This window comes from Coralloluteibacterium thermophilum (assembly GCF_042654365.1).
Taxonomy (GTDB): domain Bacteria; phylum Pseudomonadota; class Gammaproteobacteria; order Xanthomonadales; family Xanthomonadaceae; genus Coralloluteibacterium; species Coralloluteibacterium thermophilum.
Window position 1 is genome coordinate 1 of sequence record NZ_JBHSGG010000035.1, and the last position, 57,453, is coordinate 57,453.

Consider the following 57,453-nt stretch of genomic DNA (forward strand, 5'->3'; position numbering starts at 1 on the left):
AGGCAAGACCAGAAGTTCTCAGCCCTTTTACAACCGTCCGTGATTTCGGGGTAGAACCCCAGCCTTCCCCCGCAGGCGGGGGAAGGAGCCGCTCGCGCGGGCGTGGAGGTTCCCTCTCCCATGAAGCCGAGCATGCAGACGAAGCCGCACAGCCCCCTCCCCCGCGGACAGCGGGGGAGGGTTGGGGAGGGGGCGCTTCGGGAAAGGAGTGACAGATCAGGAGTGAGAAACGAGAGGAGCGTGCAGCGGCCGGCCCTCGTTTCTCACTTCTCTCCACTCACTTCTCAAGCAGCGCGTTCCGCGCTTACCCCCATCCCGGCCTTCCCCCGCAGGCGGGGGAAGGAGCGAGGCGCGCGGCGCGGAGGTTCCCTCTCCCATGAAGCCGAGCGTGCAGACGAAGCCGCATAGCCCCCTCCCCCGCGGACAGCGGGGGAGGGTTGGGGAGGGGGCGCTTTTGGGGGAGAAGCGACAGATCAGGCGTGAGACCGAGAGGAGCCTGCGACGGGGCCCGCCCTCGTTTCTCACTTCTCTTCACTCACTCCTCAGCTCCCCCGCTACGCCAGCGCGGTGCCGCCGCCCACCAGCGCCGGGGTGTCCGAGCCACGCTCGTAGGTGCCGATCATTCCTCCGCAGGCGATGACGTTGCCGGGCAGGACCTCGAGCAGGCGGCTGCGGCCGGGGGCGTCGTCGCTGCGTTCGATCGGGGGCGCCTCGCGCAGGGCGAAGACCTGGAAGACGTAGCGATGGATGCCGTGGCCGGGCGGCGGGTCGGGCGGCAGCCAGGCGTGGGCGAAGTAGGAGTTGCGGCCGACCGCGGCCGGCGGCTCGGCGTCGGCGTCGAGCGCGCCTTCCGGCAGGCTGCCGTCCTCGCCCGGGAGGTTCCAGACCACCGCATGCACCAGCGGCTGGGGCGTGATGCTGTCGGCGTCCTCCACCAGCAGGACCACGGCCGCGGCCTCCTCCGGCACGCCGTTCCAGCGCAGCGGCGGCGAGTGTCCGGGACCGTCGGCGGTGAAGCGCACGGGGATCGGGTCGCCGTGGGCGAAGGCGGTGCTGGCGACCTCGATGGTGGACGTCGCGTCCGCGGTCGCCTCGCCGTTGAGGACGATGGCTTCGAGGCCCGGGCGCACGTCGCGGAGGACGTGCCCGAGCGTGCGCGGCAGGTTCTCCAGCATCGGCTCGGCTCCTGTTCGAGGGAGTTCCCGAACCTAGCCGGCGTCCCGCAAAGACGATGCGAAATGCATTGAACGAAGCCGCTGCACCGGTGTCCCACCGGAGACCGACGCATCCCGAGGAGATCCCATGCCCGCACGTCGCGCATCCGCCCTGCCCTGGATCCTGACCCTACTGGTGATCGCGGGCACGGCCGGACTGTGGTGGTGGCAGACCCAGGAGCGCAGCCCGCCCGCCCCGCCGCCAGGGGGCACGATGCAGGAGCCGATGCCGGACCCGTCTCCGCGCCACCCGATCGAGAGCGTCGCGGTGCCGGAGGCCGAGGCGGATGCCGTGGCGCCCCCGCTGGACGGCGACGCGGGGCTGCTGGACGCGCTGCGCGGACTGGTGCCGGGCGAGGCGTTCGGCCTGCTCGTGCGGGAGCACCTCGCTGGCCGCTTCGTGGCGACGGTGGACAACCTGCCCAACGCCAGGCTCGCGCCCCAGATCATGCCGGTCCGCCGCGTGCCGGGCACGCTGGCGATCGAGAGCGAGGCGGATGCCACGGGCGACGACGGCGTCCGCCTGCTGCTGGCCGAGGACAACGCCGCCCGCTACACGCCCTATGTGCGCGCCTTCGAGGCCGCCGACCCGGACCGGCTGGTCGCGCTGTACGTGCGCGCCTATCCGCAGCTGCAGCAGGCCTACCGCGAGCTCGGCTACCGCGACCGGCATTTCAACGACCGCATGGTCGCAGTGATCGACCACCTGCTGGAGGCGCCCGAAGTCGCCGGGCCGATCGTGCTGCGCGATACCGGCAACGGCTACGCGTTCGCCGATCCGGCGCTGGAAGGGCGCTCCGTCGGGCACAAGGCCCTGCTGCGGATGGGTCCGGCGCACACAGCCACGGTGAAGGCGCGCCTGCGCGTGCTGCGCGACCGGCTCGCCGGCGTCCGCCCGGCCGCCGTGCCGGAGGAGGCCGGGCGACCGGACGCCGGCACGTAGAATCGTCGGCCCCGCATCGCCCGCCCCTTCCGTGACCGCCGACCACCGCGCGCCCGACGCCCTGTTCCATGCCATCGACCAGGGCGCCGCGCCCGCGCCGCGCCAGGGCGAGCGGGTGCTGTTCCTGCGCGCGCGCGAGGCGGTGGGGCTGCAGCGCTGGCGCGGGGCGGGCTGGCACTGTGCGCAGACCTTCAGGCCGCTCGCCGCGGCCCTGGAGCAGGCCGGCTTCACGGTGGCGGAGCCCGCGCCGGACGCGCGCTACGACCACGTGCTCGCCCTTCCGCCGCGCCAGCGCGACGAGGCCCGCGCCGTGCTGGCACGGGCGGTCCGCGCCTGCGCGCCGGGCGGACGGGTGATCGCGGCCATGGCGAACGACGAAGGCGCCCGCTCGGGCGAGAAGGACCTCGCCGCGCTGGCCGGGCTCGGCGGCAGCCTGTCCAAGTCGCACTGCCGGGTGTTCTGGACGCCGCCGCTGGACGCGCCGGACGAATCCGCCCTGCTGCGGGACTGGCTGGCGCTCGACGCGCTGCGCCCCATTCTCGACGGCCGCTACGTCAGTCGCCCCGGCCTGTTCGCGTGGGACCGCATCGACCCGGCCTCGGCCCTGCTCGCGGCGCACCTGCCCGCGGACCTGCAGGGGCGCGTCGCAGACCTCGGCGCCGGCTGGGGCTACCTGGCGGCCGAGCTGCTGGCGCGCTGTCCCGGCATCGTCCGGCTCGACCTCTACGAGGCGGAGGCGCGCGCGCTCGAGGCGGCGCGCCGCAACCTCGATGGCGCGCGCTGCGCGGTGGCCCTGCACTGGCACGACGTCACCCGGGGCCTCGTCGACCGCTACGACGCCATCGTCAGCAATCCGCCCTTCCACCGCGACCGGGCCGACGACCCCGGGCTGGGGCGCGCCTTCATCGAGCGCGCGGCGGACGCCCTCGCCGACCACGGCAACCTGTACCTGGTGGCCAATCGCCACCTGCCCTACGAGGCGACGCTCGACGGCCGGTTCGCCGACGTGGCGGTGCTCGCCGGCGAGGGCGGCTTCAAGGTCTTCCGGGCGCGCGGGGTGCGCCGGTGAAGCTGCTCCGTCACGTCGCCAACCTCGGCTACGGCAGCCGCAGGGAGGTGAAGGCGCTGTTCCGCGAGGGACGCATCACCGATGCCGCCGGCCGCCCGCTCGACGAGGACGCGCGCGTGCCGCACGCCGAGGTGCGGCTCGACGGGGAGCCGCTCGACCCGGCGCCGGGCGTGGTGCTGATGATGCACAAGCCGGTCGGCACCACCTGTTCCACCCGCGACGCCGGGCGCCTGGTCTACGGGCTGCTGCCGCCGCGCTTCCGGCTGCGCACGCCGGCCCTGTCGAGCGTGGGCCGGCTGGACCGCGACACCTCGGGGCTGCTGCTGTTCACCGACGACGGCACCCTGCTCCACCGCATCATCAGCCCGCGCGCGCACGTGCCCAAGGTGTACGAGGCCACGCTGGCGGAGGACCTGCGCGGCGACGAGGGCGCCCTGTTCGCCAGCGGCACCCTCGTCCTGGAATCGGAGGACAGCCCGCTCGCGCCTGCCGGCCTCGAGGTCCTCGGCCCACGCCGGGCGCGCCTGACCGTCACCGAGGGACGCTACCACCAGGTCCGCCGCATGTTCGCCGCCACCGGCAACCGGGTGGTGACTCTGCACCGCAGCGCCGTCGGCGCGCTGCCGCTCGATCCTGCGCTGGGCCCGGGCGAGTGGCGCGTCCTGGCGCCGGAGGAGATCGCGCGGGTCTTCGCCTGACAGCGCTCATGGGCCGTCCACGACGCGGTCACGCGGCCGCTGCACGGGCCGTGGGAACAATCCGCCCCACGCGCGCGCCCGCGCATCGCCACCAGGAGACCACCATGTTCCGCTTTCTTCGCCGCATCCTGTTCGTCTGGGTCGCCCAGAAGGTCGTGCGCGCCGTCGCCGCGCGCAGTGGCGGGCCCGCTCCGCGCCGCCGCTGAACCGCTCACGTCGCGCTGCCGCGACGGTCACCCGGCGAAGGCGGCGGACCGGGCACGCTCCGGGCACCCACACAACGACGGAGAACACCCATGAAGAAAGGTCTCCTGCTCTGGTTCCTGGGCGTGCCCGGCGGCCTCATCCTGCTGTTGCTGCTGTTCGGCGTGCTCTGAGCGGCGGCTCTGCGCGGCGGCTGCTCAAGAAATAAACAGCTCATGAAGATCGGCCGCGACATCAACCACTTGCCGCACCTTCCCACACCATTGTCCAAACAGTTATCCACAACTTCTGTGGACACCGGACGAACCGCCTTCCGCCCCCGGCCGGCGCGCGCGCCGTCGCCGGCCGGGCCGCGGGAAGCACGACCCGCACCGCCAGCCACACCTGCGGGACCTCGTCAAACCCTTGACTTTTCAGGCATCTGCCGCCGGAAGCTGTCGAAGAGGCGGAGGCCGCCGGCAGTGCGCACGGCGTGACCAATCCGTCGCCGCGCCGCCCGGATCAGGCACTTGCGACGCCTGCGCACATGGTTGTCCAAGGGGTTATCCACAGGTTTCGTGGACAAGCGCGCGGGGCACGCTCTGTTGCCGCTGCACATGCGCGGCGCGCCGCGGAGCCTGCTAGGCTTGCGCGCCGCTTTGGCAGCACCGCCCGCGCGTGATCGAGCTCAGGCAGATCCACAAGGCCTACCCCGTCGAAGGCCGCTCCGTCGTCGCCCTGCACCCGCTCGATCTGACGATCGGCGAGGGCGAGGTGTTCGGCATCATCGGCCATTCCGGCGCGGGCAAGTCTACGCTGCTGCGGCTGCTGAACGGGCTGGAGACGCCGAGCGGCGGCAGCCTGAGCGTCGACGGCATCGAACTGGCCGGGCTCGCCCCCGACGCGCTCCGCGCGCTGCGGCGCCGGGTCGGCATGATCTTCCAGCACTTCAACCTGCTGTCGTCGAAGACGGTGGCGGGCAACGTCGGCTTCCCGCTGGAACTCGCCGGCCGCCCGCGCGCAGAGATCCGCGCCCGCGTCGCCGAGCTGCTCGCGCGGGTCGGGCTGGAGGCGCACGCGGACAAGTACCCGCGCCAGCTCTCCGGCGGCCAGAAGCAGCGCGTGGGCATTGCGCGCGCGCTGGCGACGGGCCCGAAGATCCTGCTCTGCGACGAGGCCACCAGCGCCCTCGACCCGCAGACCACCGCCTCGGTGCTGGCCCTGCTCTCGGACATCAACCGCGAGCTGGGGCTCACCATCGTCCTCATCACCCACGAGATGGACGTGATCCGCCGCGTCTGCGACCGCGTCGCGGTGCTGGACGCCGGGCACCTGGTCGAGAGCGGGCCGGTCACCGAGGTGTTCCTGCACCCGCGGCACCCGACCACCCGCCGCTTCGTGGCGGAAGCGGAGCACATCGACGAGCAGGCCCTGCGCGCCGGCGTGGCTGCGGCGGGCGGGCAGACGCTGCGCCTGACCTTCCTGGGCGACGACACCTATGCGCCGCTGCTCGGCCGCATCGCCCGCGAGACGGGGGTCGACTACAACATCCTCGCCGGACGCATCGACCGCATCCGCGACACGCCCTACGGCCAACTGACGATCGCGGTCACCGGCGGCGACATCGCCGCGGCCCGGGCCAGCTTCGCCGCCGCCGGCGTGCACGTGGAGGAACTGCAGTGAACGCGCTGTTCCCGAACCTGGACGCCGGCAAGTGGCGCGAGATCGGCACGGCGAGCATCGACACCCTGCTGATGCTCGGCGGCTCGCTGCCGCTCACGCTCGCCATCGGCCTGCCGCTGGGCGTGCTGCTCTACCTGTGGGCACCGCGCCAGCTGCACCCGCGGCCCGCGCTGTACGGCGTGCTCGCGCTCGTCGTGAACCTGCTGCGCTCGGCTCCCTTCATCATCCTCATGATCGCGCTGATCCCGCTCACCCTGGCGGTGATGGGCACGTCCCTCGGCGTGCGCGGCGCGATCCTGCCCCTGGTCATCGGCGCCGCGCCGTTCTACGCGCGCCTGGTCGAGACCGCCCTGCGCGAGGTCGACCGCGGCGTCATCGAGGCCACCCTGGCGATGGGCGCGACCACGCGCCAGCTGGTGCTGCGGGTGCTCCTGCCCGAGGCGCTGCCGGGGCTGATCGCCGGCGCGACGGTGACCGCCATCGCCCTGATCGGCTTCACCGCCATGGGCGGCGCGATCGGCTCCGGCGGCCTGGGCGACCTCGCCTACCGCGACGGCTACCTGCGCTCGCGCACCGACGTGGCGGTGGTCACCGTGGTCCTGCTGCTGGTCCTGGTGCAGGTGCTGCAGTTCGTCGGCGACCGCCTGGTCGCCCGGTTCAGCCGCCGGTAGCGCCGGGCGCCACGCAGCGTCCCATCCGTCGGCGGCACGGCGACGGCGCCTCTGCGAGAATCGCCGCCCGTCATCCGGCCGCGAGGTAACCCCATGCGCTTCCGCCCCCTGCTGCTCGCCCTCGGGCTGTCCGTGCTCGGCCTGGCCGCCTGTTCCGGCGGAGACGGCGCCGACGCCGACGGCCCCCTGCGCGTCGCCGCCACGGCCGTGCCCCACGCCGAGATCCTCGAGGTGGTCCGGCCGCTGCTGGCCGAGGAAGGCATCACGCTCGAAGTGCGCGTGTTCAACGACTACGTGCAGCCCAACGACCAGGTCGCGCAGCGCCGCCTGGACGCCAACTACTTCCAGACCGAACCCTATCTGGAGGCCTACAAGCGCGACCGCGGCGCCGACCTGGTGACGGTGACCGGCGTGCACATCGAGCCCTTCGGCGCGTACTCGCGGCGCTTCCGCACGCTGGAGGAGGTGCCCGAGGGCGCGGACGTGGTGATCCCCAACGATCCGTCCAACAACAGCCGCGCGCTGATCCTGCTGCACAGCGCCGGCGTCATCCAGCTCGCGGACCCGGAGAACGCGCTGGCCACGCTGCGCGACATCACCGCCAATCCGAAGAACCTCCGTTTCCGCGAGCTCGACGCCGCGATGCTTCCGCGGGTGCTGCCGCAGGTGGACCTCGCCCTGATCAACACCAACTACGCGCTGGATGCCGGCCTGGACCCGATGCGCGACGCGCTGGTCATCGAGGGGCGCGACTCGCCCTACGTGAACTACCTGGTGGCGCGCAGCGACAACCGCGACGACCCGCGCGTGCAGGCGCTCGCGCGCGCGCTCAACAGCGAGACCGTGCGCCGCTTCATCGACGAGACGTACTCGGGCGCGGTCCTGCCCGCGTTCTGACCCGCGGCGTGGCGGAACGCCACCCCGCGGGAAGGCGGGGGCGGCGATGCCCCGGGTCGCGCCGCCCCCGGGCGGACGTGACGCGCCCCTGACCCGTCGCGTGCTCGACTGGGCGCGTCGCCCGGAGGAGTGCCGCATGAACGCGACACCTGCACCCGCGTCCCCGGCGTGGCGCGATGCCGCGATCGCCCGCCTGCCCGCCGTGCCGCTCGAGGATGGCCGGTCCCTGCGGGAACTGGCGGAGGCGCTGCGCGACGTGGCGCGGCAGCCCGACACGCCCCGCGCCGACGACCGCGCCTTCGCCGACGGCGACGGCTACCGCCGCTTCCTCCTCGCGCGCCTGCCGCACGCCGAGGCCCTGCTGATCTGGTGGCCGCCGGGATACGGCACGCCCGTCCACGACCACGACCGCCTCTGGGGCATCGAGCTGGTCCTCGACGGCATGCTCGTCGTCGACGAGTACGCGGTGCAGGCCGGCGCCACGGGGGCCGAGGGCCTGCACCTGGAGCGACGTCCGTCGGTCCGGCTGCCGCGCGGCGCGGCGCGGCTGTTCGACGATCCCGGCTACGCCCACGCCTGCCACAACGCGTTCTTCGACCGTCCGGCGCTGAGCCTGCACGTCTACGGCGGCCCGCTCGAACGCTACCGCCGCTTCGAACGCGACGGTGCCGGCTGGCGCGTGAGCGAGGTCCGCCCCGCCCTGGTGCGGGACGCCGACGGGACGGCGTGAGCGGCGCCCTGCCGCGGAACTTCACGGCCACGGCGCGCGCCTGCGTCCACCATGAGGCGATCCACGACGAAGGAGATGCCCCATGCCGATCACCCGACGCGAAGCGCAGCGCCTGCTCGACAGCGGGGAGATGGAGCTGTTCGACGCCAGCCGCCGCCAGACGATCTGCCGGCACGATGCGCGCAGCCTGACCGCATTGCTGCGGCGCGCCCGCAGCGCGCGGGACAAGCAGCGCGATCTCTACCAGCGGCAGCGGCTGGCGAGCCAGGCGCGCACCGGCGACAAGGGCGGCCGCAGCGGCGACGCGAACCGCCGCACGCTGGCCAAGGCGGAGCTGCTCGACGACATCCTGCAGCGCTTCGACGCGCGCCTGGTGCGCCTTGCCGACGCCGACGCCCCGAGCGAAGCCGCGGGCGCCAAGGCGCGCGCGCAGCGGGCGCACGCCCGCGCCGGTCGCGAGCCGCGGCAGACCTCCTCGCGCTGAGGCCGCGCCCACGCGGCCGTCGCATCGTGCCCGGCAGGCTGGATCGCCTGGTTTCCCAGGAGCATCCGCATGACCATCCAATCTCTCTGCAGCGGCGTCCTCGCCACCGGCATCGCCCTCGCACTCGCCGCCTGCGACAAGAACCCCTACGACCAGCCCACGCCCGACTCGGTCGAGTTCCAGCGCGCCGACCGCGACCGCGGCAACGCGTTCGGCGACGCCATCGACGAGGCGCGCGAGCCGGAGCAGAACGCCCCGCAGCGCTCGGACCTTGCGCCCGCCGGCGGCGCCGTTCCCCAGGAAGGCCCGCTGCCCAACGAGGACGACCGCCACGCCGCGGCGATGGCCGCCTGCCGCGCGCTGGAGGACGCCGACACCCGGCGCGACTGCGAGCGCGAGGCCCAGGCCCGGCGCGAGGAGAGCCGGCAGACGGAAGCCGAGGGCACCCGCCCTGCCACGTCGCTGGAGGAACGCGAGGGGGGCGGCGAGCCCATCCGCCAGGGCCGCGACGAGAGGCCCTGACGCGGACGCCCGGACGGCGCGTGGTCGGGACGGTGGCCCGTCCCCGCACACGAAACGGCCCGCACGCGGCGGGCCGTTCTCCTGTTCCGGAAGCTGGATCCGTCAGCCGGTGGCGCCGAAGCGGCGCGCGTAGTCGCGCTCGTCGATCACGCGCTCGACCTCGCTCTCCGCGAGGTCGGGCGCGGCGTACACGGCATACAGGAGCTTGCCGTCGCGGCGGTGGGTCGAGTGCAGGCGGTAGCGCGACTGGCCGCTGCCGGTGTTCTCGGGATAGTGCACCGGCGGGTCGTCCCGCACGCCGAGATCGAGTTCCGAATTGTCGACCGTACCGCCGACGAAGAGTGCTCGCATGGTCCGTCCTCTGTCCGCTGGGAAGTGAACGCTGCCGCGCCGCGTGGCACGGCAGGACCTACGTTACGCGCGTGCGGCCCACCGCGTCAGCGGATGCGCTCGCACTGCCGCTCGTAGACGGTCTCGGTCGCGTTGTTCTGGCGGTTTTCCTGGATCCTGCGGCCGGCGATGCCGCCGCCGACCGCACCCGCGGCGGTGGCGAGCGTGCGGCCGCTGCCGCCGCCGACCTGGTTGCCGAGCAGGCCGCCGGCGACCGCGCCGATGGCGGTGCCGGCGATGCGGTTCTCGTCCTGCACGGGCCTCGCGCGCTGGACCGCCACGTCGCGGCAGCGGACGCCGTTCTCGTGGTCGTAGGTCCACTCGCTCGACTGGGCGGCTGCGGTGGAAGTGACGGCCAGTCCGAGGACGCCGCCAAGAAGAAGTCGAAGGGTCATCGGAATCACTCCTGCATGGGGTGATCCCGACGCTAGCGGCGCGGCGGTCGCGCCGGCGTAAACCGGCGCGGGCGCCGCCAGCCGCGGTTCAGGCTGACCGCCTCACTCGACCGTCACGGACTTGGCGAGATTGCGCGGCTGGTCCACGTCGGTCCCGCGCAGCACCGCCACGTGGTAGCTCAGCAGCTGCAGCGGGATGGTCGAGACCACCGGCGCGGCGATCTCTCCGCACGCGGGCATGACCAGGGTGCGGCTGTCGTCGACGCGACTGCCGACGTCGTGGTCGGCGAACACGTAGAGCTCGCCACCACGCGTGCGCACCTCCTCGAGGTTGGACAGCAGCTTGTCGATCAGCGCGTCGTTGGGCGCGACGGCAATGACCGGCATGTCCGCGTCGACCAGAGCGAGCGGGCCGTGCTTGAGCTCGCCCGCGGCGTAGGCCTCGGCGTGGATGTAGGAGATCTCCTTGAGCTTGAGTGCGCCCTCCATCGCCACCGGCCAGTGGGTGCCGCGGCCCAGGAACAGCGCATGCTGCTTGTCGGCGAAGTCCGCGGCCAGCGCCTCGATCTCCGCGTCGAGCTTCAGCGTCTCGGCGACGAGACCCGGAAGCTGTTCGAGCTGGCGGACGCCGTCGAGGTAGCGCGCCTCGTCCAGCCCCTTGGCATGGGCGAAGGCGAGCGCGAACAGGCCCAGCGCCGCGAGCTGCGTGGTGAAGGCCTTGGTCGAGGCCACGCCGATCTCGGGGCCGGCGCGGGTCATCAGCACCAGGCTGGACTCGCGCACGATGGAGGACTCCGGCACGTTGCAGACCGCCAGCTGCGCGAGATAGCCACGCGCCTTGGCGAGCTTGAGAGCGGCGAGGGTGTCGGCCGTCTCTCCCGACTGCGAGATGCTCACGAACAGGGTGCCCGGGCGGACGACCGGGTTGCGGTAACGGTACTCGCTGGCGATCTCGGCCGTGCAGGGGATGCCTGCCAGCGACTCGATCCAGTACCGCGCGACCAGCCCGGCGTGGTAGCTGGTGCCGCAGGCGACGATGTGCACCGCCTCGGTCTGCGCCAGCAGGGCATCGGCATCGACGCCGAGGATCTGGGTCAGCACGCGCCCGCCGCTGATGCGGCCCTCCAGCGTGTCGGCCAGCGCCTGCGGTTGCTCGTGGATCTCCTTGAGCATGTAGTGGCGGTACTCCCCGCGCTCGACGGCATCGGCGGAGAAATGCGATTCGCGCACCTCGCGCTCGACCGGACGCCCGTCGAGATCGAACACCGCGACCTCGTCCCGGGTGGCGCGCACCACGTCGCCCTCGGCGAGGTAGATGAAGCGCCGGGTCATGGGCAGCAGCGCATGGATGTCGGAGGCCAGGTACTGCTCGCCGACGCCGAGCCCCGCGACCAGGGGCGAGCCCAGCCGCGCGCCGACCAGCACGCCGGGCTCGTCGCTCGACATGACGGCGATGGAGTAGGCCCCGTGCAGGCGCGGCAGCACGCTGCGCACCGCGGCGAGCAGGTCCGGCTGGTCGCGCAGCGCATGCGCGATCAGGTGGGCGATGACCTCGCTGTCGGTCTGCGAGCTGAACGCGTAGCCGGCCTCGCGCAGCTCGGCGCGCAGCTCGGCGTGGTTCTCGATGATGCCGTTGTGGACCACCGACACCGGGCCGGAGACGTGCGGGTGCGCGTTCGCCTCGCTGGGGACGCCGTGGGTGGCCCACCGGGTGTGCGCGATGCCGACGTGGCCGTCGATCCCGGATGCGGCGTGGAGGTCCTCCAGCGCCTGCACCTTGCCCTTCGCCCGCAGCCGCTCGATGCCGGAGCCGGTCAGCACGGCGATGCCGGCCGAATCGTAGCCGCGGTATTCGAGCGACTTGAGGCCCGAGATCAGGCTCTGGACGACGTCACGATGCGCACTGATGCCGACGATTCCGCACATGGAGGGTTTCCGCTGGATGAAGCAGCCGATTCTACGCCCCCGCGCACCGTCCGCTCCCAGGCACGCCCGCGGACACCCCGACGGACGCCCCGCGGACAGGCAACGAGCCAGATCAACCCTTTGGAAACAATCACATACGAATGGCACGAAAGGTGCTTGAACCTCAGCGCCCTCCCGCTTCCCGCTTCCCGCTTCCCGCTTCCCGCTTCCCGCTTCCCGCTTCCCGCTTCCCGCTTCCCGCTTCCCGCTTCCCGCTTCCCGCTCCAGCCCCACGCCCCACGCCCCACGCCCCACGCCCCACGCCCCACGCCCCAAGCCCCACGCCCCAAGCCCCAAGCCCCAAGCCCCAAGCCCCCAGCCCCAAGCCCCATGATCCCCGACACCTCCGCCCAGGACCGCCCCCTCCATGCGCCCCGACGCAGGCTGCCGCTGCGCTGGCTGCTGGCGGCGGGCGCCGTCCTCGCCCTGCTCGCCCTGACCGGCGTCGTCGCGCGGGGCTGGTCCGCGGGCACCGGCTCCGTCGACGGCAGCCGGATCCGGATCGCTCCGGTGGTCCGGGGCACGCTGGTGCGCGACGTCAGCGCCGAGGGTCGGCTGACCGCGTCCAACAGCCCCACGCTCTATGCGGTCGCCGGCGGCACCGTGGACCTCAAGGTCATCGCCGGCGACCGCGTGGAGCGCGGCCAGGTGCTGGCGGTGATCGACAGCCCGGAACTCCGGAGCCGCCTCGCCCAGGAGCAGGCGACCGCAGCGGCGCTGGAGGCCGAGGTGGGTCGCGCCGCCCTCCAGGTGCGCCAGGGCAGCGCGGAGGCGCGCAAGCTGGTCGACCAGGCCACCATCGACCACCAGGCCGCGGTGCGCGAGCTGCAGCGCATCGAGAAGGCGCACCGGCTCGGCGCCCTGCCGGAGATCGACAAGCTCAAGGCGGAAGACGAGCTGCGCAAGGCCGAGATCGCGCTCGCGCACGCGCGCCAGGACGCCGCCCTGCAGGGCGAGGGTCTGGGTTTCGATCTGAGCGCCAAGCGCCTGGAACTGGAACGCCAGCGCGCGCTCGCCGACGAACTCGCGCGCCAGGTCGAGGCGCTGAACCTGCGCTCGCCGGTGGACGGGCAGGTCGGCCAGATCATGATCCCCCAGTTCTCGAACGTGGCCGCGAACGCCGCCGTGCTGAGCGTGGTGGACCTCACCGCCTTCGAGCTCGAGATCCGCGTGCCGGAGAGCTTCGCGCGCGACCTCGCCATCGGCATGCCCGCGCAGATCCGCTCCGGCAACCGCCAGTTCGAAGGCAAGGTGCGCTCGGTCTCGCCCGAGGTGGTCAACGGCGAGGTCGTCAGCCGCCTGCAGTTCGTCGGCGAGGTGCCCGAGGGGCTGCGCCAGAACCAGCGGCTGTCCGCGCGCATCGTCCTCGACGAGCGTCCGGACGTGCTGATGGTCGAGCGCGGCTCCTTCCTCGAGGCCGGCGGCGGCACCGTCGCCTACGTGATGCGGGACGGGGTCGCCGAGCGGCGCGCGATCCGGACCGGCGCCAGCAGCCTGGATGCCGTCGAGATTCTCGAAGGCCTCCAGGAAGGCGAACGCGTGGTCGTGTCCGGCACCGACGCCTTCGCCCAGGCCGAGCGCATCCGCATCGCCGGTCTCTGACCGCTCTCCTTCCCGAACGCATCCACCCGGAGCCACACCATGCTGCAGATGCAGGCCGTCACCAAGGTCTACCGCACCGAACTCGTCGAGACGCACGCGCTGCGCGAGCTCGACCTGCACGTGCGCGAGGGCGAGTTCGTCGCCGTCACCGGCCCCTCCGGCGCCGGCAAGACCACCTTCCTCAACATCGCCGGCCTGCTGGAGGACTTCACCAGCGGCAGCTACCTGCTCGACGGCATCGAGGTGCGCGGGCTGGACGACGATGCGCGCTCGAAGCTGCGCAACCAGAAGATCGGCTTCATCTTTCAGGGCTTCAACCTGATCCCGGACCTCAACCTGTTCGACAACGTCGACGTCCCGCTGCGCTACCGCGGCTTCGACGCCGCCGAACGGCGCCGTCGCATCGAGCAGGCGCTGGCGCAGGTCGGGCTGGGCTCGCGCATGAAGCACTACCCGGCCGAACTCTCCGGCGGCCAGCAGCAGCGCGTGGCGATCGCCCGCGCACTGGCGGGCAGCCCGCGCCTGCTGCTGGCCGACGAGCCGACCGGCAACCTCGACTCGCACATGGCCCGCGAGGTGATGGAACTGCTCGAGCGGCTCAACGCCGACGGCGCCACCATCGTCATGGTCACCCACGATCCCGAGCTGGCCGCGCGTGCCCAGCGCAACGTGCACATCGTCGACGGGCAAGCGAGCGACCTGCACGTCGGCCCCGTGCTGGTGCGCCCGACGGCGCCCGCGGCGGCCACGCGCTAGGAGCCGCCCATGCTCGCCTACTACTTCGAACTGGCGCTGCGGAGCTTCCGCCGCAACAGGGTGCTGACCGCACTGATGGTGCTGGCGATCGCCCTCGGCATCGGCGCCAGCATGACCACGCTGACGGTCTTCCATGTCCTCTCCGGCGACCCCCTGCCGGGACACAGCCAGACGCGCTACCGGGTGCAGCTGGATCCGCACCCGATGAGCGGCTACACCCCCGGCGAGGAGCCGACCGAGCAGGTGACGCGCTACGACGCGGAGCGCCTGCTGCGCGAGGCGCGAGGCGACCGCCAGGCGCTGATGACGACGGGCAGGGTCGCGATCGAGCCCGACCGCGCGGACATCGCCCCGTTCTACGCCCGCACCCGCTACGCCAGCGCGGACTTCTTCCCGATGTTCGACGTGCCGTTCCGCGCCGGCAGGGGCTGGACCGCACAGGACGACGAGGCCGAGGCCCGCGTCGTGGTGATCAGCGAGGAACTCGCGACCCGGCTGTTCGCCGACCAGGATCCCGTCGGCAGGCCGTTGCGGCTGAACGAGACGGAGTTCCGCATCATCGGCGTGCTGGACCACTGGCGTCCCGCGCCACGCTTCTACGACCTCGCCGGAAGCGACGCCTACGACGAGACCGAGCTGCTGTTCCTGCCCTTCTCGACCTCGCGTGCGCTCTCGTTCGGACGTACGGGCAACATGGACTGCTGGGGCGACACCGGAGGCAACGATACCGGCCCCGAGGCGCCCTGCGTCTGGATGCAGTACTGGGTCCAGCTCGACACGCCCGCCAGGGCCGCCGAGTACCGCCGGTACCTGGAGAACTACTCCGAGGAGCAGCGGGCCGCAGGACGCTACGAGCGGCCGACCAACGTGCGCCTGCGCAACGTGACCGAATGGCTGGACTACAAGCAGGTCGTGCCCGGCGACGTGCGCCTGCAGGTGTGGCTGGCCGGCGGCTTCCTGCTGGTGTGCCTGGTCAACACGGTCGGGCTGCTGCTCGCCAAGTTCCTCCGGCGCGCGCCGGAGATCGGCGTGCGCCGCGCCCTGGGCGCGTCGCGGCGGGACATCTTCGTGCAGCTGCTGGTCGAAGCGGGCACCCTCGGCCTGGCCGGCGGCCTCGCGGGTCTGCTGCTGGCCCTGCTGGGACTGTGGGCGGTCCGCCAGCAGCCCGCGGACTACGCGGCGCTCGCGCACATGGACGCGGGCATGCTCGCGCTCACCTTCGCGCTGGCGCTCGTCGCCAGCCTCCTCGCCGGTCTCGTCCCGGCCTGGCGCGCCTGCCAGGTGGCGCCGGCACGCCAGCTCAAGTCGCAGTAAGGGAACGCGAAGCCATGGACATCCTTCCCATCCTCTCCACGCTGCGCCGGCACAAGACCGCGGCCATCCTGATCGTCGTCGAGATCGCGCTCTCCTGCGCCATCGTCTGCAACGCGCTCTTCCTCATCGGCGACCGCCTCGACACCATGCGCAGGCCGAGCGGCGTCGCGGAACGCGAACTGGTGCGTGTGCAGGTCGCCGGCATCGGCCGCAACGCGAACGCGGAGGCGATCACGCGCGAGGACCTCGCGGCACTGCGCGCGATTCCCGGCGTCCGCAGCGTCGCCACCAGCCCGATGGTGCCGTTCGGGGAATCCACCTGGAACACCAGCATCAACCTGCAGCCGGACCAGGACCGGCCGAGCGCCAGCGGCGCCTCCTACTACGGCGGCGAGGGCTTCCTCGAAACGCTGGGACTCGAGCTGATCGCCGGACGCGACTTCGCCGCCGACGAGTACCGCGAGATGGCGGGCGCGCGTGCGGGCGACGAGGGCCAGTACCCGCCGGTGGCGATCCTCAGCCGCGCCCTCGCCGAGCGCCTGTTCCCGGGCGAATCCGCACTCGGCAGATCGATCTACACGTTCGGGGAGGCGCCGATCCGGGTGGTGGGGGTCGTCGACCGCCTGCTGCGCCCCAACCCGCGGCGGGACAGCACGGTCGCGGAGGACACCCTGATCTTCCCGCTGCGCATGAACTACAGCGAGGGCGCCTACTATCTCATCCGGACCGATCCGGACCGCCGCGACGAGGTGCTGGAGGCCGCCGTGCGCGCGCTCGAGGCGGTCAACAGCAGCCGCGTGGTGATCTACCGGGACACGGTCGAGTCGCTGCGCAGCGACTTCTACCGCCAGGACCGCGCCATGGCCTGGCTGCTCGTCACGGTCTGCGTCGCCCTGCTGGTGGTGACGGCGCTCGGCATCGTCGGCCTCGCCAGCTTCTGGGTGCAGCAGCGGACGCGCCAGATCGGCATCCGCCGCGCCCTGGGCGCGACCCGGGGGCAGATCATGCGCTACTTCCAGACCGAGAATTTCCTGCTCGCCACGCTCGGCATCGCCCTCGGCATGCTGCTGGCATATGGCATCAACCTGTGGCTGATGCAGACCTACGCACTGCCGCGCCTGCCCCTGGCCTTCCTGCCCGCCGGCGCGATCGCCCTGTGGGTGCTCGGGCAGATCGCGGTGCTGGGTCCTGCACGGCGCGCGGCGCGCGTCCCGCCGGCGGTCGCCACCCGCAGCGCGTAAAGTCGCCTCCGCCGCAGCCGCCTCCGTCCGCGCATGCCGACCCTCCTCGTCATCGACGACAACCCCGCGATCGCCACCGCACTCGACGTGCTGTTCTCGCTGCACGCCATCGCGGTGGAGGCGGCGGACGGCCCGGACGCCGGCCTGGCGCGGCTGGCGCGCGGCGGCATCGACCTGGTGATCCAGGACATGAACTTCAGCGCCGACACCACCTCCGGCACCGAGGGCGTGGCCCTGTTCCATGCGATCAGGCAGCGCCACCCCGACCTGCCGGTGGTCCTGCTGACCGCGTGGACGCACCTCGAGGCGGCAGTCGACCTGGTCAAGGCCGGCGCCGCGGACTACCTGCCCAAGCCCTGGGACGACCGCCGCCTGCTGGCGACGGTCGCCACCCTGCTGGAGCTGGGCGCATCCCGGCGCGAGCTGCGGCGCCGGCGCAGCGGCGAGCACCGGCGCCGGCAGGAACTGGCGGAGCGCTTCGACCTGCGCGGCCTGGTGTTCGCCGATCCCGCCACCGAGCGCGCGGTGGCCCTGGCCTGCCAGGTCGCCCGCGCCGACGTGCCGGTGCTGGTCACCGGCCCCAACGGCGCCGGCAAGGAGAAGATCGCCGAGATCGTGCAGGCGAACTCGGCGGTGAAGGACGGGCCCTGGGTCACGCTCAACTGCGGCGCACTTCCCTCCGAGCTGATCGAGGCGGAGCTGTTCGGGGCCGAGGCGGGCGCCTACACCGGCGCCACCCGTGCTCGGGAGGGCAAGTTCGAGGCCGCCGACGGCGGCACCCTCTTCCTCGACGAGATCGGCAATCTCCCGCCCGCAGGGCAGATGAAGCTGCTGCGGGTGCTGGAGACCGGGCGCTTCGAACGGCTCGGCGCCAACCGCGAGCGTCAGGTCCGGGTGCGGGTCGTGAGCGCGACCAATGCGGACCTGACGCAGATGATCCGCGACGGCCGCTTCCGCGAGGACCTGTACTACCGCCTCAACACCATCGAGATCGCGCTGCCGCCGCTGGCCGAACGTCCCGACGACATCGAGCCGCTGGCCCTGCACTTCCTGCCGCCCGGGCGCAGCCTGTCCGCAGGGGCGCTCGCCGCGCTGCGGCGTCATGCGTGGCCGGGCAACGTGCGCGAGCTCAAGAACACCCTGCAGCGCGCGGCGCTCCTGGCCCCGGGGGCGGAGATCGGCGCCGGCGACCTCGGACTGCCGGCCGCCGCGCCGCCCGCGGTCGCGCAGGAGGCGGAGCCCGACCGGGAGGCCATCGAGACCGCTCTGGCGCGCGCCGGCGGCGTGATCGCCCAGGCCGCCGGGGAGCTGGGCCTCAGCCGCCAGGCGCTGTATCGCCGCATGGAGCGGCTCGGCATTCCGAGGCCATGACCCGGGAGGCGGCTCCCGATGCCGCCGCGCCGGCGTCGCGCGGCCTGCGGCGCTCGCTGGCCGGCGGCCATGCGCTCGCCGGCGTCCTGCTCGCCATGGCCGCGGCGCTGCTCGCCCTGCTGTTCGACCGCTGGCTGCACAGCCTGCCGCTCAGCCTCGGCGCCACCCTGCTGCTGATCGCGCCGCTCGCGCTGTTCGTCGCCCGCCTGCGGACCGCGCCCATGCTCGCGCTGTTCCGCGCCATGGCGGGCACCGTGCAGGCCTACCGCGACGGCGACTTCTCCTCCGGCCTGCACTGGCGGCGGCACGACGAACTGGCCGAGCTGGTGGCGGCGCACAACGCGCTCGGCGACCGCCTGCGCGAGCAGCGCCAGGCCCTCGTGCAGCGCGAGCTGCTGCTCGACACCATGGTCCAGAACACGCCGGTGGCGATGGTCCTCTGCGACGGCGCCCGCCGCGTGGTCTATTCCAACCTCGCCGCACGCAAGCTGCTCAACGACGGGCGCCGGCTCGAAGGCCGCGCGTTCGACGCACTGCTCGCCGCCGGCCCCCAGCCGCTGCGAGACGCCATCGCGCAGGGCGGCGACGGACTGTTCGCGGTCCCGCGCGAGGACGACGAGGAGGACACCTGGCATCTGTCGCGGCGCCTGTTCCGGCTCAACGGACGGCCGCACGAACTGTTCCTCCTGCGCCACCTCACCGCCGAGCTGCGCCGCCAGGAGGTGCGCACCTGGAAGAAGGTCATCCGGGTCATCAGCCACGAACTCAACAACTCGCTGGCGCCGATCGCCTCGCTCGCGCACTCCGGGGCCGAACTGGTGCGCCGCGGTCGCCACGAGCGGCTCGAGGAGGCCTTCGGCACCATCGAGGATCGCGCCCGCCACCTCGAGGGCTTCATCCGCGGCTACGCCCACTTCGCCAAGCTGCCCGCGCCGCGGGTGGAAGCCGTGGACTGGACGCGCTTCGTCGCACGCCTGCGCAGCCAGATCGCGTTCGACGTCGCCGGACCGCTGCCCGCCGCGCCGGCGCACTTCGATCCCGCCCAGCTGGAACAGGCGCTGATCAACCTGCTGCGCAACGCGCACGAGTCCGGCTCGCCCGCCGAAGCGGTGATCCTGCGCATCCGGCGCCTGCCTGCACAGGTGACGATCGAGGTCGCGGACCGCGGCGGCGGCATGAGCGAGGCGGTGCTCGCCAATGCCCTGCTGCCCTTCTACTCGACCAAGCGCGGCGGGACCGGGCTCGGCCTGGCCCTGGTGCGCGAGATCGCCGAAGCCCACGGCGGGCGGCTCGCCCTCGCCAACCGCCACGGCGGGGGACTGGCGGTGACACTGGCGCTGCCGGCCCCGGAGACGGCACGCTAGGCGGGAACGAAAGCGTAGCAAGGACGCACGCGGACTCCCCGCCACCGGCGGGGGCACACGCCGCTCCCTTCCCGTGCCCTCGCTGCAGCCGGACTTCCCCGTGACGATGAACCAGACCCACCCCGCGCAGGCGCACCGCCGCCGACCGCGCCCCCTCCACGCCGCCCTCGCCTGGCTGCGCCGGGTCCCCGCGACCGACCCGGTCGACCGGCGCAACGCCCCCGTCCTGCAGGCGATCCTGCTCATCCTGGCGGTGTTCCCGCCCCCGCTCTGGCTGTACCGGATCGTGGCCGTGGACCGACCCTGGGCGCCGTGGGAGACGACGAGCCTGCTCACCAGCCTCGCGGTCAGCGCGTTCGCCGTCTTCAACGTCGTCCTCATCCGCCGCGGCCGCGTGCAATGGGCCGTACGGCAGTTGCTGGTGGTCATCGCACTGGCGCAACTGGCCACCTATGTCAACGGCTTCAACAGCCACCGCTACGAGCAGGGACTGCTCGCGGTGTGGCTGGTCATGGCGGGGCTGATGGTGAGCCGTCGGGGGCTGTGGCTCATGTACGCATGGACGCTGCTGATCTTCGCGGTGGGCATCCGCGCCGACGCGCTCAATCCTGCCGTCCCGGATCCGCTGCCGATCCTGGTGGTGGACGGCGTCATCGCCGGCCTGATCCTCCTGCTCGTCGCGATCGTCGTGGACCGCAGCGTCACCGCACTGCGCGAGGCGCTGCAGGCCGCGAACCGGCGCGGCGACCAGCTCGCGACGGCGAACGCGCGCCTGCACGACGAGATCGCCGAGCGCGAACGCGTCCAGGAGCGACTGATGCACGCACAGAAGGTGGAGGCGGCCGGGCGCCTCGCCAGCGGCCTCGCCCACGACTTCAACCATCTCCTCGGCCTGATCCGCGGCTATGCCGGCCGTGCGCGGCGGCGCCTCGACGCGCCGGAGGAGATCGGCAGGGCGCTGGACGGCATCGACACCGCCACGCGGCGCGCGGAGGCGGTGAGCCTGAAGATGCTGAGCTTCAGCAGGCAGCGCGCGTCGCAGGCGGAGGTCTTCGATGCGGGCGACGCGCTGGACGCCATGCGACCGATGCTGCGCCAACTGTTCGATCCGGGCGTCCGGATCGAGCTGGACATCGAGCCGGCGCCGCTGCCGCTCCGCTTCGACCGCACCGAGTTCGAGCTGCTGGTCCTCAACATCGCGGCGAACGCCGACCAGGCCATGCCCCAGGGCGGCATGTTCCGGATCCGGGCACGTTCCGGCGACGACGAAGTGCGGCTCTCGCTGCAGGACGACGGCCACGGCATGGACGACCATGTACGCGCGCACGTGTTCGATGCCTTCTTCACCACTCGCCCCGAAGGCCAGGGCACCGGCCTCGGCCTGACGGTGGCCCACGAACTGATCACCCGCGCCGGTGGCCGCATCGAGGTGGACAGCGCGCCCGGCAAGGGCAGCACCATCCACATCGCCCTCCCGGCGACCCAATCCGAGGCGGCGTAGCGCACCGACAGGCGGAGGCGGTGCGGGCGGGCCGCAGGGACACGGGCGCTTGACGCGCGCCCACCCCACCGCCAGCCTTCGCGCCTCGACCTGGGGAGATCGGGAATGCGCGTCCTCGTCGCCGGGGCCTATGGCCTGATCGGCACCTACGTCACTGCACGGCTTCTCGCCGACGGGCATGCCGTGCGGGGGCTCGGTCGCGACGTCGCCATGGCGCGCCGGCGGCAGCCCGAGGTGGAATGGGTCGCGGCCGACTTCGGGCGCCTCGAGGTCGCGCAGTGGGCGCCGATGCTGCGGGGCGTCGATGCCGTCGTGAACTGCGTCGGCGCGCTGCAGGACGGCCCCCGCGACGACCTCCGCGCCGTGCACGACGAGGGCGTGCGCCGCCTGCTGACCGCATGCGAGGCAGCCGGCGTCGGGCGGATCGTCCACATCTCCGCGGTCGGCGTGGAGCCCGGCACCACGGAGGCGTTCGTCGCGACCAAGGCCGATGCCGAAGCGGCCCTCGCGGTCTCCTCCCTCCACTGGACGATCCTGCGCCCGGGCCTTGTGATCGCGCCCGCGGCCTACGGCGGCACCGGGTTGCTGCGCGGTCTCGCCGGGCTGCCCGGCGTCGTACCGGTCGTGCATGGCGACAGTACGGTGCAGGTCGTCTCGGTCGAGGACGTGGCGGCGGCGGTCGCGCTGGCGCTCGAGCCCGGCGCGCCCCCGGGCCGGCGCCTCGACCTCGTGCACGCGCAGGCATGGCCGCTCGCGGAACTGCTGCCGGCCCTGCGCGCATGGCTGGGACTTCCGCCCGCACGGCACGTGCGCGTTCCGCCGCGGCTGGCGCGGGTCGCGGCCAGGCTCAGCGACGGCCTCGCCTGGCTCGGCTGGCGCAGCGCGATGCGCAGCGCCGCGCTGGCACAGCTTCGGCGGGGTGTCGGCGGCGATGCCGGTCACGCGGCGTCGCTCGGGCTGCAGCCTGCAAGTCTCGGCCAGATGCTCGCGCACTGGCCCGCAGGGATCCAGGAGCGGTGGTTCGCCCGCGCCTACTTCGTGAAGCCGCTGCTGCTCGCGACGCTGGCGCTGTTCTGGATCCTGTCCGGGCTGATCGCGCTCGGGCGCGGGAGCGATGCGGTCGCGGTGCTCGCGCCGAGCGCGTTTCCCGCCGCGCTCGCACCCCTCGCAGTGGCGGCGGGCGCCTGGGTCGACATCACGCTCGGCGCCGCGGTCTGCCTGCGACGCACGGCCCGAGCCGCGCTGCTGGGCATGCTGGCGGTCACGGCGGTCTATCTCGTCGGCGCCACCCTTCTGCGCCCGGACCTCTGGCTCGATCCGCTCGGGCCGCTGCTGAAGACGATTCCGGCCGGCTGCGCGGCGGTCGCCGCACTGGCGCTGCTCGAGGAGCGCTGAATGGACCCGCAGACGCTCTACCTCGCGCTGAAGACGCTGCACGTGATCGGTGCGACCGTGCTGCTCGGGACCGGCGCGGGAATCGCCTTCTTCATGCTGATGGCGCACCGGACCCGCGATGCCGCCCTCGTCGCGCATACCGCCGGTGTCGTCGTGATCGCCGACCTGCTGTTCACCGCATCGGCGGTGATCGTGCAGCCACTCACCGGCGCCGGGCTGGCGCACCTTCTCGGCTTCGACCTGTTCCGGGGATGGATGGGCTGGAGCCTGCTGCTCTACGTCGTCACCGGCGCGTTCTGGCTGCCGGTCGTCTGGATCCAGTTGCGCATGCGCGACCTGGCGCGCATTGCGGCCGCGACCGGCGCGCCACTGCCGCCGGCCTACGACCGGCTCTACCGCATCTGGTTCGCCTGCGGCGTGCCTGCCTTCGCCGCGGTCCTGGGCATCGTGTGGCTGATGGTCGCCAAGCCCGCCTAGGAGGAGAGCCGTCATGGCATCGGATGCCCCGGCAGTTCGCCGACAACCCGCAGCGCCACAGTCAGGGACGACCATGATCCGCACCGAAGCGAGCACCGACGCGAGCACCGACGCGAGCGCCGTCGCGCGCTGGACTCTCTCCGCCTGGCTCGCAGGTCCCGCCCTGGTGATCGCCGGACTGGTGGCGCACGGAATGTGGCGCGTACTGCCGTGGGAACGCTTCGCGCTCGCGCTCGCGCTGGCCCTGCTGTCGCTGGCACTGGCATGGCCGCTGGTGCGATGGCGCCGCTGGAGCTGGGCGTCCGCGCTGGCACTGGTGTGGTGCGCCGCCCTCGCCCTTTTCGTCGGCGTGCTGCCGCTCGCTGCGGCCATGTCCATCGCCGCCGCTTCGCTCGCACTGGGGTTGCGCTGGACGCCCGACGCCGTGCCGGGGCGCATCGCGATCGCCGCGATCGGCGGTTATGCCGTCGTCGCGGGACTCACCGGATGGGTCCTGCCGCTGCGCGTGCATCTGCCCGTGGTGTGGTGGTGCGTGCTCGGCGTGCTCCTGGTCGCGGGAATGGGCGCGTTGCGCAGCGAGCTGCAGAAGGCACGGGCTGCGTGGCGCAGCCTCGCTGCGGATTCCCCGCGCGCACTGGCGGCCGCAGTGCTGCTGCTGGGCCTGGCGTCCACCGGCGCGTGGCTGCCGACCATGCAGATGGACGACCTGACCTATCACCTCAACCTCCCGGCCCAGCTTGCCGTGCACGGGCGCTACCTCGCGGACCCTGTGCATGGGGCATGGGCGTTCGCGCCATGGATGGGGGACGTCGGGCAGGGGCTGGCCTGGGTACTGGGCGGTCGCGAGGCGCGCGGCGCGGTCAACGGCTTCTGGCTCGTCGGGGCCGCGGCCGCGCTCTGCGCGTGCGCACGTGCCCTGGGCGCCGCCCCCATCGAGCGGCTGGCCGTGGTCGCACTGTTCGCGAGCTTCCCGCCGCTGGTGTGGCTGATGGCAGGCATGCAGACCGAACTGCCGGCGATGGCCGTGACCTTCGCCCTCGTCGCCCTGCTGCTGCACGACCGCCAGGGCCGCCACCTGATGGCGATGACGGTACTTCTCGCCGCGCTGGCCGCACTCAAGCCGATGCACGCCATCGCCGCCCTGCCGCTCGCGCTCCTCGCGCTCGGCTTCGACGGCCGGCGCGTGGTGCGCACGCTGCCTGCACTGGTTCTGGCGTTCGTCGCCGTCGCCGGCTCGAGCTATGTGCAGGCGTGGTGGCACACCGGCAATCCGCTGTTCCCGCTGTTCAACGGGATCTTCCGCTCGCCGCTGTACCCGCTCGAGAACATGGGGGACGCGCGCTGGCACGCAGGGTTCGGTCCCACGCTGCCATGGCGGGTCACCTTCGAGACCGAGCGGTACCTCGAGGCCTGGGCGGGCGGCATCGGCTTCCTGTGGGTCGGGCTCGCCGGAGCGTGGTGCCTCGCCCTCGTCCGGCGCTCCACGCGCGCCCTCGCACTGGCGGCATTGCTGACGGCGCTGCTGCCGATGCTGCCGATGCAGTACGTCCGTTACGCGTTTCCCGGCCTTCTGCTGCTGCTTCTTCCCGCGCTGTGCGGCAGCCGCGAGGCGGTCGGACATGAGCGTCCGCGACTGTGGGGCGGCGCGATCGTCCTGCTGTGCGCGGTCAACCTCGCGTTCCAGGCCAATGCAGGCTGGACGCATCATTCCGCCGCGCTGAAGCGCGCGATCCGCGCGCCGGGCGCGCCGGAGGCCGTGCTGCCGCACTACGTGGCCGAACGCAGTCTCGTCGCCGGCCTGCCGGCAGGCGACACGGGCATCGTCCTGGCCACCGACCCGCAGCGCGGGCATGTCGCGGAGCTGGCCGGGCGGGGGCGGCTGATGTCCGGGCACGCACCTGCGCTGGCGGCCGCACGCGAAGCGGCGGAGCAGGACACGAGCGGCGCTTCGTGGCAGGCGATCTTCGACGACCTCGACGTGCGCTGGATCCTCGTCACCGATGCGGTCGCCTCGCCCGCCCTGCAGCAGGCCCTCGCGGCCGACGGAGCCGTGCCGGTCGACTCGATCGGGGGAATCACGCTCTGGCGGCGGACGCTCCGGTGACCCCGGGCATGCCGGCGTCGCCGGCCCGTACGCCCCCTGCACCGCCCGCGGTGGCGCTCGCGCATGCCTTGAGGCCCGGATGGACGGGCGCGACCGCCAGCGACGCAGCCGCCACGACCGCGGATGCCGCGGCCCGACGCATCAGGGCGACTGCTTCGGTTCCTTGACCGGCCGCTTCCAACCCTCGACCACCGCCTGGCGCGCGCGCGCCAGGGCGAGCTTGCCGTCGGGGACGTTGCTCACGATGACCGAGCCTGCCCCGGTGGTCGCGCCGGCGCCGATGGAGACCGGCGCGACCAGGGAGGTGTTGGAGCCGATGAAGGCGCCGTCGCCGATCCGTGTGGTGGACTTGTTGGCGCCGTCGTAGTTGCAGGTGATGGTGCCCGCGCCGATGTTCACCGCGGCGCCGATCTCGGCATCGCCGAGGTAGGTCAGGTGGTTGGCCTTGCTGCCCTCGCCGAGCCGCGCGTTCTTGGTCTCGACGAAATTGCCGATGTGCACGCCGGCGGCCAGCTCGGTCCCGGGGCGCAGCCGGGCGAACGGCCCGACGGTGACCGCGCCGCCCGTCGCCACGCCCTCCAGGTCGCAGTGCGCGCGCACCACGCTGCCGGCGGCGAGGCGCACGTCCTTGAGCCGGCAGAACGGCCCGATGCGGACGCCGTCGCCAAGCTCCACATGCCCTTCGAGGACGACGTCAACGTCGATCTCGACGTCGCGGCCTGCGACCACGGTGCCGCGCTGGTCGAAGCGGGCGGGATCGATCAGCCGCACGCCGGCCGCGCACAGGGCCCGCGCCGCGCGTCGCTGGAAGTGGCGCTCCAGCTCGGCCAGCTGCCACGGGTCGTTGGCCCCCAGCGTCTCGGCGGGGTCGGTGCTGGCGACGGCGGCCGCCGGGCGCCCCTCGGCCGCGGCCAGGGCGAACACGTCGGTGAGGTAGTACTCGCCCTGCGCATTGTCGTTGCCGACGGCGCCGAGCCAGCGGCGCAGCGCGTCCGCGTCGCCGGCGAGGATGCCGGTGTTGACGGTGCGGATCGCGCGCTGCGCGGGGCTGGCGTCCTTGTGCTCGACGACCGCCTCGACCCGCCCCGCCGCGTCCAGCACCACGCGGCCGTAGCCGGTCGGGTCGTCCACCTCGGCCACCAGCATCGCCAGCGACGCATCGACCGCGCACAGCGCCTCGAGGGTCTCCTCGCGGATGAGCGGCACGTCGCCGTAGAGCACCAGCACGCGCGCGCCGGCCGGGATCGCCGGCAGCGCCTGCAACAGCGCATGGCCGGTACCGAGGCGCTGCGCCTGCTCCGCCCAGCCCAATCGCGGATCGGGGAAGGCGGCGCGCACCGCGTCGCCCCCGTGGCCGTAGACGATGTGGATGCCGACCGGGCCGAGCGCGCCGGCGACGTCGACCACATGGGCCAGCATCGGCCGGCCGGCGACGGGCTGCAGGACCTTAGGCAGGTCGGACTTCATCCGGGTCCCCGCGCCGGCGGCGAGGATCACGACGTGCAGGTCGGGGCGCATGGCGACTCCATTCGGGAGAATCCGCCATTGTAGAGCGCACGGGCCCCGCGGCCGGCTACCCCGCCGGATCGAACAGGTAGCCGACGCCGCGCACCGCACGCACGGGACACTCGCGCCCCAGCATGGTCCGCACGCGCGTGCGCAGGCGATGCACCAGCATCTCGAGCCGATGGGGATCGAAGTCCCAGGGCCGGTCGGTGAGGTCGCCGATGAGCGCGTCCTTGGGCACCGGCGACCCCGAGGCGGCGACCAGCCGCCGCAGCACGACGCGCTCGGGACGGGTCAGCGCGAGCGTGGCGCCGTCCGGCGCGCACAGCGTCCAGCCGTCGCTGGCGAGCGCCCACACCGGCGGCGCCCGCCGCGTCCGCCCGCGCATGCGCCGGGCGATGCTCTCCAGCCCGGCGACGAGCACCGCCTCGTCCACCGGCTTGGTGAGGTAGAGGTCGGCGCCCTGGAGCAGCCCGCGCGCGACGTGCTCCGGCCCGTTGCGGCCGGTGAGCATGACGATGCGGATGTCGGACTCCTCCGCCAGCCGGCGTGCCACGGACAGCCCGTCCTCGCCGGGCAGGCCCACGTCCAGGATCACCACGTCGCAGGGCGAGGTCTCGAGGTGGACGGCGAGCTCCTCCGCGCTGTGCAGCGGCGTCACCTGCAGGCCGAGATCGGCCAGGTTCGCCGCGATCAGCGCCCGCAGCTCCTCGTCGTCCTCCACGAGCGCGATGTAGAGCTGGGCCAGCTCGGGCGAAATCCCGGTCTCCCCCGCATGCCCGCCTCCGGGGTGCCTGTCCGCCATGTCCTCGTCTCTCTCTCCGTCTCCGCCCGCGGCGGGTGCTTCGCGCTGCCGTCGCCTCCGCCGGACCGCGGGATGATGCCCCAGCGGACGCTGGCGGGACACGCTCAGTAGCGCCCGGTGAAGTTCACGAACCAGCCGCGATGGTCGTAGTCGAACCGCGTCAGGTCGTCGCTGAAGTCGGTGAAGTTGTAGCCGGCACCGATGCGGAAGTTGCGCCCGATGTCGCGGTCCACGCCGACCAGCCAGCCGGCGCGTTCGCCGCCATCGTCCACCGACAGCCAGCGGTACTCCGCCAGCGCGTGCCAACGCTGGAGCAGCTCGTAGCGCACCTGCGCGGCGGCGAAGTCGGTGCCGCTGTCGAACCACGGACCGGTCCCGCGCTCGTAGCGGACCTCGCCTTCCCGACGCGCGAGCTTGCCGGCGAACTCCCAGTGCCGGCCCGCTCTGTACACGCCCTCGAAGGACAGGATCTGCGAGCGCTGGTCGACCGTGGCGCCCCCGATCTGGCCGAACGAGGCGAGGTCGTAGAGGTAGGTATAGCGACCGAACAGCGCCCAGCGGGTGCTGTCCCACGGACGCCAGGCGAAGCCCAGGTTGCCTTCGACGAAGCGGGCACCGGCGGCGGCCAGGATCTCGTCCTCGGTCTTCGAATAGTTCAGCCGCGCGGCGATGCGCAGGCTCTCGTTGACCCGGTGCGCCAGGCGGTTGGTCGTCACCCACTGGGTGCGCCGCTCGGCGCCGGTGTCGCGCCGCCACTCGACGCGGCTCTGCCAGTCGGTGCGCGCGGAGGTGCGCCCGCCGCCGACGCTGATCGCGCGCCTGTCGATCTCGCCGCCCGCGGCGTTGACGAGTTCGCCCGACTGCAGCGTGAAGCCGGTGTTCCAGCCCTGGGCGGGATAGAAGTCCATGCCGAAGGTGTGCGCGAGGCCGGACTCCGTCGGCGCCTTCAGGAACTGGCTTTCGTTGAACAGGTTGACCTGGTTGGACAGGCGCCAGCGCTGGCCCAGCGTCCAGCCGTTCTGCGAGACGGGATTGAAGAGCGGATCGTAGGCGGTACGGTCGGTCGAATAGGTGTAGCCGGCGTACAGGGTCTGCTCGGGACGCAGGCGGTATTCGGCATCGATCCGCGCCGCATCGCCGCGGTCGCCGCCGGTGACCTCGGCGCCCACGCTCGACTGGTCCCCGAACAGGTAGCGCGCGCCCGCGGTGAGCGCATCGTTGTCGCGGTAGGCGTCGCCGTCGTCGTCGAGGGTGGCCTGGGCGATGCCGTACAGGTCCAGCGCGTCGCCGACGCGCTGGCTGTACTTCACCGCGCCCAGCAGGCCGGCCACGTCGCCGCCGGCACGCCCCTCCTGCACCCGGCGCAGCTCGGCGCCGAGGGCGGCGTCGGGGGAGATGCGCCACTCGCCCGTGATCTGGGCCTGGGTCAGGGTGTCCGCGCCGCGTTCGGCGCGGCTCCAGCGCGCATGGACGTCGATGTCCTGGGTGAGCTGGCCCGCCAGCTCCGCGCCGACCTCCTCGATCCCGAGGCCGGTGTCGTGCCGCGCGATGGAGAAGCCGGCATCGACCCGCCGCCACCACGCCGCGCCGGTCCAGTCGAGCGAGGTCAGGCCGAGCTCGCGCAGGTTCGCGCGCGCCTCGACGGCGGTCGCCTCGCCCTCGCGCGGCCCGTCGGGATTGAGGCGGGTGAAGCTCAGGCCGCCGTTGTCGGAGAAGAACACCGGCGCGCCGGTGGCCTCGGTCCGGCTGTGCTCGACCTTGAGGAACGTGCCGCGTCCCGCCTGCAGGGTGACGTCGGCGCTCATGAGGGTGTAGTCCTCGCCCGCCCGGTTCTCGTCGACCCAGGTCGCGCCCACCCCGAGGTGATCGCCGAACCAGTGCTTGCCGCGCAGGCCCGCCGTGATCTCGTCGGCGTCGAAGCCGGTCGGGATCCACTCGTAGTCCACCACCAGGCGCTGCTCGTAGCCGTCGAGCGGGACGTCGCGCGTCAGGGTCGGCACGTTCTCGCGGGTGATCTGCGCCAGCGGGCGCGACAGGATGATGCGGCCCTGGAGTTCGTCGATCTCGTAGTCGGCCCCGCGCAGCAGGTCGACGCGGTTCTGCACGCGGCCGGTGGTGCGGTCGCGGACCTCGAGCACCACGCGGTCCGAACCGGGCAGCAGGTCGGTGTGCCGCAGGTAGTACAGCGAGCCGCCGGTGCCGACGAACTCGCTGTGCCCCGGCGCCGACTGCGCCTCGGACGCGAACACGCGCAGGCTGGTACGCGGGTCGCCCCAGGCGTTGCTGGCCGGCGCGCGCCAGGCCAGCGCCGCACCGTAGAGCGAGCGCACGTACTGCGCGTATTCGGTGCCGGTCAGGCCGGTGGCGAAGTTGCCCCACAGCGCCTGGTTCTGGTCCCAGTCGACGCGCAGGTAGAGCCGGCCCATGGTGTCCACGTCGCGCCAGGTGGTCGAATCGTCGCCGTAGACCGGGTAGTACAGGTCGGGGTCGAGGCGGCGGAACACGTCCTGCGGGTCCGCGCGGAAGAAGCCGTCGAACAGGTCGCCGGTGGCGCGCTCGGTGGTGTCCGCCTGCGCGGTGACCAGGTACTTCCCGCCGGTCTTGGCCTTGAGATAGAAGGCCAGCCGCGCGTCGGACAGGATGTCGTCGTCGGCTCGCGCGTCGTTCGCGAACGGCGCCGCCGAGCCGCCGATGCGGTTCTGGTGGACGGTGAGGTCGGCCAGGGCGACGCCGAAGAAGTAGCGCCCGGTGACCTCCACGTCGAGCGTCTCGCGCACGGCGTTGCCGCCGCGGTCCTCCACCGCGACGTCGAACCGATGCACCCCGACCGGCGCGAGGTACTCGGCGACGAACTTGCGCTCGAGGTCGACGGGATAGCGCTCGCCGTTGATGCTGAGCGTGGCGCCCTCCGGCAGGTCGCGCCCCTGGATGCGGATCCGCGAGCCGTGGATCGGGATGTTGTGCTGGCGCAGGTCGTTGCCGGCGAACACCGCGTCGAGCATCGACTGCGACTGCGCCTCGTCCGCACCCAGCGCGGTGCCCAGTTGCCGCTCGGTCCGCTCGCGCAGTTGCGTCGCGCTGCGGCGGGCGTCCTCGGGACGGACCAGTTGCAGGGTGCGCGCGTGGGTCTCGTCCATGCGCCCGTGTGCGTCGTAGGCGCGCAGGACGTAGCGCAGCGCGTCGCCGACGCGATGGCGGTAGCGCGCGGGCAGTGCGCCGTCCCACTCCGCCTGCGCGACCGGCGCCACGGGCACCGGCACCACCGCCAGCGGATCGACCAGGTCTGCGTCGCTGCCGCGGTAGATCGCGATCTCGTAGCGCTCGACGAAGCCGGGGTAGTTGCCCCGGACGAAGAAGCGGACCGGCTCCACCACGGCACGGCCGTCGTAGGCGACCAGGGTCGGTGCGGAAACCGCCAGCTCCGGGCGCCCCAGCGTGGGGTCCTCGGTCGCCCAGATCACGCCGCCACCGGGCAGGTGGATCGAGAACGTCCCGCTGGCGTGCGCGCGGCCCGGCGCGGCGAACGCGACCTCGGCGCGCCGGTCGGGCTGCAGCGCCTCCGCGGACGAGCCCGCGTCGGTGCCGCGGGTGACCGGTGCGTCGTAGCTGCGCGAGCGCAGGCGGAACAGCAGTTCGCCGTCGTCCGAGCACGCAGCGGCGTCGCAGTCGATGGCGGCCGGCGGCGCCGCCTCGGGCGCCCGGGCCTGCGCCACGGCCGGCAGCGCACCGCCGAGCAGGCAGATCAGGGTGTAGTCGAGAAGCTTCATCTTCATGGTGCGCGCTCCCCTTGCTCGCGCGTCGTGCCGATGGCCGCGGCCGGCCCGGCGCTGGCCTCGACGCGCACGGCGGCGCGCAGTCCGGGGCTCAGTCGCTGTTCCAGCGCCGCGAAGACCGCCTGCGCGCGGCGCAGGCCGAGGGCGGCGTTGTAGGCGTGCGATCCGCGCACGTCGGTGTGTCCGGCGATCGTCACCGTGCCGCCGCCGCGCCGCTCCAGGAAGGCGGCCAGGCGGTCGAGCAGCGGCCCGAACTCCGGATGGATCTCCGCGCTGTCGGTCTCGAACAGCACCGTCCCCAGCAAAGTCCCGCCCTCGCCGAGCAGGGCCACGAGGGTCTGGGGGTCGTCGGTCTCGGCGCGCAGCGCCACCGTGAGCGCGTCGGCATGCGCCGGGTCCACCGCTGCACGCAGGGCGTCCCGCAGCGCCGCGGCGCGCTCGAAGGCCAGCGCCTCGCTCTCCCCGTCCGCGCGGATCAGCACGTCGCCGCCGGCATGGGCGTCGATCCGTGCGGCCATGGCCTCGACCACCGGCAGGTAGCGCGGCTCGAGGACGGCGCTGCCGGGTGCGAACAGCACCTCGCCCAGTTCGAGCTCGATGCGCTCCGTTCCGCCCTCCAGGGCGGTCGCCGGCATCTGCACGCCGAAGTCGAAGCGCACGGGCAGTCCGGGCGTCACCCGGCGCAGCTGCGGGTTGTCGGTGGTGAACACCGTGCCCGGCGGCAGCGTCGAGGGATCGACCTTGAGGATGAGGTTGCGGCCGTTCGCCCGCACGCCGCCCGAAAGGCCGGTGAGGTGGTAGCGGCCGTACTGGTCGGTCTCGACCAGCAGTCCCTCGACCGTGGCGATGCGCACGCCGGGGATGCCGCGCTCGTCGATGCCGCGGTTGTCGATGACGTAGTCGACCACGTAGCCGTCCGCGACCGCCGAGACGCGGCGCTCGACCACCGGTTCGGCCGCGGTGAGGCCGCGCGCGGCCTCGCCCGAGGTTTCCACCGTCGTGGTGCCGTCGGCCGCCATCCGCAGGGTGATGCCCTGGCTGCTGGTCAGGACGAAGTCGTCGGTGAACGCGGGCTCGCGCAGACGCTGCCGGATCACCACGCGGTTCCCGCCGCTGCGGTCGGCCTCCGAGCCCCGTCCGGCGATGCGGCCCAGCGCGATGCCGTGCAGCAGCGGCGCACTGGCGTCCGCGACAGGCTGGTGGCCGTCGCCGCGGTCGAGCGTGGTGGAGCCGGCGACGTAGGCGCCGGGCGCGAAGCCGCCACGGACGTGCACGCCGCTCAGCGCAGCCGAGTCCTGCCAGCCGTCGCCGTCGCGGTCGTGGAAGACCGTGCCGACGACCAGGGATTCGTCGAGCAGGGGATCGACCGCCGAGCGCACCTGCGCCGTGGCGACGTTGGACAGGGACGTCCCGGCGGCATCGAAGGCTTCCACCTGGTTGACGTGGGTTCCGCTGCGCACGCCCGCACCGACCCGCAGCAGGTAATGCAGGGTCGTCCGCTCGCCGACGGCGAGGCTCAGCCCGTCGATGCGGATCGGGTTGTAGCCGCTCGTGGCGTAGGCGCGCCCGTCCTCGGCAACGAGCGAGCCCCCGACGTAGCTGAAACCGGCCGGCGGCGTGTCCAGCAGGCTGGCGCCGGTCACGTCGGCCTCGCCGACGTTCTCGACGGTCAGCGTGTAGCGGACCAGGTCGCCCACCCGGACCTCGCGCACGCCGGCGGTCTTGGTCAGCCGCAGGGTCGCCGCGCCCTCGACGTCGATGGTCACGGTGGCGGTGTCGCAGACCACAACCGGCCAGGAGGTGTCGCAGACCTCGTACACGAAGGTGTCGATGCCGACGAATCCGGGGCGCGGCGTGTAGGTGCAGGTTCCGGCCGTACAGGTCGCCTGGCCGTTCGCCGGCGGCGTCGAGACGCGCACGGAGTGCGGGTCCAGCGGCGCGCCGGTGGAGGTGTCGTTGCCGACCACGACCACGTCCAGCGGCTCCCCGGGGCCCACGCTTCCCGGTGTGTCGTCGATCGCCTCGACCCGGTTCGGCAGGACCGTGACGGTCACGGTGGCGCTGGCGCAGTTGCCCGGATTGAGCGTCTCGCAGACCTGGTACTGGTAGACGTCCTCGCCGGAGAACCCGGGGTCCGGGGTATAGGTGACGGTGCCGTCGTCGCCGACGACGACGGTCCCGTTGGCCGGCTGGACGAGGACGGTCACGTCGACGGCGTCCACGGCCGGCGGCAGCCCGTCGAGGGTGTCGTTGTCCAGGACCGGCGTGGTCACCGGCGTGTTCTGGGGCGTCGAGGCGCTGTCGTCGCTGGCCGCGATGGCCGCTGGAGTGAACTCCTAAATCACCCCTCTCGCCAGCGCGCTCCGCGGCTTCGCAGGTCTTGGGTTCGGTATAGACCTGTAAGATTGACCAGCGCCGGGGCCAAGCCGCCGCCTCGGCGCTCCCGCACAGGGGGCCAAGCGCGGCATCGAGGAACCATCATGACCAAGACGATCCTTACCGCGATGCTGCTGCTCGGCGTCGCTGCATCGGCATCCGCACAAAACCCGCAGCCGATGGGCACCATTTTCCCCTGCTTGTCCTCGGGCTGCGACAGGAATGCGGAACGGGAGAGGGAGCGGGAGCGGGACTCGGAGCGCAAGGCTTCGCAGAGCACGGATAGCTTCGGCTCGCGCTAATGGAGGCACGCATGCACTACGTGATCCATCCTCTGCCAGCTCCCGCCGCCGGATGGATGGTGGAGCTATATGAGGGGGAGCGAGTTGTCGCGGGTCTCGCAGTGCGTGCGGAAAACGCGGAGCCTAGTACGCTAGGCTCCGCATATACCGCGGCAATCGAACAAGCCGAGCATTTCAAGAGCGATTTCGAGGATTTCCGGAAGCGCTCGTAGCATCAAGAAAGCTCAAGCTCGGAAGATGCCGGGGCGTTCTCTAGAAGTTTGAGCGCCAGCTTCTGTCTTCTGTGATCGTGACTAACTTGATCTTGTTCGCGTCCACGGACTCCTCCCACCATTCTCGAACTGCACCTATGCGAACCGTCGCCGTGTCGCAGTTGGTCGGGTTCAGCACCTCGCACAGCGTGTACGCGAAGGTGTAGGTCCCCGCCGGCGTGCCCGGCGCGACGCTCACCGCGCCGGTCGCGGCATCGACCTCGATTCCCGCAGGCAGCGCGTCGGGAGCGATCGAGACCATCCCCGGCACCGCCGTCACGCCGTTGAGCGTGTCGTTGTCGAGCAGGTTGCCGATGCCGGTCGCGCCGTCGGCGCCGTTGACCGGACCGAAGGCGTCGTCGTTCGCCACGATGGCCGCGGCCTCGACCACCACGGTCACCGTCGCGGTGTCGCAGTTGGTCGGGTTCAGCACCTCGCACAGCGTGTACGCGAAGGTGTAGGTCCCCGCCGGCGTGCCCGGCGCGACGCTGACCACGCCCGTCGCGGTATCGACGTCGATGCCCGGTGCACCGGCCGGCAGCGTGTCCACCGTGATCGAGACGGTCGCCGGCGTCGCCGCCACGCCATCGAGCGTGTCGTTGTCGAGCAGGTTGCCGACGTCGGCCGCGCCGTCGGCGCCGTTCACGGGGCCGAACGCGTCGTCCGTGGCCACGATCTCGTAGGGGATGACGGCGACGGTCAGGCTCGGGTTGCAGGCGGCCGACGTGCCGCCGGCGGCGCAGACGCCCGGCTCGTCCGTGGCGATCGAGGCCGTGTTGAGGACCTGGCCGGCGTTCACGTCGGCCTGCGCCACCACGTAGGTGCCGACCAGGGTGCAGGCGGCGCCGGGCGCGAGGCTGGCGCACACGATGCTCGACGGCACGATGCGGTCGTCGCGGACCTCGACGTTGGCGAGGGTGACGGTCCCCGTGTTGGTCGCGGTGACGGTGTAGGTCAGGGTGTCGTGCAGGGTGACCGTGCCGCTGGCGTCCTCGTCGGCGTTCGCCGTGAGGGCCTTGTCCGTCGCCAGCGCCGGATTGCGCGCGATCGCGACGTCGGCGTCGTCCGGCGGGCTGGCGACCGTGCCGCCGCCGGGCGCGGTGCCGGTCGCGGTCGCGGTGTTGCGCACCTCGCCCGCGTCGATCTCCGCCTGGGTGATGGTGTGCGTGCCGGTGCACGTCGTGGTGCCCCCCGGCGCCAGCGTGGTCGCCGCACAGGTAGCGGGCGCGTCCAGGCGGTCGTCGTCGATCGCGATCCCCGACAGCGTGACGTTGCCCGTGTTGGTCACCACGAACTGGTAGCCGACCGTGCTGCCCGCGCGGTTGCCGCTCGGCGTGCCGGCGGTCTTGACCAGGCTCAGGGCGGGCGCGGCATCGATGCCCACGTCCGCGTCGTCGGGCGGGCTGGCGACCGTGCCGCCGCCGGGCGCGATGCCGGTCGCGGTCGCGGTGTTGCGCACCTCGCCCGCGTCGATCTCCGCCTGGGTGATGGTGTGCGTGCCGGTGCACGTCGTGGTGCCCCCCGGCGCCAGCGTGGTCGCCGCACAGGTGGCGGGCGCGTCCAGGCGGTCGTCGTCGATCGCGATGCCCGACAGCGTGACGTTGCCCGTGTTGGTCACCACGAACTGGTAGCCCACCGTGCTGCCCGCCGTGTCGCCACTGGGGGAGCCGGCGGTCTTGACGACCGTCAGCGCCGGCGCGGCCGCCTCCGTGGAGACGTCGAAGCTCGGACGGCAGGCCGCGTCGGTCGCCCCTGCGGGGCACGTCTGCGGCGTGTCCGGGGTCGTGATGGTCGCCGTGTTGGTCACGACGCCGGCGTCGATGTCGGCCTGGGTGACGGTGTACGTGCCGGTCAGGACGCACTCCGCCCCCGGCGCCAGTGCCGCGCAGGTCTCCGAGCCCGGGACGATGCGCGCATCGGCGACGACGACGGTCGGCAGCACGACGTTGCCGGTGTTGGTCGCGACCACGCTGTAGGTCAGCACGTCGCCCAGCGCGACGGGGCCGGTCGGCGCCGCTCCGTCGACCGCGACCAGGGTCTTGATGGAGCTCAGGCCGGGACGGACGTCGAGCGGCGTGGTCTCGGTGCAGTCGCTGCCGGCCGCGCCGCAGTCCACGCCGGCGACCGACACGCTGTTGTCGATCCGATCGACCGAGGCCGGGACGTCGGTGTCGATCCGCACCGAGAACCGGAACGTGGCGCTCTGGCCCGACGCGATGTTGCGCGCCTCGGCGTTCGTGCAGTCCGCGCCGGTGCAGGCGAAGTCGTCGGCCGTCGCGCCGGTGCGCGAGGTGTTCGCCGGCACGGTCTCGGTCACGTCGCCGGGGAACACGGTCGCGGCCTGGTTGCCGCCGACGTGGCGCACGTGGATGTCGTAGACGAGCACGTCGCCGGGCGCCGCCGGCTCCGTGGCCGGGACGGCCGCCCCGGCGCGGGTGATGGACGCCAGGGCCTTCTCGACCTGCAGGCGCGCGGGCTCGATGGTCGGGAAGCTGCAGGACGCGAGGTCGCGGCCGCGGTTGTTGGCGCCGGTGCCCACCGAGGTCGCCACGAGCTCCATCGTGCCGCTCGCCAGGTCCATGGCGTAGTACGCGCCGGTGGCGTTGACCACCACGTACAGCCTGCCGTCGTCGCCGAAGGCCGCGCCGGCATAGTTGGCGCCGGAGGGTGCGCCGGTGAAGCTCTGCTGGCGCGTGGCGGTGCCCGCGTCCACGTCGATCTTGTAGAGGTCGGAGCCTGCGACCAGCCAGCCGTAGCCCTTGTCGTCGAAGGCGATGTCGCCGGAGCCGCGGTCGGTCGGATTGACGTCGTAGCGCAGGGTGGTCGGCGCACCCACGACGTAGCCGTAGTCCCCGCTCCGCTCGATCCGGTACATCTGCGCGGTCGGCGCGTCGGTGGGGCCGGTCACCGAGGTGATCATGTAGCCCACGCCATCCGGGGTCATGCCGGCGCGCGGCAGGTTGACGTTCACCACCGCGCCGGTCTCGTACCAGCCCGGGCTGGTCGGGTGGGTCGGGTCGTAGGCCCACACCATGCCGGTGCCCGCGGCGTGGAACAGCAGCCGGTTGCGCGGGCCGCTGGCGTCCACCATGAGCGCGTTCAGGTCGCCGCTCACCGGGAAGTCGAGGCTGCCGACCCGCACGTCCGCGCCGGCGCCCGGGGTGTAGCGGTAGATGCCGACGCCGTTGACCACGTTGAAGACGCTGCCGTCGGCGGGGCAGAAGTCGATGTCTTCCGCCACCGGCAGGACCGGTCCCACGACGTTGGTCTCCGCGCCGCCCTCGACGTCGTAGTCGAGCGGCACGGTCTCGGCGTTGTGGCGCACGCTGGCGTCGTTGCGGATCGGCGTGCCGATGGCCGCGTCGGCGTTCACGCTCACGCGGAAGGTCATCGACGCGCTTTCGCCCTGCCCCAGGCGCCCGCCCTGGACCGCGTCCGCGCCCGTGCCCACGCGGAAGACCACGCGGTTCGCGGCTGCGTCGTACTCGGCGACGTCGTCGCCCACCGCGTCGCTGGGCTCGCCGACGAACCCGTCCTGCGCATTGCTCACGATATGCAACGAGTTCGGGACGTAGGTGGTGTTCGCCGGAATCGGGTCGAGCACGGTGACCTGGGTCGCGCCGTCCTGCCCGCTGTTGGTGAAGGAGATGACGTACTCGATCTCCTCGCCGTGGCGGATCGTGCTGTCCGGGCCCAGCGGCGTGCCGTCCATGCGGCGCGCCTCCTTGCGCAGCGAGGTGACCAGGTCGGGGAAGAAGATGTCGGTGACGAACACCAGCGCGTGCGGGAAGTAGGCGTCCTGGCTGCTGGTGAAGGTGAGGGTCGCGCCGCTCGCCCCGTTGCGGAGGCGGGGGCGGCCGGCGTTCGTGGGCGTGTTGGAGATGTCGACCAGCTTCAGGTCGACCGCGAACTGGTTGACGTAGTCGGGGTTCTTGTCGGTGAAGCGCTCGCCCAGGCGGGTGATGCCGCTGTTCCAGAAGTTGTTCAGGGGGCTCAGGGCGTCGGAGAGCGCGCCGGGGTTGAGCACATCGGCCCCGGTCAGGCTGAACTGGTCGCCGCTGATGCCGCCGTCGCCTTCCCACACCAGTGCGCCCATGTAGGCATCGAACGAGCCCGACACCGGCGTCAGGAGGCCGCTCACCGTCACCGACTGCGGATTGCTGCCGTTGACGTAGCCGGCGTTGCCGTCGAAGACCATGAGGCGGCGATAGGGCTTGCCCGCGTCCTCGTACAGCACGATCAACGCCCAGCCGCCGTAGTTGCCGAGGCTGCCGCCGTTCTGGGTGATGTCCGAGGTGAGACCGCCGGCCGCGTAGGTGCCCGCACCCGCGGCGGCGACGAGGTCGGTCACGTCGACGTAGGCGGTGTAAGGGCGGCTCCCGGGATCGCCCTGGCTCGGGAAGGTGTGGAGGTTGGTGGCGGCGGCCACCATCGGCCGGTAGACGCCGCGCGGCGTCCTGAAATGGATGGTGCCACGGTCGGCGTTCGACTCAGGCGCGCGACCGCCCCAGTACAGGCCGGCGGAGAGGACCGTCGCACCGGGGGGCAGGCTCAGCGTGGCCGTCGACGAATTCTGCGGCACGCCGGCAGGCAACAAGTCGCCCTCGACGTTGACGTAGCGCATCGGCACGGTGGAGCCGTTGCTGAGCGCGCTGTTCGACTGATCGCAGCTGGTGCAGGTCAGCAGCGCGTTGCCGATCATCTCGACGTCGCCGCGGACGTTGAAGCTGTGGCGCTCGGCAAGCTGCGCATACGCCGTGCCGTGGACGAGGAACAGCAGCGCGCAGAGCGCGCCCAGCCAGCGCATCCGCGTTCCGGCCGTACGTGCCACCCTCGTGATCGGACCACCGGTCCGCCTGTCTGCCTGGCTCATGCCGCCACCTGTTTCTTCGATTCGTCTACGGACCCGGGGCCTGCTTGCCGGAACGGAGGCGCGCGCCGACGCCGCCGGCCCGGACGGTCGCGAGGCGGACCTCACGACCGCCGGTCGGCGGTTTCTCCTGGCAAGACGAAAGGCGCCGTTCGGTGCGGCGCCACCCCTGGGCGATTCGGGCGGGCATTAAAGGCGAGAGGAAATGTGAGGACAATCACGTTTCCTCACCGCATCTTCACGTTGATCCGAAAGCCGACGCGGACAGGCGCGTTAACGCCGCTCCGACATCCGCCCGCACGGGGCCTGCTAGCATCCCGCCCCTTCCGACTCTTCTCCCTCCATGCACGCGACCTCGGACCACACCGGACAGGACCACGCAGGACCGGCATGTCGATGACCCTGGCGCGCCAGGGCGGCAGCTATCTCCTCGTCGGCGGCGTGCAGTTCGCGATCGACTGGGCCTTGCTGGTCGGATTGAGCGCAGCGGGCGTGCCCGTCGTCATGGCCAACGTCGGCGGCCGCATCGCCGGCGCCCTGGTCGGCTTCTGGCTCAACGGTCGGGTCACCTTCGCCGAGGACGGCCGCTCGCGCTGCGGCCCGCGCCATCTCGGCCGCTTCGTCGTCGCCTGGATCGTGCTCACCCTGATCAGCACTGTGCTGATCGGGCTCGTCGCGCGCGAGCTGGGCCTGCGCAACGCCTGGCTGGCGAAGCCGCTGGTGGAATGCGGCATGGCGCTGATCGGCTTCGCCGTGTCGCGCGTCTGGATCTACCGCTGAGGCGGACACCACCGCGCGACACTGCGGACGTCCCCGGGGCACGACGGGGAAGCACCGGGCCGCAGGCGCACGCGGTCGGGGCGGCTCGGCCGGGCTGGCGCCACGTCTCCCGGACGCGGGCTGGAAGATCGGCCGCGCCATCGCATCGGCCACAGCCGCCACGTCGACGCTCGCGTCCCGCCTCCTGAAACGACGATGCCGGCGCGAGGCCGGCATCGTCGGGATACTTCGGTCGAAGCGGGGTCAGTGCTTCAGGTTGCGGCGCAGGCGCTCGAGGGCCTGCAACTGCGCGACCGCCTCGGCCAGCTTGGCCTGCGCCTCGGCGATCTCCTGCGCCTCGCCGCGCCCTGCGAGCGCGCGCTCGGCTTCCTGCTTCGCGGCCAGGGCCGCCTTCTCGTCCAGGTCCTTGGCGCGCACGGCGGTGTCCGCCAGTACGGTCACGACCTGCGGCTGCACCTCGAGGATGCCGCCGGAGACGTAGAAGAACTGCTCCTCGCCATTCTCGAGGATCACGCGGACCTGGCCCGGCTTCAGGCGGGTGATCAGCGGCGCATGCCGCGGCGCGATGCCGAGTTCGCCGAGCTCGCCGGTGGCCACGACCATCGACACGGTGCCACGGAAGATCTCCTCCTCGGCACTGACGATGTCGCAGCGGATGGTGGTTGCCATGGTGCTACCTCGATAAGGAAACGCGGGAACGGGGAATGGGGAACCGGGAACGGGACGTAGCGGACGGGCGCGAGGCGGCCTGGCTGCAGGCCGCTCCTGTTCCCTGTCCCCTCTTCCCTGGCGGCCGCCTTACGCCTTCTCCGCCATCTTCTTGCCCTTCTCGATGGCTTCCTCGATGCCGCCGACCATGTAGAAGGCCTGCTCGGGCAGGTGGTCGACCTCGCCATCGAGGATCATCTTGAAGCCGCGGATGGTGTCCTTCAGCGACACGTACTTGCCGGGCGCACCGGTGAACACTTCCGCGACGTGGAAGGGCTGCGAGAAGAAGCGCTCGATCTTGCGGGCGCGCGCCACGATCTGGCGGTCTTCCTCGGACAGCTCGTCCATGCCCAGGATCGCGATGATGTCCTTGAGCTCGCGGTAGCGCTGCAGGGTCTCCTGCACGCGGCGCGCGGTGTCGTAGTGGTCGTGGCCGATGACGTTCGGGTCGAGCTGGCGGCTGGTCGAATCCAGCGGATCGACCGCCGGGTAGATGCCGAGCGAGGCGATGTTGCGCGAGAGCACGACGGTCGCGTCGAGGTGGGCGAAGGTGGTCGCCGGCGACGGGTCGGTCAGGTCGTCCGCAGGCACGTACACCGCCTGGATCGAGGTGATCGAGCCGGTCTTGGTCGAGGTGATGCGCTCCTGCAGAACGCCCATCTCCTCGGCCAGGGTCGGCTGGTAACCCACCGCCGACGGCATGCGGCCCAGCAGCGCCGACACCTCGGTACCCGCCAGGGTGTAGCGGTAGATGTTGTCCACGAAGAACAGCACGTCGCGGCCCTTGCCCGAGGCGTCCTTCTCGTCGCGGAAGTACTCGGCCATGGTCAGGCCGGTCAGCGCGACGCGCAGGCGGTTGCCCGGCGGCTCGTTCATCTGGCCGTAGACCATCGCCACCTTGGACTGGGTCTTGTCGTCGAGCTTGACGACGCCGGCTTCGATCATCTCGTGGTAGAAGTCGTTGCCCTCGCGGGTGCGCTCGCCCACGCCGGCGAACACCGACAGGCCCGAGTGCTGCGTCGCGATGTTGTTGATCAGCTCGAGCATGTTGACGGTCTTGCCCACGCCGGCGCCGCCGAACAGGCCGACCTTGCCGCCCTTGGCGAACGGGCACATCAGGTCGATGACCTTGATGCCGGTCTCCAGCAGCTCGTTGGTGGCCGCCTGGTCCTCGTAGCTCGGGGCCTGGCGATGGATCTCCCAGTGCTCCTTCGCCTCGATCGGGCCGACCTCGTCGATCGGGCGGCCGAGCACGTCCATGATGCGGCCCAGCGTGGCGCTGCCGACCGGCACCGAGATGGCGCGCCCGGTGTTGTTGGCGACGAGGTTGCGCTTGAGGCCGTCGGTCGAGCCCAGCGCGATCGCGCGGACCACGCCGTCGCCCAGCTGCTGCTGCACCTCGAGGGTGACCTCGGTGCCCTCGACGGTCAGCGCGTCGTACACCTTCGGCACCGCACCGCGCTCGAACTCGACGTCGACGACCGCGCCGATGATCTGAACGATCTTGCCCTGGCTCATGTTGAAAACCCTCTAGTAACTTGAATTCCGGGCGACCGCGTCGCCGTGCTTTGTTTCCGAACGCCCGCGCGACCGCGCGGGCTCCTGCGAGGGACTCGCGTACGACTCAGACCGCGGAGGCGCCGCCGACGATCTCGGAGATCTCCTGCGTGATCGCCGCCTGGCGGGCCTTGTTGTAGACCAGGTTCAGGTTCTCGATCAGCTTGGTCGCGTTGTCCGAGGCCGACTTCATCGCGATCATGCGCGCGGCGTGCTCGGACGCGAGGTTCTCCAGGACCGCCTGGTACACCAGCGACTCCACGTAGCGGGTCATCACGTCGTTGAGGACGGACACCGCGTCGGGTTCGTAGATGTAGTCCCAGTCGTGCGTGGTCTCGAGCTCGTCGGACGCCGGCAGCGGCAGCAGCTGGTCGATCGCCGGGCGCTGCGTCATGGTGTTGACGAAGTCGTTGTAGCAGAGGAACACGCGGTCGTGCCGGCCCTCCTCGAAGCCGTCCAGCATGACCTTGATCAGGCCGATGAGGGCCTCGACCTGGGGCTGCTCGCCGAGGTGGGTGACCGACGCCACCATCTCGACCTTGAGCCGGCGGAAGAAGGCCTGCGCCTTCTGCCCGATGCACACCACGTCGACCTCGGCGCCCTTCTCCTGCCAGGCGCGGATGTCGCCCAGCACCCGGCGGAACAGCTGGGTGTTGAGGCCGCCGGCCAGGCCACGGTCGCTGGAGACGATGATGTAGCCGACCCGCTTGACCTCGTCGCGCTGGACCATGAAGGGATGGGTGTAGTCCGCATTCGCGTGCGCGATGTGGCCCACCATCTGCTTCATCAGGCGCGCGTACGGCCGCGAGGCCTTCATGCGGTCCTGCGCCTTCCGGATCTTGGAGGCGGACACCATCTCGAGCGCGCGCGTCACCTTGCGGGTGTTCTGCACGCTCTTGATCTTGGTCTTGATTTCGCGGCCACCGGCCATGTCGTTTCCCGTCTTAGCGTCGCGTCGGCGGCGCGGCCACGAGGCCGCGCCGGCCAGGGGTTACCAGCTTCCGGTCTGCTTGAACTCGGCGATGCCCTTCTTGAACGCCGCCTCGATGTCACCGTTCCAGTCGCCGGTCTCGACGATCTTCGCCATCAGCTCGCCCTGGGTGTTGGCGAAGTGGGCCTGCAGGCCCTCCTCGAACGCGCCGATCTTGGCGACCGGCACGTCGTCCAGGTAGCCCTCGTTGGCGGCGTAGATCGACAGCGCCATCTGCGCGATGGTCATCGGCGCGTACTGCTTCTGCTTCATCAGCTCGGTGACGCGCTGGCCGCGCTCGAGCTGGGCGCGGGTGGCCGCATCCAGGTCGGAGGCGAACTGCGCGAACGCCGCCAGCTCGCGGTACTGCGCCAGCGAGAGCTTGATGCCGCCGGAGAGCTTCTTGACGATCTTGGTCTGCGCCGCGCCACCCACGCGCGACACCGAGATGCCGGCGTTCACCGCCGGACGGATGCCGGCGTTGAACAGATCGGTCTCGAGGAAGATCTGGCCGTCGGTGATCGAGATCACGTTGGTCGGCACGAAGGCCGAGACGTCGCCCGCCTGGGTCTCGATGATCGGCAGCGCGGTCAGCGAGCCGGTCCGGCCCTTCACGGCGCCGTTGGTGAACTTCTCGACGTACTCCTCGGACACGCGCGCGGCGCGCTCCAGCAGGCGCGAGTGCAGGTAGAACACGTCGCCCGGGTAGGCCTCGCGGCCCGGCGGACGGCGCAGCAGCAGGGAGATCTGGCGGTAGGCGACGGCCTGCTTGGAGAGGTCGTCGTACACGATCAGGGCGTCCTCGCCGCGGTCGCGGAAGTACTCGCCCATGGTGCAGCCGGCGTAGGGCGCGATGTACTGCATCGCCGCCGACTCGGACGCCGAGGCCGCCACGATGATCGTGTGCGCCATCGCGCCGTTGTCCTCGAGCTTGCGCACCACGTTGGCGATCGTCGAGGCCTTCTGGCCGATCGCGACGTAGATGCACTTAACGCCCGTGCCCTTCTGGTTGATGATCGCGTCGATCGCCACCGCGGACTTGCCGGTCTGGCGGTCGCCGATGATCAGCTCGCGCTGGCCGCGGCCGATCGGGATCATCGCGTCGATGGACTTGTAGCCGGTCTGCAGCGGCTGGTCGACCGACTTGCGCCAGATCACGCCCGGCGCGATGGTCTCCACCGGCGCGGTCTGCGCGGCGTCGATGGCGCCCTTGCCGTCGATCGGCTCGCCGAGCGCGTTGACCACGCGGCCGAGCAGCTGCGGGCCGGTCGGCACCTCGAGGATGCGGCCGGTGGTCTTGGCGGCGTCGCCCTCGCGCAGGTGCTCGTAGTCGCCCAGGACCACGGCGCCGACCGAGTCGCGCTCCAGGTTCAGGGCGAGCGCGAAGGTGTTGTTCGGCAGCTCGATCATCTCGCCCTGCATCACGTCGGCGAGGCCGTGCACGCGCACGATGCCGTCGGACACGCTGGTGATGGTGCCTTCGTTGCGCGCCTCGGCCGACAGCTTGACCTTCTCGATGCGGGCCTTGATCAGATCGCTGATTTCGGAGGGGTTGAGGGTACTGGCCATCTTGGTATCCCGTTGCGGGGCGACGTGGCGCCCACTTCTAAGGTGTGGAAACGTTAGTGGGCGAGCGCCGACTCGAGGCGCGCCAGCTTGCTGCGCAGCGAGCCGTCGATCACCACGTCGCCGGCATCGATCACCGCGCCGCCGATGAGCGCCTCGTCGACCGCCGTGGTCAGCTCGACCTCGCGACCGAAGCGCGCGGCGAGCGAGGCCTTGAGGCGCTCGACCTCGGCGGCGTCCAGCGGGACGGCCGAGGTGACGCGCGCCTTGACGATCTTCTCGGCCTCGGCGCGCTGCTGCTCGAACAGACCGGCGATCTCGGGCAGCAGACCGAGCCGCCCGTTCGCCGCCAGCAGGTCGAGGAACGCCGCGAACTGCGCGTCGTTGCCGTCAGGCAGCGCGAGCAGCTCGACCTTGCCCCGGGCGTCGAGCTTGGGGCTGCCGAGCAGCGCCTGCGCGCGCGGATCCGCCGCGACCTGCGCCGCGAAACCGAGCGCGGCCGACCACTGCGGGACGCGCTGCGCGTCCTGCGCCGCCGCGAACGCGGCACGTGCATAGGGACGTGCGAGGGTGATGGCGTTGCTCATGGATCAGGCTTCCGGAAATCGTGGCGGACGGACCGCGCTCAGAGCTGCGCGGCCAGGTCGTCGAGAATCGCCTTGTGCGCCGAGGCGTCGATCTCGCGGCGGAGGAGCTTCTCGGCGCCGGCGACCGCCAGGGCGGCGACCTGCTGGCGCAGCTCCTCCTTGGCGCGGTGCGCGGAGGCGGCGATGTCGGCTTCGGCCGCCGCCTTCTGGCGGTTGGCTTCGGCCACGGCCTCGTCGCGCGCGGCGTCGATGATCTGGTTGCCGCGGGCGTGGGCCTGCTCGATGATCTCGTTCGCCTTGGTACGCGCTTCGCGCAGGAGCTCGTTGACCTGCTCCTCGGCGCGGGCCAGGTCCTTCTGGCTGCGGTCGGCCGCGGCAAGACCCTCGGCGATCTTCTGCTGGCGCTCCTCGATGGCCTTCAGCAGCGGCGGCCAGATCTTGGTGGCGATGATCCAGATCAGGGCGGCGAAGGCCAGCGCCTGGGCGAGAAGGGTCAGATTGATGTCCATCGGATGCGCTTTAGCTGAAGTGCTCTCAGGGCAGGAGCGGCGCGATGCCGCTCCCGGACCGGGTCCGGCCGCGTCGCGGCCGGACGACCGCAGGCATCAGCCCGCGAGCTGGCCAGCCTGCTGCAGGACGGCGTTGCCCAGCGGCGAGGCGAAGGCGAACAGCAGGCCCACGGCGACCGAGATGATGAACGCGGCGTCGATCAGGCCGGCGGTGATGAACATGCGGACCTGCAGGACCGGGATCAGCTCCGGCTGGCGGGCAGAGGACTCGAGGAACTTGCCGGCCATGATGGCGAGACCGAGACCGGCGCCCAGCGCGGCAAGGCCGATCATGATGCCGACGGCCAGCGCGGTCGAAGCCTGGACCTGAGCGAAGGTGGTCAGAACGGTTTCCATGTTTTTCTCCGGAACGTGATTGCGAAAGGTGGAACGGTTGAGGGATGGAACGGAACGCTTAGTGCGTGTCTTCGGCGAGGCTCAGGTAGACGATCGAGAGCATCATGAAGATGAAGGCCTGCAGCGGGATCACCAGGATGTGGAACAGCATCCAGCCGAGACCGAACAGGCCGCCGGCGAGGGCGCCGAGGAGCCCCGCGCCGCCCAGCACCCAGATCAGCAGGAACACGATCTCGCCGCCGAACATGTTTCCGAACAGACGCATCGCCAGCGAGATCGGCTTGCTCACCCACTCCACGATGTTGATGAGCAGGTTGAACGGCATCATCCACTTGCCGAAGGGCGCCGTCAGGAACTCGTGGGAGAGACCGCCCACGCCCTTGGCGCGGAGCGCGAAGAACAGGGTCAGGAAGAACACGCTGATCGAGAGGCCGAGCGTCGCGTTGACGTCGGCGGTCGGCACCGGCTTCCAGTAGCCCACGCCGAGCAGCTCGAGCGGGCGCGCGATGAAGTCCGCCGGCACCATCTTCAGCAGGTTCATCATGAGGATCCAGAAGAACAGGGTGATCGCGATGGGCGTCACCAGCTTGCTGGAGCCGTGGTAGGTGTCCCGCGCCTGGCGGTCGACGAATTCGAGGAGGATCTCGACGAAGGCCTGCCACTTGCCCGGCACGCCGGCGGTCGCCTTGCGCGTGCCCAGCCAGAAGGCCACGACGATGATCAGGCCCATGATCACCGCGGTGATCAGGGTGTCGAGGTGCAGGGTCCAGAAGCCGCCCTCGCCGACCGAGAGGGTCAGGTTCTGGAGGTGGTGCTGGATGTAGCCGGTCGGAGTGAGTTCCGCGTCGGTTGCCATGAGTCTTGAAGATTCCCGAAAGGATTCCGATCAGTGTCCGGCCGGAGCCGGTCGCACATCCGTTTTCGCCGTCAGCGGACCAGCCACGGCAGGCACAGCAGGCAGCCCACGTACGCCGCCACCGCACCGGCGAAGACCGCAGCCGCCGGCAGCGCCGGCGCCGCCATGGCCAGGGCCAGGCCGACGCCGATCACGACCCACTTCAGGATCGAGCCGACCAGCAGGCGGGCGAAGACGCGACCCGCCGAGACCACCGGCGCCTGCAGCCCCGTACGCCAGCCGAACACCGCGAACCCAGCAGCGACGACGGCGGCGCCGACCAGAAAAGCCTTCGCGTGCGCGCCATGCCCGAGCAGTGCGATCACGACCGCGCCCACCAGACCCAGAACGATCTGGACGGCGGGCAACAGCAGCGCATTGCGGACGATGGCGCGGTTCGCGGGGGCCAAGCCGGAAGAAGGGCGATCCAAAGCCGCGAGATTTTAGCAGCCGCTTTCAGGCAGCAGCAAGCCAGCAGGCGGCTTTTCGCCGCAGGAGCGCCCCGGCACCGGCGGTCCGGGACCGCTGCCGGGACACCGCGCGGGCCATCCTTCACGCTCGCCGCACCGCGGCGGGCCGTAAACTGCACCGCACGGCGCCAGTCGCCCACGCCTGACAAGAAAAAAGCTCAAGGACCCCGATGACGATGAAGACCCCCCACGCGCTCGCCCTCGCCCTGTTCGGCGCCTCCGCCGTCGCCGCGCCCGCCTCCGGCCAGAACTGGGACGACCGGTTCACGCTCCGGCTCAGCGCGTTCAACCCGACCGCAGACCTGCGCCTCAGCGCCGACGGCGTCGCCACCGACGGCACCGAGACGGCGACCTTCGACGACGGCGCCACGCTGGAGTTCGGACGCGAGTGGCGCCCGCGGGGCGAGATCGAGTTCCGCATGACCGAGCGCCAGCGCCTGGTCGGCAACTACTACGACTACCGCCGCAGCCAGAGCCGTACCTGGGGCGGCGGTTTCCTCGACCCGGGCGACTACTTCGATCCCGGCGAGCCGGGCGTGCCGGACGAGCCCGTCGAGGTGCCCGAGGTCGACGTCGATGGCCGCCTGAACTTCAGCCTCGCCAGCCTCAACTACGAGTATTCGCCGGTCGAGACCGAGACCCTGCGCTGGGGCATCGGCCTGGGCCTGGCCTATGCGGAGCTTGAGGCCAATGCGACGGCGACGTCCACGCCCACGGAGGATCTCGACCCCGAGTCGGTCTCCTATCGGTGGAAGCGCACCGGCCTGTCCCCGGGCGTGTTCACCCGGCTCACCTGGGCGCCCGCCGAGCGCTGGCGCTTCAGCATCGAGGGCCAGTACTTCGACACCCGCTGGGGCGACTTCCTCGACGAACGCGGCCACTTCGAGCGCGGCGGCCTGATCGCGGAGTACCTGGTCAGCGAGCGCATGGGCATCCACGTCGGCTACGACTGGTTCCGCCTGAAGCTCTCCGACGACTATCGCGGCACCGTGCCTGCGAGCGAGGAGGCCGGCACCGGCGAGATCGCCTACGACGGCACGATCACCGGCCAGCTCAAGGTGCACGGCCCGATGGCCGGCGTCACGTTCCGCTTCTGAGCCGACACGCGGCAACGGAGAACGCCCCGGGAAGCCGGGGCGTTTTTCGTTGGGCCGGGCCCTGGGCCCTGGGCCCTGGGCTTGGGGCTTGGGGCTTGGGGCTTGGGGCGTGCGGCGTGGGCCCTATGCCCTATGCCCTATGCCCTATGCCCTGGCCGGGGCTCAGGGCTCAGGGCTCAGGGCTCAGGGCAGGGCGGTAGAGCCTCAGCGATGAACCGCCCCATGCCCCACGCCCCAGGCCGTGCCCCTGCCTGCTCTGCCCGTTCCCGGACCTACTTCTTCTTCGGAATGTACAGATCCGTGATCGTCCCCTCGTAGACCTCGCTCGCCATCGCCACCGACTCCGACAGCGTCGGATGCGGGTGGATGCTGGCGGCGATGTCCGCGGCCTCGGCACCCATCTCGATGGCGAGGGCGAGCTCGGCGATGAGGTCGCCGGCATGCACGCCGACGATGCCGGCGCCGATGACGCGGTGGGTGTCCTCGTCGAAGATCAGCTTGGTGAAGCCTTCGGTCCGGCCCAGGCCGATGGCGCGACCGCTGGCGGCCCAGGGGAACTTGCCGACGCCGACCTTGAGGCCCTTGGCGCGCGCCTCGGTCTCGGTCACGCCGACCCAGGCGATCTCCGGGTCGGTGTAGGCCACCGAGGGGATCACCCGCGCCACCCATTCGCGCTTCTCGCCGGCGGCGACCTCGGCCGCCAGGCGCGCCTCGTGGGTCGCCTTGTGCGCCAGCATCGGATTGCCGACCAGGTCGCCGATCGCGTAGATGTGCGGCACGTTGGTGCGCATCTGCCGGTCGACGGGAATGAAGCCGCGCTCGGTCACGGTCACGCCGGCCTTGTCCGCGTCGATCCGGCCGCCGTTGGGCGTCCGCCCCACGGCGACCAGGACGCGGTCGTAGGTCTGCGCGGCAGGGGCATTCGTGCCCTCGAACGAGACGGTCAGGCCCTTCTTGTCCGCATCCACCTTCGCCGCCCGGGTGCCGAGGTGGACGACCACGCCCTGCTTCTTCAGGCGATCGGCGAGGGGCTTGACCAGGTCCTTGTCGGCGCCCGGCATGATCTGCTCGCCCAGCTCGACGACCGTCACCTCGGCGCCCAGCGCACGGTAGACGGTCGCCATCTCCAGACCGATGATGCCGCCGCCCACCACGAGGAGCCGCTTCGGCACGTCGGCCAGCGCGAGCGCGTCGGTGGAGTCCATCACCCGCGGGTCGTCCCACGGGAAACCGGGCAGCTTCAGCGCCTGCGAGCCGGCGGCAATGATGGCCTGCTCGAACTTCACCAGCGTGGTGCCGCCGTCGGCCGCGACGACCTCGATCTCGTGGGGCGACACGAAGCGCCCCGTGCCCTCGACCACCCGCACCTTGCGCTGCCTGGCCATGCCGGCCAGGCCCTTGGTGAGCTGGCCGACCACCTTCTCCTTGTAGGCGCGCAGCGCGTCGAGCTCGATCTTCGGCGGGCCGAAGCTGACGCCGAACTCCGTCGCGTGGGCGGCGGCGTCGATCACCTCGGCCGCATGCAGCAGGGCCTTGGACGGAATGCAGCCGACGTTGAGGCAGACGCCGCCGAGCGTCGGGTAGCGCTCGATCAGCACCGTGTCGAGGCCGAGGTCGGCCGCGCGGAACGCTGCGGTGTAGCCGCCGGGGCCGGAACCGAGGACGACGATGCCGCACTCGACGTCGGGCGTGCGGCCCGAGGCGCCGGCGGCCTGCGGCGCGGCCGGACGCGCCGGTTCCTTCGGCGCTTCGGGCGACTTCGTCACCGGCGGCTGCGCACCGGGGTCCGCCTTCGGCGCGTCCGCACCGGCGTCGGCGGCGGCCTCGACCAGGGCGATGACCGCCCCCTCGCCGACGGTGTCGCCCACGCCGACGCGGATCTCGCGCACCACGCCGGTGACCGAGGACGGCACTTCCATCGTGGCCTTGTCCGATTCCAGGGTGACCAGGCCCTGGTCCTTGGCGACGGTGTCGCCCACCTGGACCAGGATCTCGATCACGGGCACGGCGTCGAAGTCGCCGATGTCGGGGACTCTGACTTCCTGGGTGTTGGCCATCACGGGTTCTCCGGAAACGTCGATAGGGGAATGCGCCGGCGCGTCACGACCGCTTCCCCCAGCTCAGGGTGTAGAGGTCGTGGCGGCGGTCGTTGAGGTTCTGCACGGTGCCGTCGTTGCGCGCGACCACGAGGTCGCTCAGGCGCAGGTCGGCGAAGGCGACCTGCTCGACGTTCGGCGTGGTGTCCGCGGCGACGCCGTCGCGCGCGAAGGGGAAGTCGCAGGGCGTGAGGATGCAGCTCTGCGCGTACTGGATGTCGAAGTTGTTCACCCCGGGCAGATTGCCGACGTTGCCCGAGAGCACCACGTAGCACTGGTTCTCGACGGCGCGCGCCTGCGCGCAGTAGCGCACGCGCAGGTAGCCTTCGCGGGTGTCGGTGCAGAAGGGCACGAACAGGATCATCGCGCCCTGGTCGACCAGGTGCCTGCCCAGCTCGGGGAACTCCGCGTCGTAGCAGATCATGACCCCGATCGGGCCGCAGTCGGTCATGATCGCGCGCGCCGTCGAGCCGCCGCCGATGCCCCACCAGGTCCGCTCGTTGGGCGTGGGGTGCAGCTTCTCGCGGGTGTGCAGCGACCCGTCGCGCAGCGCCACGTAGCAGATGTTGCGCACCTGCGCGTCGTCGCCCTCGCCGGTCCGGGTCGGATGCGAGCCGCCGACGATGTTGATGTTGTGGCGCACCGCCAGCTCCGACAGCAGGGTGGCGAAGCGCTCGGTGTAGCTCCCGAGCGCGAGCAGCGAATCCACCGGCGACTGCGGCGCGTTGGCGACCGACAGCAGCTGCAGGGTGAAGAGCTCGGGGAACACCACGAAGTCCGCGCGGTAGTCCGCGGCGATGTCGACGAAGTACTCGACCTGGGTGGCGAACTCCTCGAACGAGGCCACCCGGCGCTGCTGGTACTGCACCGTGGCGACGCGGACCGACTCCGGCAGCGGCCGGGCGGTGCCGCGCGGACCCGCCTTCGGGTCGATCTTCGGGTTGCGCCACACCAGGTGCGCCGCGTAGCCGCGCGACTCCGCGTCGAACGGCAGGTAGTCCGGCAGCACGCCGATCAGCTCGAAGCCGTTGCGCAGCTGGAAGCTGAGCGCGCGATCGCGGATGCGCCCGGCGCGCACGTCCTCGACATAGGCCTCGACGTCGTTGTCGTACTGCCGCGCGCGCCGCGCGAAGCCCGGCAGACGGCCGCCGAACACGATGCCCTTCAGCCCCAGCTCCTGGCACAGCCGCTTGCGCTGCTCGTACAGGCGCCGGCCGATGCGCAGGCCGCGGAAGCGCGGGTCGACGCACACTTCCATGCCGTACAGCCAGTCGCCGGTGGACAGGTGCCGCGCGCCGTAGCCGCCGCCGGCGATCTCGATCCAGCGGTGCGGGCGCATCGCGCTGGCCTCGTCGATGCGGAAGGTCGCGCAGTAGCCGACCACCTCGTCCTCGTAGAGCGCGACGAACACGCCCTGCGGGAACTGCGCGACCTGGCCGGTGAGCATCTCCGGGCTGTAGCCGGCGCTGGCGCCGTACACGCGCTCGGTGAGGGCGACCACCGCCGGGATGTCGGCGACGGTCGCGTTGCGCAGGGTGAGCCGCGCGGTCTCGCGCGCCGTGCTCATCGCTGGCCTACAGCAGCACCCGGCGCATGTCGCCGAGGATCTTCGCCAGGTCCGCGGTGAAGCGCGCCGCGAGGGCGCCATCGATGACGCGGTGGTCGTAGGACAGCGACAGCGGCAGCATCAGGCGCGGCTGGAAGGCCTTGCCGTCCCACACCGGCTGCATGCTCGACTTCGACACGCCGAGGATGGCGACCTCGGGTGCGTTCACGATCGGCGTGAACGCCGTGCCGCCGATGCCGCCGAGCGAGCTGATCGAGAAGCAGCCGCCGCTCATGTCGGCCGAGGTGAGCTTGCCGTCGCGCGCCTTCTTCGCCAGCGCCGCGGTCTCCTGCGCGAGCTCGATCACGCCCTTCCGGTCCACGTCGCGCACGACCGGCACGACCAGGCCGTTCGGCGTGTCGGCGGCGAAGCCGATGTGGAAGTACTTCTTGAGCGTGAGGGTCTCGCCGGACGCGTCCAGCGAGGCGTTGAACTCCGGGTACTTCTTCAGCAGCGCGGCGGAGGCCTTGAGCAGGAAGGCAAGCATGGTGAGCTTGATGCCCGCCTTCTCGTTCTCCTTGTTGAGCGCGACGCGCAGGGCTTCCAGCTCGGTGATGTCGGCCTGGTCGAACTGGGTGACGTGCGGAATCATCGCCCAGTTGCGCGCGAGGTTGGCCCCGGAGAGCTTCTTGATGCGCGACAGCGGCTGGGTCTCGACCTCGCCGAACTTGGAGAAATCGACCTTCGGCCACGGCAGCAGGCTGAGCCTGTTGCCGCCGCCGGCCGCGGCCGGCCCGGCGCCCGCGGCACCGCCACCGGCCAGGGCCGACTTGACGAACTGCTGCACGTCCTCGCGGGTGATGCGGCCGCCGCGGGCGGTGCCGCTCACGCGGGTCAGGTCGACGCCGAGCTCGCGTGCGAACAGGCGCACCGCGGGGCTGGCATAGGGCACCTTCGCGGGCAGCAGCGCGTCGGCATCGAAGGCCACCGGCGGCGTGCGCGGGCCATCGGCGGCGGACACCGGCGGCGCCGCCTGCGGACGGTCGCCGGCCGCTTCCGCGTTGCCGCGCGCATCGCCGCGCGGTGCCTCGGACGCGGTGGTGTCCTCCACGGCGGTCGGCCGCGAGGCGGGCTCGGCTCCGGCAGCGTCGGCGGACGCACCGCCCTCGGCCTCGATCAGGGCCACGACCGTGCCCTCGCCGATGCTGTCGCCGACCTTGACCTTGAGCTCGCGCACCACGCCGGCCACGGACGAGGGCACTTCCATCGTGGCCTTGTCGGATTCCAGCGTGACCAGACCCTGGTCCTTGGCGACCGTGTCGCCCACCTGGACCAGGAGCTCGATCACCGGTACCGCGTCGAAATCGCCGATGTCGGGGACCCGCGCTTCCTGCAGGCCACCGGAAGCGGCAGGGGCCGGCGCCGGAGCGGGCGCGGCGGCCGCCTTCTTCCCTTCCGGCACGGCGGGTGCGGGTGCGGGTGCGGCGGCAGGGGCAGGGGCGGCGGCGGCGGCGTCCTCGCCGGCCTCCTCGATCACCGCGACCACGGCGCCTTCGCCGATGCTGTCGCCGACCTTGACCTTGATCTCGCGCACGACGCCGGCCACGGACGAGGGCACCTCCATGGTCGCCTTGTCGGACTCCAGCGTGACCAGCCCCTGGTCCCTGGCGACGGTGTCGCCCACCTGGACCAGGATCTCGATCACGGGCACTTCGTCGAAGTCGCCGATATCGGGGACCTTGGCTTCCTTCATCGCGGCCATGCGCACGACACCTGATTCAATGGACAAGGCATCCATTGTCGCCCCAGCGGCAATGGACGCCAAGCGCGATGACACCGCTGGCCACGAGACGCGGGCGTATGGGCCCGCGCGCGACGACGCCTAGTCCGCCCGCAGCAGGCGCAGCGCGTCGCCGGACGGCAGGCGCAGGTCCAGGGCGGACTGCAGGGCCTCGATCCGGCGGGCGGCGGCGCACAGGGCCTCGGCCTTGGGTTCGAGCGCCGCCGCCGGACCCGTCACCCGGCGCTCGATCTCCTCGCCCATCCGGGCCATCCGCGCCTCGAAGCCGTCGGCGCCCTGGCCGCCGCGCAGCGCGACGGCCAGCGATTCACGCACGGCGCCGGCGACCAGTCCCGGCATGAACTCGGCGAGGATCGGGCGGACCAGGTCGGCGGCGAGCGCCTCCGTCTCCGCACCCTGCAGCCGGCCTCCGCCGCCGAACGCCAGCGCGGCGCCCTCGTTCCAGCGCGCCCGCAGCCGTTCGCGGCCGGCATCCAGCCGCGCCAGCGCCTCGGGCTGCGCACCGAAGCCGCGCGCCACCTCGCCGAGTGCGGCGAAGGCGATGTCCACGGCGTCGAGCGCGACCTCCCTGAGCAGGGGGACCGCCTCGCCGAGCAGGCGTTCGATCTCGCGGATGCGGCGACCGTCCGCCGCGGACAGCACGACCTCGCTGCCGTCCAGCCACAGCCTGCCGCCGCCGATGGCGACGTCCCGCGTCGGCCCGCCGTCGCCCTGGCGCTCGAAGACGAACGCCTTCCCGTGCGTGCGCGCCGCGTAGTCGCTCTGGATGCTGCAACGGGTGCCGCCGGACGCCCCTTCCACGCCGGCGGCCACTGGCCCCGCCGCGGCCAGCGCCGCCACCAGTCCCATCGTCGTCAGGCGCATCGTTTCCTTCCTCGCGGCAGTGTCCGTGAGCGAAGGATCCTCCGCGCCCAGAGGTGCCGCCCGTGCCTCTTGCAGGAGTGACTTGCGGCAGGGTGGAGGACGTCACGGCCGGGTGACGCAGGGCGTTAAGCGCCAAGGTTAGCGAATCATTAAAGGGTCCTGAATTTTTCGTAATGACACGGTCATCACCTAATCACGTATTCATGCCCCGGTTCCTAATGTCTCCGGCGAGTCCGGCACCCCGACGGACGATCGACAAAAAAGAGACAGGAGTTCAGATCATGCGTACGTCCAAGCTTCTCGCACTCGCCATCGGCGGCGCGGTGTTCGCCACCCCCGTCGCGTTCGCGCAGAACCAGACCGGCAACAGCATGTGGGCCTACGGCACCAGCACCGGCCACAGCTTCAACGTCGTCGGCAGCTTCGCCCACATGGACACCAAGTCCAACACCGGCACCTTCGCCGGCGGCGCGGGTCGCGTCGACGGCGCGAACACCGGCACCCTGAGCCTGAGCTGGCTCTACAACGACGCCTTCGGCATCGAGCTGTGGGGCGCGGTGGACAAGTTCAGCCACGACGCCACCTACAACGGCGTCAAGGCCGCCACGCTGGATTCGCAGCCGCTGGGCCTGTCGGTGCAGTTCGGCCACAACTTCAACGACACCTTCCGCCCGTTCATCGGCCTCGGCTACCACGAGACCAACTACAGCAACGAGCGCGGCGTCGGCCCGCTGGAAGGCACCCGCGTCGGCGTGACCACCGCCAAGGGCGCGATGGGCACCATCGGCGTCGACCTGCTGGCCGGCGAAACCTGGTTCGTGCGCACCGACGCGCGTTACCTGCACAGCCGCCCGAGCCTGCGCCTCGAAGGGACCGGCGTGGGCGAAGCCCGCCTCGATCCGTGGGTGTACAGCGTCGGCATCGGTGCCCGCTTCTGATCGAAGCGCGGCGTCGCGAAAAAGGCCCGCATCCGCGGGCCTTTTTCTTTTCCCGGAAAGCGCGGCGGCGCGTCCTCAGCGCACGGCGGCGCGGTCGATGTGGACGAGGTCGAAGGGCCGTCCGGCCGGGCGCACGCTGAGCCCGGACTCGAGCCGGTCGATCTCCTCCAGGCGCGGGCACAGGCCGCGCGCCTCGGGCTCGAGCTGGGCGAGCTTCGCGCCCAGACGCGCCTCCAGCGCACCCTGCAGGCCGACCATGTCCTGGCGCAGGCGCCCGGCAGCGGCCAGGTCGCCCGACATCGCGGCCGCGAGCGCACGCTCGCCCAGGCCGGCCGCGACCAGCGGCACGATCTCGGCGACGATGGCCTGCATGTCGCGCTCGAAGGCATCGCCCTGCCAGTCGCGGGTACTGCGGCTGGCGTCGATGCGCGCATGCAGCTCACGGCGGCGCGCCTCCAGCACGCGGTCGAGCTCCGCGTCGCCCCGGCCGGTCGTCGCCGCGGCCTGCTCGCGCACCGCCTCGACCGCGAGATCGACCGCGCGCCGCGCCAGGGCCCGGACCTCGGGCACCAGCGCGTGGACGCGGGTCGAGATCAGCGCCAGCCGGTCGCGGTCCTCGAGGTTCAGGCGGGCGGCGACACCGTCCACCTCCAGGGCGCCGTCGGGCGCGAGTTCGAGCCGCTGGGGCGCAGGGGCCGCCCGCTCGAACAGCAGGCGCTGGCCGTCGAGGCTCAGGTCGTAGCTGCTGCTGGCGCCGCAGATGCCCTCGAGATCGGGCATGCCGGCCTGGGCCTGCGCCCCGGCGACGGGGTGCAGGCAACAGCCGAGGACGAGGAGGTGCAGGGAGGTCTTCTTGAAGGCGCGCATGCGCCGCACCTTGTCCTGCGGCGCGCGAACTCGCACTGAACCCGAGCGCCGCGGCGACACGGCCGCGGGCCCTCGGCTCACGTGGGCTCGCGGCGGTTGAGCGTCCTGCCGCGGCTGGCGGGATCGGCATGGTCGTCGGCGCGCCCGCCGTCGTGCTCCGTCGTCGGCAGCGCGCCGCTCTGGCGGGCGATGGCATCGCCGACGGACGCCGGGGCACCGGAGTCGTTCGGGGGCGCGCCCGGATAGGGCTCGCTGCGCGCCGCCTCCGCCTTCTTCTGTTCCAGCAGCGCCTGCGTGTTGGCCAGCGCCCGCTCGGGCGTGATCGCGGAGCCGCTTTCCTGCGCGCCGGCACCCGCTCCGCCGCCGGCGGAACGCGACGACGAACGGCCGCTGCGGCCACCGCCGGACGCCGGCGATGTCTCCTCCGCGCGCTTTCCCGCGGCCTTGCGGGGCGTCCCGCCGGAGGCCTTCTTCGGCGTCGCCGTCCTACGGGTCGCGGTCTTGCGGGCGGTCTTCGCGGGCGCGGCGCCGTCGCTGCGGCCGGACGCGCTCTTCCCGCGCGTCGCGGAGGACGTTCCACCTGCCGTCGTCCTCGTGGCGCCCTTCTTCGCGCCGCTCTTCGTGGCCGCGGCGCTCTTCGTGCCCGCGCCCGTCTTCGTCGCGACCTTCTTCCCCGCGGCCTTGCTGGCGGCGGTCTTCTTCGCCGCGTTCCTGCCCGTCGCGGTGGAGCCGGTCGCCGAGCGGGCGGTCGTGGTCTTCCGGGCGCCCGCGGCCGCCTTCCTGGCCGTCGTCTTCTTCGCTGTCGTCTTCTTCGCTGTCGCCTTCCTCGCCGTCGTCTTCCCGGCCGCTGTCGTCCTGGCGGCCGACTTCTTTGCCGCGGTCTTCTTCGCGCTGGACTTCTTCGCGGTGGACTTCGCCGCCGTCTTCTTGGCGCCGGCGCGCGCGGCGCCGGCG

The 57,453-nt window shown here is 71.9% G+C and carries 47 protein-coding genes (1 of these 47 only partly in view); 23 read left to right on the forward strand and 24 right to left on the reverse strand.

Features of this window, described 5'->3' with window-relative positions:
* Positions 1-554: 554 nt before the first annotated feature.
* Positions 555-1,175: a YbhB/YbcL family Raf kinase inhibitor-like protein gene (locus tag ACFO3Q_RS12665; RefSeq protein WP_377005089.1), complete on the reverse strand. Its 621-nt coding sequence runs from the start codon at positions 1,173-1,175 to the stop codon at positions 555-557.
* A 127-nt stretch (positions 1,176-1,302) separates the two neighbouring features.
* Between ACFO3Q_RS12665 and ACFO3Q_RS12670 the strand changes: the two genes are divergently transcribed.
* From ACFO3Q_RS12670 to ACFO3Q_RS12710, 9 genes are all read left to right on the forward strand, one after another.
* A complete protein-coding gene (locus ACFO3Q_RS12670; RefSeq protein ID WP_377005090.1) occupies positions 1,303-2,157 on the forward strand; it encodes a DUF3014 domain-containing protein in 855 nt (284 codons plus the stop codon).
* Positions 2,158-2,188: 31 nt separating this feature from the next.
* Positions 2,189-3,226: a class I SAM-dependent methyltransferase gene (locus ACFO3Q_RS12675; protein ID WP_377005091.1), complete on the forward strand. Its 1,038-nt coding sequence runs from the start codon at positions 2,189-2,191 to the stop codon at positions 3,224-3,226.
* On the forward strand, positions 3,223-3,924 hold the full coding sequence (locus ACFO3Q_RS12680; RefSeq protein ID WP_377005092.1) for a 16S rRNA pseudouridine(516) synthase: 702 nt from the start codon (positions 3,223-3,225) through the stop codon (positions 3,922-3,924). Before ACFO3Q_RS12675 ends, ACFO3Q_RS12680 begins: the two co-directional genes overlap by 4 nt.
* Positions 3,925-4,785: 861 nt before the next feature.
* Positions 4,786-5,790: a methionine ABC transporter ATP-binding protein gene (locus tag ACFO3Q_RS12685; RefSeq protein ID WP_377005093.1), complete on the forward strand. Its 1,005-nt coding sequence runs from the start codon at positions 4,786-4,788 to the stop codon at positions 5,788-5,790.
* Positions 5,787-6,461, forward strand: a complete 675-nt coding sequence (locus ACFO3Q_RS12690) for a methionine ABC transporter permease (protein WP_377005094.1) — start codon at positions 5,787-5,789, stop codon at positions 6,459-6,461. Before ACFO3Q_RS12685 ends, ACFO3Q_RS12690 begins: the two co-directional genes overlap by 4 nt.
* Before the next feature lie 93 nt (positions 6,462-6,554).
* Positions 6,555-7,358, forward strand: a complete 804-nt coding sequence (locus ACFO3Q_RS12695) for a MetQ/NlpA family ABC transporter substrate-binding protein (RefSeq protein WP_377005095.1) — start codon at positions 6,555-6,557, stop codon at positions 7,356-7,358.
* Between the two features lie 136 nt (positions 7,359-7,494).
* Positions 7,495-8,088, forward strand: coding sequence for a cysteine dioxygenase (locus tag ACFO3Q_RS12700; RefSeq protein WP_377005096.1), 594 nt, complete (start codon positions 7,495-7,497; stop codon positions 8,086-8,088).
* 82 nt (positions 8,089-8,170) lie between these two features.
* On the forward strand, positions 8,171-8,572 hold the full coding sequence (locus ACFO3Q_RS12705; RefSeq protein WP_377005097.1) for a hypothetical protein: 402 nt from the start codon (positions 8,171-8,173) through the stop codon (positions 8,570-8,572).
* A 69-nt stretch (positions 8,573-8,641) separates the two neighbouring features.
* The gene (locus tag ACFO3Q_RS12710; RefSeq protein WP_377005098.1) at positions 8,642-9,094 is read left to right on the forward strand and encodes a hypothetical protein; all 453 of its coding nucleotides are present in this window, start codon (positions 8,642-8,644) and stop codon (positions 9,092-9,094) included.
* A 102-nt stretch (positions 9,095-9,196) separates the two neighbouring features.
* Here the strand turns inward: ACFO3Q_RS12710 and ACFO3Q_RS12715 are convergent, their stop codons facing one another.
* The 3 genes from ACFO3Q_RS12715 to glmS all read right to left on the reverse strand — a co-directional run bounded on the left by ACFO3Q_RS12715 (position 9,197) and on the right by glmS (position 11,805).
* Positions 9,197-9,445, reverse strand: a complete 249-nt coding sequence (locus tag ACFO3Q_RS12715; protein ID WP_377005099.1) for a hypothetical protein — start codon at positions 9,443-9,445, stop codon at positions 9,197-9,199.
* An 86-nt stretch (positions 9,446-9,531) separates the two neighbouring features.
* Entirely contained in the window at positions 9,532-9,885 is a 354-nt protein-coding gene (locus tag ACFO3Q_RS12720) for a glycine zipper 2TM domain-containing protein (RefSeq protein ID WP_377005143.1), read from the reverse strand.
* Between the two features lie 96 nt (positions 9,886-9,981).
* Positions 9,982-11,805 (reverse strand): glutamine--fructose-6-phosphate transaminase (isomerizing), encoded by a 1,824-nt coding sequence (gene glmS / locus ACFO3Q_RS12725; RefSeq protein ID WP_377005100.1) that lies wholly within the window; start codon positions 11,803-11,805, stop codon positions 9,982-9,984.
* A gap of 369 nt (positions 11,806-12,174) precedes the next feature.
* Between glmS and ACFO3Q_RS12730 the strand changes: the two genes are divergently transcribed.
* The 10 genes from ACFO3Q_RS12730 (at position 12,175) to ACFO3Q_RS12775 (ending at position 24,969) form a co-directional block, all read left to right on the forward strand.
* On the forward strand, positions 12,175-13,446 hold the full coding sequence (locus ACFO3Q_RS12730; protein WP_377005101.1) for an efflux RND transporter periplasmic adaptor subunit: 1,272 nt from the start codon (positions 12,175-12,177) through the stop codon (positions 13,444-13,446).
* Between the two features lie 39 nt (positions 13,447-13,485).
* A complete protein-coding gene (locus tag ACFO3Q_RS12735; RefSeq protein WP_377005102.1) occupies positions 13,486-14,202 on the forward strand; it encodes an ABC transporter ATP-binding protein in 717 nt (238 codons plus the stop codon).
* 9 nt (positions 14,203-14,211) lie between these two features.
* A complete protein-coding gene (locus tag ACFO3Q_RS12740; RefSeq protein ID WP_377005103.1) occupies positions 14,212-15,516 on the forward strand; it encodes an ABC transporter permease in 1,305 nt (434 codons plus the stop codon).
* Positions 15,517-15,530: 14 nt separating this feature from the next.
* Complete coding sequence (locus ACFO3Q_RS12745) at positions 15,531-16,757, forward strand: ABC transporter permease (RefSeq protein WP_377005104.1); 1,227 nt, start codon at positions 15,531-15,533, stop codon at positions 16,755-16,757.
* 33 nt (positions 16,758-16,790) lie between these two features.
* Positions 16,791-18,128 (forward strand): sigma-54-dependent transcriptional regulator, encoded by a 1,338-nt coding sequence (locus ACFO3Q_RS12750; RefSeq protein WP_377005105.1) that lies wholly within the window; start codon positions 16,791-16,793, stop codon positions 18,126-18,128.
* Between the two features lie 95 nt (positions 18,129-18,223).
* Entirely contained in the window at positions 18,224-19,492 is a 1,269-nt protein-coding gene (locus ACFO3Q_RS12755) for a sensor histidine kinase (protein ID WP_377005144.1), read from the forward strand.
* 106 nt (positions 19,493-19,598) lie between these two features.
* Positions 19,599-20,993 carry a sensor histidine kinase gene (locus ACFO3Q_RS12760; RefSeq protein WP_377005106.1) on the forward strand — a complete coding sequence of 465 codons (1,395 nt, stop codon included), beginning with the start codon at positions 19,599-19,601 and terminating at the stop codon, positions 20,991-20,993.
* A 105-nt stretch (positions 20,994-21,098) separates the two neighbouring features.
* Positions 21,099-22,388: an SDR family oxidoreductase gene (locus ACFO3Q_RS12765; RefSeq protein ID WP_377005107.1), complete on the forward strand. Its 1,290-nt coding sequence runs from the start codon at positions 21,099-21,101 to the stop codon at positions 22,386-22,388.
* Positions 22,389-22,865: a DUF2269 family protein gene (locus ACFO3Q_RS12770; protein ID WP_377005108.1), complete on the forward strand. Its 477-nt coding sequence runs from the start codon at positions 22,389-22,391 to the stop codon at positions 22,863-22,865.
* A 73-nt stretch (positions 22,866-22,938) separates the two neighbouring features.
* Positions 22,939-24,969, forward strand: coding sequence for a hypothetical protein (locus tag ACFO3Q_RS12775; protein WP_377005109.1), 2,031 nt, complete (start codon positions 22,939-22,941; stop codon positions 24,967-24,969).
* A gap of 141 nt (positions 24,970-25,110) precedes the next feature.
* Here ACFO3Q_RS12775 and glmU read toward each other — a convergent pair whose 3' ends face one another.
* From glmU to ACFO3Q_RS12795, 4 genes are all read right to left on the reverse strand, one after another.
* A complete protein-coding gene (gene glmU, locus ACFO3Q_RS12780; RefSeq protein WP_377005110.1) occupies positions 25,111-26,487 on the reverse strand; it encodes a bifunctional UDP-N-acetylglucosamine diphosphorylase/glucosamine-1-phosphate N-acetyltransferase GlmU in 1,377 nt (458 codons plus the stop codon).
* A 55-nt stretch (positions 26,488-26,542) separates the two neighbouring features.
* Positions 26,543-27,280, reverse strand: coding sequence for a response regulator transcription factor (locus ACFO3Q_RS12785; protein WP_377005111.1), 738 nt, complete (start codon positions 27,278-27,280; stop codon positions 26,543-26,545).
* A 104-nt stretch (positions 27,281-27,384) separates the two neighbouring features.
* Complete coding sequence (locus ACFO3Q_RS12790) at positions 27,385-31,053, reverse strand: hypothetical protein (protein WP_377005112.1); 3,669 nt, start codon at positions 31,051-31,053, stop codon at positions 27,385-27,387.
* Positions 31,050-33,326, reverse strand: coding sequence for an Ig-like domain-containing protein (locus ACFO3Q_RS12795; protein ID WP_377005113.1), 2,277 nt, complete (start codon positions 33,324-33,326; stop codon positions 31,050-31,052). Before ACFO3Q_RS12795 ends, ACFO3Q_RS12790 begins: the two co-directional genes overlap by 4 nt.
* Before the next feature lie 207 nt (positions 33,327-33,533).
* On the opposite strand from ACFO3Q_RS12795, the gene ACFO3Q_RS12800 reads away from it, so the two are divergent.
* On the forward strand, positions 33,534-33,731 hold the full coding sequence (locus ACFO3Q_RS12800) for a hypothetical protein (protein ID WP_377005114.1): 198 nt from the start codon (positions 33,534-33,536) through the stop codon (positions 33,729-33,731).
* 252 nt (positions 33,732-33,983) lie between these two features.
* On the opposite strand, the gene ACFO3Q_RS12805 is transcribed toward ACFO3Q_RS12800, so the two are convergent.
* Positions 33,984-38,789: a DUF7507 domain-containing protein gene (locus ACFO3Q_RS12805; protein ID WP_377005115.1), complete on the reverse strand. Its 4,806-nt coding sequence runs from the start codon at positions 38,787-38,789 to the stop codon at positions 33,984-33,986.
* Between the two features lie 453 nt (positions 38,790-39,242).
* Between ACFO3Q_RS12805 and ACFO3Q_RS12810 the strand changes: the two genes are divergently transcribed.
* The gene (locus ACFO3Q_RS12810) at positions 39,243-39,632 is read left to right on the forward strand and encodes a GtrA family protein (protein ID WP_377005116.1); all 390 of its coding nucleotides are present in this window, start codon (positions 39,243-39,245) and stop codon (positions 39,630-39,632) included.
* Positions 39,633-39,875: 243 nt separating this feature from the next.
* Here ACFO3Q_RS12810 and ACFO3Q_RS12815 read toward each other — a convergent pair whose 3' ends face one another.
* The 9 genes from ACFO3Q_RS12815 to ACFO3Q_RS12855 form a co-directional block, all read right to left on the reverse strand.
* Positions 39,876-40,301 (reverse strand): F0F1 ATP synthase subunit epsilon, encoded by a 426-nt coding sequence (locus ACFO3Q_RS12815; RefSeq protein WP_377005117.1) that lies wholly within the window; start codon positions 40,299-40,301, stop codon positions 39,876-39,878.
* 129 nt (positions 40,302-40,430) lie between these two features.
* Positions 40,431-41,858, reverse strand: coding sequence for a F0F1 ATP synthase subunit beta (gene atpD, locus ACFO3Q_RS12820; RefSeq protein WP_377005118.1), 1,428 nt, complete (start codon positions 41,856-41,858; stop codon positions 40,431-40,433).
* Positions 41,859-41,964: 106 nt separating this feature from the next.
* Positions 41,965-42,828, reverse strand: a complete 864-nt coding sequence (gene atpG, locus ACFO3Q_RS12825) for a F0F1 ATP synthase subunit gamma (RefSeq protein WP_377005119.1) — start codon at positions 42,826-42,828, stop codon at positions 41,965-41,967.
* A 60-nt stretch (positions 42,829-42,888) separates the two neighbouring features.
* Positions 42,889-44,436, reverse strand: coding sequence for a F0F1 ATP synthase subunit alpha (gene atpA / locus ACFO3Q_RS12830; protein ID WP_377005120.1), 1,548 nt, complete (start codon positions 44,434-44,436; stop codon positions 42,889-42,891).
* A gap of 53 nt (positions 44,437-44,489) precedes the next feature.
* The gene (locus tag ACFO3Q_RS12835) at positions 44,490-45,020 is read right to left on the reverse strand and encodes a F0F1 ATP synthase subunit delta (RefSeq protein ID WP_377005121.1); all 531 of its coding nucleotides are present in this window, start codon (positions 45,018-45,020) and stop codon (positions 44,490-44,492) included.
* A 38-nt stretch (positions 45,021-45,058) separates the two neighbouring features.
* Positions 45,059-45,529, reverse strand: a complete 471-nt coding sequence (locus ACFO3Q_RS12840; RefSeq protein WP_377005122.1) for a F0F1 ATP synthase subunit B — start codon at positions 45,527-45,529, stop codon at positions 45,059-45,061.
* Positions 45,530-45,625: 96 nt separating this feature from the next.
* The gene (atpE, locus tag ACFO3Q_RS12845) at positions 45,626-45,925 is read right to left on the reverse strand and encodes a F0F1 ATP synthase subunit C (protein WP_377005123.1); all 300 of its coding nucleotides are present in this window, start codon (positions 45,923-45,925) and stop codon (positions 45,626-45,628) included.
* Between the two features lie 58 nt (positions 45,926-45,983).
* On the reverse strand, positions 45,984-46,781 hold the full coding sequence (atpB, locus tag ACFO3Q_RS12850; protein ID WP_377005124.1) for a F0F1 ATP synthase subunit A: 798 nt from the start codon (positions 46,779-46,781) through the stop codon (positions 45,984-45,986).
* Between the two features lie 71 nt (positions 46,782-46,852).
* Entirely contained in the window at positions 46,853-47,230 is a 378-nt protein-coding gene (locus ACFO3Q_RS12855; protein WP_377005125.1) for a hypothetical protein, read from the reverse strand.
* 236 nt (positions 47,231-47,466) lie between these two features.
* On the opposite strand from ACFO3Q_RS12855, the gene ACFO3Q_RS12860 reads away from it, so the two are divergent.
* On the forward strand, positions 47,467-48,387 hold the full coding sequence (locus ACFO3Q_RS12860; protein ID WP_377005126.1) for a TonB-dependent receptor: 921 nt from the start codon (positions 47,467-47,469) through the stop codon (positions 48,385-48,387).
* Between the two features lie 272 nt (positions 48,388-48,659).
* On the opposite strand, the gene lpdA is transcribed toward ACFO3Q_RS12860, so the two are convergent.
* The 4 genes from lpdA to ACFO3Q_RS12880 all read right to left on the reverse strand — a co-directional run bounded on the left by lpdA (position 48,660) and on the right by ACFO3Q_RS12880 (position 54,694).
* Positions 48,660-50,444, reverse strand: coding sequence for a dihydrolipoyl dehydrogenase (gene lpdA / locus ACFO3Q_RS12865; RefSeq protein WP_377005127.1), 1,785 nt, complete (start codon positions 50,442-50,444; stop codon positions 48,660-48,662).
* A 43-nt stretch (positions 50,445-50,487) separates the two neighbouring features.
* On the reverse strand, positions 50,488-52,050 hold the full coding sequence (locus ACFO3Q_RS12870; RefSeq protein ID WP_377005128.1) for a GNAT family N-acetyltransferase: 1,563 nt from the start codon (positions 52,048-52,050) through the stop codon (positions 50,488-50,490).
* A gap of 7 nt (positions 52,051-52,057) precedes the next feature.
* Positions 52,058-53,791, reverse strand: coding sequence for a dihydrolipoyllysine-residue acetyltransferase (gene aceF / locus ACFO3Q_RS12875; protein ID WP_377005129.1), 1,734 nt, complete (start codon positions 53,789-53,791; stop codon positions 52,058-52,060).
* A 120-nt stretch (positions 53,792-53,911) separates the two neighbouring features.
* A complete protein-coding gene (locus ACFO3Q_RS12880; protein ID WP_377005130.1) occupies positions 53,912-54,694 on the reverse strand; it encodes a DUF2884 family protein in 783 nt (260 codons plus the stop codon).
* 281 nt (positions 54,695-54,975) lie between these two features.
* Here ACFO3Q_RS12880 and ACFO3Q_RS12885 point away from each other — a divergent pair, with 281 nt between their 5' ends.
* Positions 54,976-55,632 carry an OmpW/AlkL family protein gene (locus ACFO3Q_RS12885; RefSeq protein WP_377005131.1) on the forward strand — a complete coding sequence of 219 codons (657 nt, stop codon included), beginning with the start codon at positions 54,976-54,978 and terminating at the stop codon, positions 55,630-55,632.
* A 75-nt stretch (positions 55,633-55,707) separates the two neighbouring features.
* On the opposite strand, the gene ACFO3Q_RS12890 is transcribed toward ACFO3Q_RS12885, so the two are convergent.
* Positions 55,708-56,499 (reverse strand): DUF2884 family protein, encoded by a 792-nt coding sequence (locus tag ACFO3Q_RS12890; RefSeq protein ID WP_377005132.1) that lies wholly within the window; start codon positions 56,497-56,499, stop codon positions 55,708-55,710.
* Positions 56,500-56,576: 77 nt separating this feature from the next.
* Positions 56,577-57,453: the 3' portion of a hypothetical protein gene (locus ACFO3Q_RS12895; RefSeq protein ID WP_377005133.1), read on the reverse strand. The gene runs 296 nt beyond the window's last position; the window shows 877 of its 1,173 coding nt (coding positions 297-1,173); the start codon falls outside the window, past its right edge; the stop codon is at positions 56,577-56,579.

Bases quoted from the DNA above. Each gene is read 5' to 3' on its own strand.
- ACFO3Q_RS12665 (WP_377005089.1), bottom strand. From the start codon at position 1,175: ATGCTGGAGAACCTGCCGCGCACGCTCGGGCACGTCCTCCGCGACGTG.
- ACFO3Q_RS12770 (WP_377005108.1), top strand. From the start codon at position 22,389: ATGGACCCGCAGACGCTCTACCTCGCGCTGAAGACGCTGCACGTGATC.
- atpA (WP_377005120.1), bottom strand. From the start codon at position 44,436: ATGGCCAGTACCCTCAACCCCTCCGAAATCAGCGATCTGATCAAGGCC.
- ACFO3Q_RS12775 (WP_377005109.1), top strand. From the start codon at position 22,939: ATGATCCGCACCGAAGCGAGCACCGACGCGAGCACCGACGCGAGCGCC.
- ACFO3Q_RS12700 (WP_377005096.1), top strand. From the start codon at position 7,495: ATGAACGCGACACCTGCACCCGCGTCCCCGGCGTGGCGCGATGCCGCG.
- ACFO3Q_RS12710 (WP_377005098.1), top strand. From the start codon at position 8,642: ATGACCATCCAATCTCTCTGCAGCGGCGTCCTCGCCACCGGCATCGCC.
- ACFO3Q_RS12755 (WP_377005144.1), top strand. From the start codon at position 18,224: ATGGCCGCGGCGCTGCTCGCCCTGCTGTTCGACCGCTGGCTGCACAGC.
- atpG (WP_377005119.1), bottom strand. From the start codon at position 42,828: ATGGCCGGTGGCCGCGAAATCAAGACCAAGATCAAGAGCGTGCAGAAC.
- ACFO3Q_RS12790 (WP_377005112.1), bottom strand. From the start codon at position 31,053: ATGAAGATGAAGCTTCTCGACTACACCCTGATCTGCCTGCTCGGCGGT.
- ACFO3Q_RS12715 (WP_377005099.1), bottom strand. From the start codon at position 9,445: ATGCGAGCACTCTTCGTCGGCGGTACGGTCGACAATTCGGAACTCGAT.
- atpE (WP_377005123.1), bottom strand. From the start codon at position 45,925: ATGGAAACCGTTCTGACCACCTTCGCTCAGGTCCAGGCTTCGACCGCG.
- glmU (WP_377005110.1), bottom strand. From the start codon at position 26,487: ATGCGCCCCGACCTGCACGTCGTGATCCTCGCCGCCGGCGCGGGGACC.
- ACFO3Q_RS12815 (WP_377005117.1), bottom strand. From the start codon at position 40,301: ATGGCAACCACCATCCGCTGCGACATCGTCAGTGCCGAGGAGGAGATC.
- ACFO3Q_RS12880 (WP_377005130.1), bottom strand. From the start codon at position 54,694: ATGCGCCTGACGACGATGGGACTGGTGGCGGCGCTGGCCGCGGCGGGG.
- ACFO3Q_RS12705 (WP_377005097.1), top strand. From the start codon at position 8,171: ATGCCGATCACCCGACGCGAAGCGCAGCGCCTGCTCGACAGCGGGGAG.
- atpB (WP_377005124.1), bottom strand. From the start codon at position 46,781: ATGGCAACCGACGCGGAACTCACTCCGACCGGCTACATCCAGCACCAC.
- ACFO3Q_RS12885 (WP_377005131.1), top strand. From the start codon at position 54,976: ATGCGTACGTCCAAGCTTCTCGCACTCGCCATCGGCGGCGCGGTGTTC.
- aceF (WP_377005129.1), bottom strand. From the start codon at position 53,791: ATGGCCGCGATGAAGGAAGCCAAGGTCCCCGATATCGGCGACTTCGAC.
- ACFO3Q_RS12840 (WP_377005122.1), bottom strand. From the start codon at position 45,529: ATGGACATCAATCTGACCCTTCTCGCCCAGGCGCTGGCCTTCGCCGCC.
- ACFO3Q_RS12785 (WP_377005111.1), bottom strand. From the start codon at position 27,280: ATGGCGGACAGGCACCCCGGAGGCGGGCATGCGGGGGAGACCGGGATT.
- ACFO3Q_RS12800 (WP_377005114.1), top strand. From the start codon at position 33,534: ATGACCAAGACGATCCTTACCGCGATGCTGCTGCTCGGCGTCGCTGCA.
- ACFO3Q_RS12760 (WP_377005106.1), top strand. From the start codon at position 19,599: ATGAACCAGACCCACCCCGCGCAGGCGCACCGCCGCCGACCGCGCCCC.
- glmS (WP_377005100.1), bottom strand. From the start codon at position 11,805: ATGTGCGGAATCGTCGGCATCAGTGCGCATCGTGACGTCGTCCAGAGC.
- ACFO3Q_RS12695 (WP_377005095.1), top strand. From the start codon at position 6,555: ATGCGCTTCCGCCCCCTGCTGCTCGCCCTCGGGCTGTCCGTGCTCGGC.
- ACFO3Q_RS12735 (WP_377005102.1), top strand. From the start codon at position 13,486: ATGCTGCAGATGCAGGCCGTCACCAAGGTCTACCGCACCGAACTCGTC.
- ACFO3Q_RS12805 (WP_377005115.1), bottom strand. From the start codon at position 38,789: ATGCGCTGGCTGGGCGCGCTCTGCGCGCTGCTGTTCCTCGTCCACGGC.
- lpdA (WP_377005127.1), bottom strand. From the start codon at position 50,444: ATGGCCAACACCCAGGAAGTCAGAGTCCCCGACATCGGCGACTTCGAC.
- ACFO3Q_RS12890 (WP_377005132.1), bottom strand. From the start codon at position 56,499: ATGCGCGCCTTCAAGAAGACCTCCCTGCACCTCCTCGTCCTCGGCTGT.
- ACFO3Q_RS12750 (WP_377005105.1), top strand. From the start codon at position 16,791: ATGCCGACCCTCCTCGTCATCGACGACAACCCCGCGATCGCCACCGCA.
- ACFO3Q_RS12765 (WP_377005107.1), top strand. From the start codon at position 21,099: ATGCGCGTCCTCGTCGCCGGGGCCTATGGCCTGATCGGCACCTACGTC.
- ACFO3Q_RS12740 (WP_377005103.1), top strand. From the start codon at position 14,212: ATGCTCGCCTACTACTTCGAACTGGCGCTGCGGAGCTTCCGCCGCAAC.
- ACFO3Q_RS12730 (WP_377005101.1), top strand. From the start codon at position 12,175: ATGATCCCCGACACCTCCGCCCAGGACCGCCCCCTCCATGCGCCCCGA.
- atpD (WP_377005118.1), bottom strand. From the start codon at position 41,858: ATGAGCCAGGGCAAGATCGTTCAGATCATCGGCGCGGTCGTCGACGTC.
- ACFO3Q_RS12835 (WP_377005121.1), bottom strand. From the start codon at position 45,020: ATGAGCAACGCCATCACCCTCGCACGTCCCTATGCACGTGCCGCGTTC.
- ACFO3Q_RS12870 (WP_377005128.1), bottom strand. From the start codon at position 52,050: ATGAGCACGGCGCGCGAGACCGCGCGGCTCACCCTGCGCAACGCGACC.
- ACFO3Q_RS12810 (WP_377005116.1), top strand. From the start codon at position 39,243: ATGTCGATGACCCTGGCGCGCCAGGGCGGCAGCTATCTCCTCGTCGGC.
- ACFO3Q_RS12670 (WP_377005090.1), top strand. From the start codon at position 1,303: ATGCCCGCACGTCGCGCATCCGCCCTGCCCTGGATCCTGACCCTACTG.
- ACFO3Q_RS12745 (WP_377005104.1), top strand. From the start codon at position 15,531: ATGGACATCCTTCCCATCCTCTCCACGCTGCGCCGGCACAAGACCGCG.
- ACFO3Q_RS12860 (WP_377005126.1), top strand. From the start codon at position 47,467: ATGAAGACCCCCCACGCGCTCGCCCTCGCCCTGTTCGGCGCCTCCGCC.